Source organism: Pigmentiphaga sp. (assembly GCF_019689535.1).
Taxonomy (GTDB): Bacteria; Pseudomonadota; Gammaproteobacteria; order Burkholderiales; family Burkholderiaceae_B; genus Pigmentiphaga.
Map to the genome: position 1 here is coordinate 1 of NZ_JADGHH010000001.1, position 54,320 is coordinate 54,320.

Annotated in this window: 52 protein-coding genes, 1 tRNA gene and 1 pseudogene (1 of these 54 running past the window's edge); 25 read left to right on the plus strand and 29 right to left on the minus strand. The window is 65.2% G+C overall.

Going from position 1 to position 54,320, the window contains the following annotated elements:
* Positions 1–99: 99 nt before the first annotated feature.
* Entirely contained in the window at positions 100–480 is a 381-nt protein-coding gene (locus IRZ12_RS00005; protein ID WP_296462612.1) for a thioredoxin family protein, read from the minus strand.
* A gap of 86 nt (positions 481–566) precedes the next feature.
* On the opposite strand from IRZ12_RS00005, the gene IRZ12_RS00010 reads away from it, so the two are divergent.
* Both IRZ12_RS00010 and IRZ12_RS00015 read left to right on the plus strand, forming a co-directional pair.
* Positions 567–1,346, plus strand: a complete 780-nt coding sequence (locus tag IRZ12_RS00010) for an EI24 domain-containing protein (protein ID WP_296462615.1) — start codon at positions 567–569, stop codon at positions 1,344–1,346.
* Entirely contained in the window at positions 1,343–2,152 is an 810-nt protein-coding gene (locus IRZ12_RS00015) for a molybdopterin-binding protein (RefSeq protein WP_296462618.1), read from the plus strand. The genes IRZ12_RS00010 and IRZ12_RS00015 overlap by 4 nt, the downstream gene beginning before the upstream one ends.
* A gap of 20 nt (positions 2,153–2,172) precedes the next feature.
* On the opposite strand, the gene IRZ12_RS00020 is transcribed toward IRZ12_RS00015, so the two are convergent.
* Positions 2,173–2,739: a phasin family protein gene (locus IRZ12_RS00020; protein ID WP_296462621.1), complete on the minus strand. Its 567-nt coding sequence runs from the start codon at positions 2,737–2,739 to the stop codon at positions 2,173–2,175.
* A 281-nt stretch (positions 2,740–3,020) separates the two neighbouring features.
* Here IRZ12_RS00020 and IRZ12_RS00025 point away from each other — a divergent pair, with 281 nt between their 5' ends.
* The 3 genes from IRZ12_RS00025 (at position 3,021) to pbpG (ending at position 6,329) form a co-directional block, all read left to right on the plus strand.
* Positions 3,021–3,884 (plus strand): DMT family transporter, encoded by an 864-nt coding sequence (locus IRZ12_RS00025; protein ID WP_296462624.1) that lies wholly within the window; start codon positions 3,021–3,023, stop codon positions 3,882–3,884.
* Between the two features lie 98 nt (positions 3,885–3,982).
* The gene (locus tag IRZ12_RS00030) at positions 3,983–4,978 is read left to right on the plus strand and encodes a tripartite tricarboxylate transporter substrate binding protein BugD (protein WP_296462629.1); all 996 of its coding nucleotides are present in this window, start codon (positions 3,983–3,985) and stop codon (positions 4,976–4,978) included.
* A 247-nt stretch (positions 4,979–5,225) separates the two neighbouring features.
* On the plus strand, positions 5,226–6,329 hold the full coding sequence (pbpG, locus tag IRZ12_RS00035; RefSeq protein ID WP_296462635.1) for a D-alanyl-D-alanine endopeptidase: 1,104 nt from the start codon (positions 5,226–5,228) through the stop codon (positions 6,327–6,329).
* Positions 6,330–6,396: 67 nt separating this feature from the next.
* On the opposite strand, the gene IRZ12_RS00040 is transcribed toward pbpG, so the two are convergent.
* From IRZ12_RS00040 to IRZ12_RS00060, 5 genes and pseudogenes are all read right to left on the minus strand, one after another.
* Positions 6,397–7,194 (minus strand): IclR family transcriptional regulator, encoded by a 798-nt coding sequence (locus IRZ12_RS00040; protein WP_296462637.1) that lies wholly within the window; start codon positions 7,192–7,194, stop codon positions 6,397–6,399.
* 202 nt (positions 7,195–7,396) lie between these two features.
* On the minus strand, positions 7,397–8,437 hold the full coding sequence (locus tag IRZ12_RS00045) for a quinone-dependent dihydroorotate dehydrogenase (RefSeq protein WP_296462640.1): 1,041 nt from the start codon (positions 8,435–8,437) through the stop codon (positions 7,397–7,399).
* A gap of 127 nt (positions 8,438–8,564) precedes the next feature.
* Positions 8,565–9,275: pseudogene (locus IRZ12_RS00050) on the minus strand (arginyltransferase); the annotation flags it as partial.
* The gene (gene aat / locus IRZ12_RS00055) at positions 9,272–10,036 is read right to left on the minus strand and encodes a leucyl/phenylalanyl-tRNA--protein transferase (RefSeq protein WP_296462646.1); all 765 of its coding nucleotides are present in this window, start codon (positions 10,034–10,036) and stop codon (positions 9,272–9,274) included. The gene aat and the pseudogene IRZ12_RS00050, both read right to left, overlap by 4 nt.
* A gap of 23 nt (positions 10,037–10,059) precedes the next feature.
* A complete protein-coding gene (locus tag IRZ12_RS00060) occupies positions 10,060–10,677 on the minus strand; it encodes an NUDIX hydrolase (RefSeq protein ID WP_296462648.1) in 618 nt (205 codons plus the stop codon).
* 263 nt (positions 10,678–10,940) lie between these two features.
* Between IRZ12_RS00060 and IRZ12_RS00065 the strand changes: the two genes are divergently transcribed.
* A complete protein-coding gene (locus IRZ12_RS00065; protein ID WP_296462651.1) occupies positions 10,941–11,282 on the plus strand; it encodes a hypothetical protein in 342 nt (113 codons plus the stop codon).
* A gap of 18 nt (positions 11,283–11,300) precedes the next feature.
* On the opposite strand, the gene IRZ12_RS00070 is transcribed toward IRZ12_RS00065, so the two are convergent.
* The 7 genes from IRZ12_RS00070 to siaA form a co-directional block, all read right to left on the minus strand.
* Positions 11,301–11,522 carry a DUF333 domain-containing protein gene (locus tag IRZ12_RS00070; RefSeq protein WP_296462655.1) on the minus strand — a complete coding sequence of 74 codons (222 nt, stop codon included), beginning with the start codon at positions 11,520–11,522 and terminating at the stop codon, positions 11,301–11,303.
* A gap of 94 nt (positions 11,523–11,616) precedes the next feature.
* Positions 11,617–11,693: transfer RNA gene (locus tag IRZ12_RS00075), tRNA-Met, on the minus strand.
* A gap of 61 nt (positions 11,694–11,754) precedes the next feature.
* On the minus strand, positions 11,755–13,767 hold the full coding sequence (locus IRZ12_RS00080; protein ID WP_296462658.1) for an FUSC family protein: 2,013 nt from the start codon (positions 13,765–13,767) through the stop codon (positions 11,755–11,757).
* A gap of 133 nt (positions 13,768–13,900) precedes the next feature.
* On the minus strand, positions 13,901–14,686 hold the full coding sequence (gene siaD, locus IRZ12_RS00085; RefSeq protein ID WP_296462661.1) for a biofilm regulation diguanylate cyclase SiaD: 786 nt from the start codon (positions 14,684–14,686) through the stop codon (positions 13,901–13,903).
* Between the two features lie 13 nt (positions 14,687–14,699).
* A complete protein-coding gene (gene siaC, locus IRZ12_RS00090; protein ID WP_296462664.1) occupies positions 14,700–15,077 on the minus strand; it encodes a biofilm regulation phosphoprotein SiaC in 378 nt (125 codons plus the stop codon).
* Between the two features lie 15 nt (positions 15,078–15,092).
* Complete coding sequence (siaB, locus tag IRZ12_RS00095; protein WP_296462668.1) at positions 15,093–15,635, minus strand: biofilm regulation protein kinase SiaB; 543 nt, start codon at positions 15,633–15,635, stop codon at positions 15,093–15,095.
* A 22-nt stretch (positions 15,636–15,657) separates the two neighbouring features.
* The gene (gene siaA / locus IRZ12_RS00100; protein WP_296462671.1) at positions 15,658–17,640 is read right to left on the minus strand and encodes a biofilm regulation protein phosphatase SiaA; all 1,983 of its coding nucleotides are present in this window, start codon (positions 17,638–17,640) and stop codon (positions 15,658–15,660) included.
* A gap of 225 nt (positions 17,641–17,865) precedes the next feature.
* Between siaA and IRZ12_RS00105 the strand changes: the two genes are divergently transcribed.
* Positions 17,866–18,135 carry a DUF1488 family protein gene (locus IRZ12_RS00105; protein ID WP_296462675.1) on the plus strand — a complete coding sequence of 90 codons (270 nt, stop codon included), beginning with the start codon at positions 17,866–17,868 and terminating at the stop codon, positions 18,133–18,135.
* Between the two features lie 19 nt (positions 18,136–18,154).
* Here the strand turns inward: IRZ12_RS00105 and IRZ12_RS00110 are convergent, their stop codons facing one another.
* A complete protein-coding gene (locus IRZ12_RS00110) occupies positions 18,155–19,069 on the minus strand; it encodes a DMT family transporter (RefSeq protein WP_296462678.1) in 915 nt (304 codons plus the stop codon).
* Positions 19,070–19,422: 353 nt separating this feature from the next.
* On the opposite strand from IRZ12_RS00110, the gene scpB reads away from it, so the two are divergent.
* The 9 genes from scpB (at position 19,423) to IRZ12_RS00155 (ending at position 32,450) form a co-directional block, all read left to right on the plus strand.
* On the plus strand, positions 19,423–20,271 hold the full coding sequence (scpB, locus tag IRZ12_RS00115; RefSeq protein ID WP_296462681.1) for an SMC-Scp complex subunit ScpB: 849 nt from the start codon (positions 19,423–19,425) through the stop codon (positions 20,269–20,271).
* The gene (gene rluB, locus IRZ12_RS00120; RefSeq protein WP_296462685.1) at positions 20,268–21,932 is read left to right on the plus strand and encodes a 23S rRNA pseudouridine(2605) synthase RluB; all 1,665 of its coding nucleotides are present in this window, start codon (positions 20,268–20,270) and stop codon (positions 21,930–21,932) included. The genes scpB and rluB overlap by 4 nt, the downstream gene beginning before the upstream one ends.
* A 481-nt stretch (positions 21,933–22,413) precedes the next feature.
* Entirely contained in the window at positions 22,414–22,914 is a 501-nt protein-coding gene (rimP, locus tag IRZ12_RS00125; RefSeq protein WP_296462689.1) for a ribosome maturation factor RimP, read from the plus strand.
* Positions 22,911–24,389 carry a transcription termination factor NusA gene (gene nusA / locus IRZ12_RS00130; protein WP_296462692.1) on the plus strand — a complete coding sequence of 493 codons (1,479 nt, stop codon included), beginning with the start codon at positions 22,911–22,913 and terminating at the stop codon, positions 24,387–24,389. The genes rimP and nusA overlap by 4 nt, the downstream gene beginning before the upstream one ends.
* Positions 24,390–24,433: 44 nt before the next feature.
* Positions 24,434–27,316: a translation initiation factor IF-2 gene (gene infB / locus IRZ12_RS00135; RefSeq protein ID WP_296462695.1), complete on the plus strand. Its 2,883-nt coding sequence runs from the start codon at positions 24,434–24,436 to the stop codon at positions 27,314–27,316.
* Positions 27,317–27,334: 18 nt separating this feature from the next.
* Positions 27,335–27,796 carry a 30S ribosome-binding factor RbfA gene (gene rbfA / locus IRZ12_RS00140; protein ID WP_296462698.1) on the plus strand — a complete coding sequence of 154 codons (462 nt, stop codon included), beginning with the start codon at positions 27,335–27,337 and terminating at the stop codon, positions 27,794–27,796.
* A 33-nt stretch (positions 27,797–27,829) separates the two neighbouring features.
* The gene (truB, locus tag IRZ12_RS00145) at positions 27,830–28,750 is read left to right on the plus strand and encodes a tRNA pseudouridine(55) synthase TruB (RefSeq protein WP_296462703.1); all 921 of its coding nucleotides are present in this window, start codon (positions 27,830–27,832) and stop codon (positions 28,748–28,750) included.
* The gene (gene typA, locus IRZ12_RS00150) at positions 28,747–30,567 is read left to right on the plus strand and encodes a translational GTPase TypA (RefSeq protein ID WP_296462706.1); all 1,821 of its coding nucleotides are present in this window, start codon (positions 28,747–28,749) and stop codon (positions 30,565–30,567) included. Before truB ends, typA begins: the two co-directional genes overlap by 4 nt.
* Before the next feature lie 182 nt (positions 30,568–30,749).
* Positions 30,750–32,450, plus strand: coding sequence for a methyl-accepting chemotaxis protein (locus IRZ12_RS00155; RefSeq protein WP_296462710.1), 1,701 nt, complete (start codon positions 30,750–30,752; stop codon positions 32,448–32,450).
* A gap of 43 nt (positions 32,451–32,493) precedes the next feature.
* Here the strand turns inward: IRZ12_RS00155 and IRZ12_RS00160 are convergent, their stop codons facing one another.
* Both IRZ12_RS00160 and IRZ12_RS00165 read right to left on the minus strand, forming a co-directional pair.
* Positions 32,494–33,006, minus strand: coding sequence for a GNAT family N-acetyltransferase (locus IRZ12_RS00160; protein WP_296462713.1), 513 nt, complete (start codon positions 33,004–33,006; stop codon positions 32,494–32,496).
* Positions 33,003–34,484, minus strand: coding sequence for an NAD-dependent succinate-semialdehyde dehydrogenase (locus tag IRZ12_RS00165; RefSeq protein WP_296462716.1), 1,482 nt, complete (start codon positions 34,482–34,484; stop codon positions 33,003–33,005). Before IRZ12_RS00165 ends, IRZ12_RS00160 begins: the two co-directional genes overlap by 4 nt.
* Before the next feature lie 267 nt (positions 34,485–34,751).
* On the opposite strand from IRZ12_RS00165, the gene IRZ12_RS00170 reads away from it, so the two are divergent.
* The gene (locus IRZ12_RS00170) at positions 34,752–35,957 is read left to right on the plus strand and encodes a urate hydroxylase PuuD (RefSeq protein ID WP_296462721.1); all 1,206 of its coding nucleotides are present in this window, start codon (positions 34,752–34,754) and stop codon (positions 35,955–35,957) included.
* 146 nt (positions 35,958–36,103) lie between these two features.
* Here IRZ12_RS00170 and IRZ12_RS00175 read toward each other — a convergent pair whose 3' ends face one another.
* The 3 genes from IRZ12_RS00175 to IRZ12_RS00185 form a co-directional block, all read right to left on the minus strand.
* Entirely contained in the window at positions 36,104–36,979 is an 876-nt protein-coding gene (locus tag IRZ12_RS00175; protein ID WP_296462723.1) for an amidohydrolase, read from the minus strand.
* Positions 36,980–37,051: 72 nt separating this feature from the next.
* Positions 37,052–37,753, minus strand: a complete 702-nt coding sequence (locus tag IRZ12_RS00180) for a 4-carboxy-4-hydroxy-2-oxoadipate aldolase/oxaloacetate decarboxylase (RefSeq protein WP_296462787.1) — start codon at positions 37,751–37,753, stop codon at positions 37,052–37,054.
* A gap of 149 nt (positions 37,754–37,902) precedes the next feature.
* The gene (locus tag IRZ12_RS00185) at positions 37,903–38,871 is read right to left on the minus strand and encodes a tripartite tricarboxylate transporter substrate binding protein (RefSeq protein WP_296462727.1); all 969 of its coding nucleotides are present in this window, start codon (positions 38,869–38,871) and stop codon (positions 37,903–37,905) included.
* Positions 38,872–39,033: 162 nt separating this feature from the next.
* Between IRZ12_RS00185 and IRZ12_RS00190 the strand changes: the two genes are divergently transcribed.
* From IRZ12_RS00190 to IRZ12_RS00215, 6 genes are all read left to right on the plus strand, one after another.
* Complete coding sequence (locus tag IRZ12_RS00190) at positions 39,034–39,975, plus strand: LysR family transcriptional regulator (RefSeq protein ID WP_296462731.1); 942 nt, start codon at positions 39,034–39,036, stop codon at positions 39,973–39,975.
* Between the two features lie 141 nt (positions 39,976–40,116).
* On the plus strand, positions 40,117–41,646 hold the full coding sequence (zwf, locus tag IRZ12_RS00195) for a glucose-6-phosphate dehydrogenase (RefSeq protein WP_296462734.1): 1,530 nt from the start codon (positions 40,117–40,119) through the stop codon (positions 41,644–41,646).
* 28 nt (positions 41,647–41,674) lie between these two features.
* Positions 41,675–42,466 carry an endonuclease/exonuclease/phosphatase family protein gene (locus IRZ12_RS00200; protein WP_296462736.1) on the plus strand — a complete coding sequence of 264 codons (792 nt, stop codon included), beginning with the start codon at positions 41,675–41,677 and terminating at the stop codon, positions 42,464–42,466.
* Positions 42,463–43,830, plus strand: a complete 1,368-nt coding sequence (gene clsB / locus IRZ12_RS00205; protein WP_296462739.1) for a cardiolipin synthase ClsB — start codon at positions 42,463–42,465, stop codon at positions 43,828–43,830. The genes IRZ12_RS00200 and clsB overlap by 4 nt, the downstream gene beginning before the upstream one ends.
* Positions 43,805–44,791 (plus strand): lysylphosphatidylglycerol synthase domain-containing protein, encoded by a 987-nt coding sequence (locus IRZ12_RS00210; protein WP_296462741.1) that lies wholly within the window; start codon positions 43,805–43,807, stop codon positions 44,789–44,791. The genes clsB and IRZ12_RS00210 overlap by 26 nt, the downstream gene beginning before the upstream one ends.
* Before the next feature lie 190 nt (positions 44,792–44,981).
* Complete coding sequence (locus IRZ12_RS00215; protein ID WP_296462744.1) at positions 44,982–45,281, plus strand: hypothetical protein; 300 nt, start codon at positions 44,982–44,984, stop codon at positions 45,279–45,281.
* A gap of 21 nt (positions 45,282–45,302) precedes the next feature.
* Here the strand turns inward: IRZ12_RS00215 and IRZ12_RS00220 are convergent, their stop codons facing one another.
* The 3 genes from IRZ12_RS00220 to dusA form a co-directional block, all read right to left on the minus strand.
* Positions 45,303–46,169, minus strand: a complete 867-nt coding sequence (locus IRZ12_RS00220; protein WP_296462747.1) for an SDR family oxidoreductase — start codon at positions 46,167–46,169, stop codon at positions 45,303–45,305.
* A gap of 62 nt (positions 46,170–46,231) precedes the next feature.
* The gene (locus tag IRZ12_RS00225; protein ID WP_296462749.1) at positions 46,232–46,873 is read right to left on the minus strand and encodes an AAA family ATPase; all 642 of its coding nucleotides are present in this window, start codon (positions 46,871–46,873) and stop codon (positions 46,232–46,234) included.
* Between the two features lie 193 nt (positions 46,874–47,066).
* A complete protein-coding gene (gene dusA, locus IRZ12_RS00230) occupies positions 47,067–48,080 on the minus strand; it encodes a tRNA dihydrouridine(20/20a) synthase DusA (RefSeq protein WP_296462752.1) in 1,014 nt (337 codons plus the stop codon).
* 157 nt (positions 48,081–48,237) lie between these two features.
* Between dusA and IRZ12_RS00235 the strand changes: the two genes are divergently transcribed.
* Positions 48,238–48,612 (plus strand): hypothetical protein, encoded by a 375-nt coding sequence (locus IRZ12_RS00235; protein ID WP_296462758.1) that lies wholly within the window; start codon positions 48,238–48,240, stop codon positions 48,610–48,612.
* 7 nt (positions 48,613–48,619) lie between these two features.
* On the opposite strand, the gene IRZ12_RS00240 is transcribed toward IRZ12_RS00235, so the two are convergent.
* Genes IRZ12_RS00240 through wrbA form a run of 3 tightly spaced genes read right to left on the minus strand, consistent with a single transcriptional unit; the run spans position 48,620 to position 51,081 of the window.
* Complete coding sequence (locus IRZ12_RS00240) at positions 48,620–50,023, minus strand: FAD-binding oxidoreductase (protein WP_296462761.1); 1,404 nt, start codon at positions 50,021–50,023, stop codon at positions 48,620–48,622.
* 51 nt (positions 50,024–50,074) lie between these two features.
* On the minus strand, positions 50,075–50,473 hold the full coding sequence (locus tag IRZ12_RS00245) for a DUF2069 domain-containing protein (RefSeq protein WP_296462764.1): 399 nt from the start codon (positions 50,471–50,473) through the stop codon (positions 50,075–50,077).
* Positions 50,470–51,081, minus strand: a complete 612-nt coding sequence (gene wrbA, locus IRZ12_RS00250; RefSeq protein WP_296462767.1) for an NAD(P)H:quinone oxidoreductase — start codon at positions 51,079–51,081, stop codon at positions 50,470–50,472. The genes IRZ12_RS00245 and wrbA overlap by 4 nt, the downstream gene beginning before the upstream one ends.
* Positions 51,082–51,123: 42 nt before the next feature.
* Between wrbA and IRZ12_RS00255 the strand changes: the two genes are divergently transcribed.
* Entirely contained in the window at positions 51,124–52,566 is a 1,443-nt protein-coding gene (locus IRZ12_RS00255; protein ID WP_296462769.1) for a YihY family inner membrane protein, read from the plus strand.
* 42 nt (positions 52,567–52,608) lie between these two features.
* Here IRZ12_RS00255 and IRZ12_RS00260 read toward each other — a convergent pair whose 3' ends face one another.
* From IRZ12_RS00260 to IRZ12_RS00270, 3 genes are all read right to left on the minus strand, one after another.
* Positions 52,609–53,457 carry a hypothetical protein gene (locus IRZ12_RS00260; protein WP_296462771.1) on the minus strand — a complete coding sequence of 283 codons (849 nt, stop codon included), beginning with the start codon at positions 53,455–53,457 and terminating at the stop codon, positions 52,609–52,611.
* A 14-nt stretch (positions 53,458–53,471) separates the two neighbouring features.
* Positions 53,472–53,777 carry a hypothetical protein gene (locus IRZ12_RS00265; RefSeq protein ID WP_296462773.1) on the minus strand — a complete coding sequence of 102 codons (306 nt, stop codon included), beginning with the start codon at positions 53,775–53,777 and terminating at the stop codon, positions 53,472–53,474.
* Between the two features lie 145 nt (positions 53,778–53,922).
* A protein-coding gene (locus IRZ12_RS00270) for a cysteine hydrolase family protein (RefSeq protein ID WP_296462776.1) crosses the window boundary here: on the minus strand, positions 53,923–54,320 show its 3' portion. The gene runs 283 nt beyond the window's last position; 398 of the gene's 681 nt are visible here — the last part of the coding sequence; the start codon falls outside the window, past its right edge — the gene reads right to left on this strand; it ends in the stop codon at positions 53,923–53,925.

Sequence of the window (54,320 nt, forward strand, 5' to 3'; positions counted from 1 at the left end):
ATTCATTGTTGCGTAGACCCCTGGCGCACCGGGGGCGGGGCCGTTTCCGAGCCAGGTGCGACGCAGCAGTGACGCTTTCCGCCTCGCTTTTCGAGCGTCCTAGGTGAGGGCGCGCCGCAGCTCCGGCGCGCCGGGCAGGTTGGGGGCCGGACTGTCGGTCTCCAGGCTTTCGAGCAGGCGCTGCAGGTGGCCGATGTGGGGCAGCATCGGGCCATAGAAGAGGGTCTGGTGCCCGGTTTGGATCAGCAGGGTGGGGAAGTCTTCGATGTCCTGATCGTCCAGCAGGTCGGGGTGTTCCTCGACGTCCACCCAGAGGAACACGTGATCGGTGAACTGCTCGGACAGTTCCTCGAACTTGGGCTGGTATTCGCGGCAAGTGCCACACCAAGCCGCGCAGAGGCACGCGACCAGCAAGGTTTGCGGATCATCGAGGCGCCGCGCGAGCTCACCGGCGCCGGTGTCGGGAAAGTAGACGGCCATGATGTGAGTGACGTAAGGGTTTTGGTAGCCATTATGCCTGCGCCTTGCGTCATACTTGCAACCGTGACTGAAATCACGGAGATCGAATGGCTTCCTCTTCCGATGAACGCACTGCGGCCAGCGCGGGGTTGCAGGGGGTCGGCCTGGCCTTTGGCCGGGCCGTCGTATCGCAGTTCCGCGGGCCCATGCTGCTTGCGTTGCTGCTGCCTTTCCTGGTCGCCTTGGCCGCGGCGATCGCCCTGATTTGGTTCTTCTGGACACCGCTTACCGAATGGCTGCAAGGCACGCTGTTCGGGATTCCGTTCGTGAGCGATCTGGACGGCGTGCTGGTCGCCGTGGGGATCGCCTCGCTCAAGCTGTGGCTGATTCCCGTCGTGGCCACGCTGATCCTGCTGCCGCTATCGGGCATCCTGGGGCTCGTGGTCGCGGCGGTGCTCATCATGCCGCTGGTGCTGCGCAATCTGGAGAAGAACGACTACCCCGAGCTGGAGCGGCGTGGCCGCAATGCGACGGTCGCGAGCGTCTGGAATGCCGTGTGGGTCACGACGCTGTTCGTGTTCGGCTGGCTGTTCACCATGCCGCTCTGGCTGCTTCCTCCACTGGCCGTGCTGCTGCCCATCGCCTGGTGGGCTTTTGCCTTTACTCGCATGCTCCGGCTCGACGCGATGATCGAGCATGCTTCGCCCGAAGAGCGGCGCCTGCTGCTCGCGCGGCACAATCGGGGATTCTGGGCGTTAGGGCTGATCTGTTCCCTGTTGAACCTCTTGCCTCCCGCCTGGTTCATACTGCCGGTGTTTTCGGCGCTCCTGTTTTCGCATTTTGCACTCGAGGCGCTGCGCCGCCTGCGTAGCGAGACCACGTCATGAACGCATCGCTTGCTTCTCGCCGTATCGGCTTGTTCATCATCGGAGACGAGATTCTTTCCGGGCGCCGCCAAGACCGGCATTTCGCCAAGGTCGTGGAGCTGTTGGGCGCGCGCGGCCTGCGGCTCGCCTGGGCCCAGTTCCTGGGCGACGACCGCGAGGCGCTCACCGACGCGCTGCGTCGCAGTTTTGCCAGTGGCGACATTGTGTTTTCGTGCGGCGGCATTGGCGCCACGCCCGACGATCACACGCGCCAAGCCGCGGCGGCTGCCTTGGGCGTACCGCTGGTATTGCACGAGGAAGCGCGGATTCTGATCACCGAGCGCTGCGCGGAGACGGCCGCCGAGGGCTCGGGCAGCGCCGACATGACGACGCCGGAAAACCAGCGGCGCCTGAAAATGGGCGAGTTTCCGGAAGGCAGCGAGATCGTGCCCAATCCCTACAACAAAATTCCGGGATTTTTCATACGAGACCACACCTTCGTGCCGGGCTTTCCGGTGATGGCCTGGCCGATGATCGAATGGACGCTCGACAACCGTTATGCCGGCTTGCACCATGCGGTGCCGCACGTCGAGCATTCATTCATGGTGTTCGAGCTGCCAGAGTCGCGCATCGCGCCGGTGATGGAGGCCATCGAGCGGCGTTGGCCCGACGTCAAGGCGTTCAGCCTGCCCAGCGTGGGAGGCGACGGGAAGCGCCGCCACATCGAGTTGGGTGTCAAAGGCGAGCCGGCCGCGGCGGCCGAGGCGCTGGCCTGCATGCGCGAAGAGGTGCGCCGGCTCGGCGGCCTGTTCAACGCCGCCGAGTAATCGGGTCTTGCGTGCAGGGCTTAGGCCGCGGCGGCCTTGCGGCTGCGCGCTGCGCGGCCGTCGGCGGCGGCCTTGAACGTGGCATTCGTGGCCGCGTTCAGGTTGGACTCGGCCAGTTCCGCCGCTTGCTTGGCCGCTTTGCTCACCGACTCGTATGCCGACGTGAGCGTGGCGAGCGAGGACTTGACCAGCGCGATGGCGCTTTCCGAGCCGGCCGGCGCGTTCTTGGCCAGCTGGTCGACGGCTTCGGCAAGTTGGCGGTGCTGTTCGGCCAGCTGCGCTTCGCCCAGGCGCGTGAATTCGGTCTGCACGCCAGATACGATGTCATAAACGTGCTTGCCGTAGGCGACCGCCTTCTCGGCGCTCGGTTGGACCAGCGAGGAGACGAAGGCGAACACTTCTTGGCCGTCTTTCAGGCCAAAGGCTTCTTGTGCCTTCAGCGACGCTTCTTCGAACGTGGCCTTGGTAACCTTCAGGTGCAGGTCGACCAGTTTTTCGAAACCTTCGAACGCGGTGTTCTGGGCGGTGAGTAGGGTTTCAAAGGCCGCTTTTTGCGAGGCCAGTGCGCGTTCAGGGGTAGCGAACATAGTTGGGCTCCTTGTGGACTGTCTAGGACGAGGCGACCGGGAAACCAGGGAAGTACGCCCCCAAACAGCCCGATCCGTCAATGCGCATCGATGTCGATTGCTGCATCGCACAAAAACTATTGTAGGTGTACTGTGGGGAAAGTCAAGTTTTTTCCCCTGTGGATTGTTGCGATGCGTCAGGCGCCTTCCCCGCCAGCGGAAGGGGGCCCAAAGGGCTCTGCACATAGCGCGCGTGGGCGGTGTCCCGCTACACTTCGGCGTCCCATACCGAAGGCCGCGCCGTGGGTTCTCCGCTCCTGTCCCGCTTGATCGCACCCTTTTTCGTCATTATCTGGAGCACGGGCTTCGTCGTCGCCCGCTTTGGGCTGCCGTATGCCGAGCCCATGACCTTCCTGGCCGCGCGGTTCGCGGGCGTGCTCGCCGTCATGGTGCCGCTGTCGTTTCTGTTGTCCATCCAGTGGCCAGGGCGTCGAGAAAGCCTGCATGTCGCCGTGGCCGGCGTACTGCTCCAGGCCGGATATCTCGGCGGCGTCTGGACGGCGATCCACCAGGGCATGGGGGCAGGGTTGGCCGCGCTGGTCGTGGGCCTGCAGCCCCTGCTGACGGGCGTGGCCGGCCGCTGGATGGGCGAGGCGCCCAGCATGCGCCAATGGATCGGGCTGGCACTGGGGTTCCTGGGCGTGGCGTTGGTGGTGGAGAACCGCCTCGGTGGCGACGGGCTCACCTGGCGGGCGCTGGCGTTTGCCGTGGGGGCATTGGTCTCCATCACCGCCGGCACGATTTACCAGAGGCGGTTCTGTCCCGGGGTGGACTTGCGCGCCGGCCTGGTGCTGCAGTTTGCCGCATCGCTGGCCGTCGTTGCGCCGGCCGCCTGGGTGTTCGAAACGATGCAGGTCGAGTGGACCTGGTCCTTCGTGGGCGCGTGGGCCTGGTCGGTGTTTGCGCTGTCCATCGGCGCGATCTGCCTGTTGTTCCTGCTGATTCGGCGCGGTGCCGCCACCCGGGTGGCGAGCCTCATGTATCTGACGCCGACCGTGACCGCGCTCATGGCCTGGGCGGCGTTCGACGAGCCACTCACCCTGACCATGCTGGCCGGCATGGCGATCTCGGCGTTCGCTGTGGCGTGGACTCAGGGGAAACGATAGGGAGATTCGTTCTCGCGCGCAGATTGCGATCCCTTACACTCTTTTCACTGTCGCGGGAGTCGTCTCCCGCGGCACCCTTTCACGAGCAGGAGACAAAAATGGGCCTTCAAAAAAATGCAGCGCCCGCGGCGATCGCGGCCGCAGTCCTGGCCGGCGTGGCCGGCCTCGCGCCTGCGCACGCGGCGGAGCAGAACTATCCCACCCGTCCGGTGACGATGATCGTTCCCTTCGCGGCCGGTGGTCCCACCGACGTGGTGGCGCGCTCGCTGGCCGAAGCCATGCGCAAGTCGCTCGGCCAAACGGTGGTGGTCGAGAACGTCGGCGGTGCCGGCGGCACGATCGGCACCGCAAGGGTGGCCAAGGCGCCGAACGACGGCTATACCGTGCTTCTCATGCACATCGGCTTCTCCACTGCGCCGGCGCTCTATCGCAAGCTGAGCTACGACCAGGCCAACGATTTCCAACCGATCGGGCTCACGGTCGACGTGCCCATGACGATAGTCGCGCGCGATAACTTCCCCGCGAATAACATCAAGGAGTTCCTCGACTACGTCAAGGCCAACGCCAGCAAGCTCTCCATGGCCAACGCGGGGATCGGCTCGGCCTCGCACCTGTGCGGCCTGATGTTCATGAGCTCCATCGGCACGGAGTTCCAGACCATCCCTTATAAAGGCACCGCGCCGGCCATGAACGACCTGCTGGGCAAGCAGGTGGACTTCATGTGCGACCAAACTACCAACACCACCGGGCAAATCAAGGCCGGCAAGGTCAAGGCCTATGCCGTGACGAGCACGAGCCGGGTGCCGAGCCTGCCCGACCTGCCCACGCTGGACGAATCCGGCCTGAAGGGGTTCTCGGTCGGCATCTGGCACGGCTTGTGGGCACCCAAGGGGACTTCGCCCGCCGTGGTCGCCAAGCTGCAGAGCGCACTGAAGGCTGGCTTGGACGATCCCGCGTTCCAGAAGCGCATGAGCGAGCTCGGCGCCATCGTCTTGGCTGACAAGGCCACGCCTGCCGCCCTCGACACGCTGGTGAAGTCCGAGACCGCCAAGTGGGGCGCCGTGATCAAGAAGGCGGGTGTCTACGCAGATTGACGCCGAGCACCGCCCAGGCGCGACGCCTCCGGTAGCCCGGCAGCTACCCTGCCAAGGCGTGTTTCGGAGCGTCGCCCATGGGCTCCTGGAAAGCCAAGGCCCGGCCTGTGCCGGGCTTTGCAATATTTGCAGTCGGTTTTTAAGTAGAAGCTTAAAAAAAGCGAGCTAAGTCGTTCATTTAATAGAGATTTCCGCGGAAAAATCTGATAAGCTGCCACCCCTGGGCCGAGTCGTTACCGGAGGAAACATGGCGCGCATCAGGAACCGCATTTTATCGATCTCGCTGCTCTGCGCCCTCACAGCCACGTTTATCCTTCCCGCCGCCGTCCCGGTGGCCCACGCCGCTACCTCGTCCGCGTCGCAAGCCAAGCAGGCCAAGAAGGCGGCATCGGGGAAGGCCCGTTCCTCCAAGAAGCCGGCCAAGGTCGCCAAGTCTTCCAAGACTGCCCCTGCCAAGTCCTCCAAGGTTGCCTCCGCCAAGAAGGCCAAACCGGTCGCGGCGGGGAAAAAGCGCGCTGCCAAGCCGGTTGCGCACAAGGAAGCCGCGGCCGGCATACAGCGCGCTTCGTACGGTCCTGCTTCCTCGCTCGAGCTCGACGACGGCCATCTGGCAGTTCGCTCCAGCGTGGCCTTCGTCCAAGACCTAGCCTCGTCGGACGTGCTGTTTGCCAAGAACGAGAATACCGTGGCGCCCATTGCTTCGATCACCAAGCTGATGACAGCCCTGGTCGTGATCGAGGCGGGGCAACCGCTGGATGAAGAACTCGAGATTACGTCCGAAGATATCGACACCCACAAGTTCACGCATTCGCGCCTGGCGGTCGGCACCCGGCTCTCGCGGGCCGACATGCTGCACCTGGCCTTGATGTCGTCGGAGAATCGGGCGGCCAATGCGCTGGGCCGCCATTATCCCGGCGGCCTGCCGGCCTTCGTGCAAGCCATGAATGCCAAGGCCGCCGCGCTGGGCATGCAAGACACGCGCTACGTCGAACCCACGGGGCTGTCCAGCGAAAACGTCTCGAGCCCGCGCGACCTGGCCGTCCTGGTGCGCGAAGCGGCCCGGCATCCGCTGATCCGGCACTACACGACAGACACTGAATATGTGGTCGAGGTGAAGGGTAGGCCCCAGACCTTCCGCAATACCAACCGCCTGGTGGCACGCCCGGATTGGGATATCAGCGTATCGAAAACCGGTTTCATCAACGAGGCCGGCCGCTGCCTCGTCATGCTGGCGACCATAGGAGGCCGCGACTTGGCCATCGTGCTGCTTGATTCCGTCGGCTCGCTGACCCGCACGGCTGACGCCCAGCGCATTCGCCAGTGGGTGCAGCGCGAAATCGGCGCGATGTAAGCTTCGCGGGGGCGGCTGGCGGCACGGCCAGCCGCGGCCCGGTGCCGCCGGGCGTAGCGGGCGCCGGTCAGGGCTCGTAGCCCAGGGCGTCCGAAATCTGGCTGGCAGTTTCCACCAGCGTATCGATCCAGCTGTCCTGCATGCGGTCCGCCGGCGCGGAAATGGAGAGGCCGGCGATGAGCTTGCCGGTGTCATCGCGTATGCCCGCGGCGATGCAGCGCACGCCCATTTCGAGTTCTTCGTTGTCCCGCGCGTAGCCCTTGGCGCGCACTTCTTCGAGTTCGCGCTCGAGGTCCTCGAGCGTGGTCAGGCTGTTGGCCGTGTGTCCGTGCAGGCCGGTGCGCGCTGCGTATGCGCGCACCTGCAGGGGATCGTCGGCGGACAAGAACAGCTTGCCCGTGGACGTAAGGTGCAGGGGAGCCCGGCCGCCGATGGCGCGCACGACCTGCATGCCGGAGCGTTCGCTGTATGCGCGGTCGATGTAGACGATTTCGTCTCCCTGCCGGACCGACAGGTTGACCGTTTGCCCGGTGAGGCGGTGTAGCGTGCGCATCGGCGTGATGGCTGCGTCGCGGACGTTGAGCCGGCCCTTCACCAGGTGGCCGAGCTCGAGCAGGCGCATGCCCAGGCTATACATGCCGCTTTCCACGCGGTCGACGTAGCGTCCTGCGACCAGGTCGTTCAGGATGCGGTGGGCGGTGGAGGGGTGCAGGCCGGTTGCTTGGGCGAGTTCCTTGAGGCTAACCGGATCGGGGTGCTGGGCGAGGGCATCGAGCAGACGCATGGTGCGTTCGAGCACTTGGATGGCGATCTGCGGCGCGGGAGCCGCGGAGGAAGGCGCTAAAGCCGCCTCCTCGGAAGTCATGGCTCTGGGCATTGTTATTTGAGTCTCTACGCGATGATGCTAGTTTATCCCATATGGTGAAATGTCGTAAACGCGACCTCACCTTGATGGGGTGGGCTTGCCGCGATGCAGCAGCCCATTTTTTGTTCCCGGAGTATACCGCCGCCCGGTCAGGTTTATTGCATCGCACCATTCGTCGGAGCGCGCTGGCCGGCTGCGCGGCTCAGCGTCCAGGCGCCAGCGCGGCAACGCAATCGTTGACTAGGGCGGGGCCGCGGTAGACGAGGCCGGTGTAGAGCTGGACCGCATCGGCGCCGGCCGCGATTTTGTCGGCGGCGTGCCGACCCTCCGTGATGCCGCCTACGCCGATGATGGCAAGGGAGGAGCCTGCGCTGCGCCGCAGCCTCTCGATCACGCGCAGCGACATCTCTCGCACCGGCGGCCCCGACAAGCCGCCCGCTTGGTCGGCATTGCGCAAGCCCCGGACGGCGTCCCGCGAGAGGGTGGTGTTGGTGGCGATCACCCCGTCGATGCCGTATCGCGGCAGCAGTTCGGCAATGGCGTCGATCTGGCTTTCGTCCAGGTCGGGCGCGATCTTGACGGCAAGCGGCACGCGCCGGCCATGCCGCGAGGCGAGTTCGTCGCGCGCTTCGCCGAGCCGGCACAGCAATTGCGACAGTTCGTCTGCCCCTTGGAGGCTGCGGAGATTTTTCGTATTGGGCGACGAGATGTTGATGGTGACGTAGTCGGCGTGCGGATATACGGCCGAGAGTCCGGCCAGGTAGTCATCCGCGGCCTTTTCCATGGGCGTGTCGGCATTCTTGCCAATGTTCAGGCCGAGGATCCCGCCATGGGCCTGGTAACGGCTGCGGCGGACGTTCGCGAGGAAGGCGTCCAGTCCGTCATTGTTGAAGCCCATGCGGTTGATCAGGGCTTCAGCCGGGGACAGGCGGAATAGCCGCGGCAGCGGATTACCGGCCTGCGGCCGGGGCGTGACGGTGCCGATTTCCATGAAGCCGAAGCCCAGGCCAGCAAGCGCGTCAATGTGCGCTCCGTTCTTGTCCAGGCCGGCTGCCAGGCCTACCCCATTGGCTAATTTCAATCCCATGAGCTCGACCGGGCGGCCGGGGGTAGGGGCGCGCCGGGTCAGCCCCAGGTCATGAAGCCGTTGCAGCGCGGTGAGCGTCAGGGCATGGGCGGTTTCGGGCTCAAGGGCGAACAGGGCGGGCCGCAGTAGCGGGTAGGCACGGAAAAACGCGGACATGGGTGGAATCGAGTCAGTTGGGGGAAGACGGCACATCGTTGAGATGGCCGTCCCGGTCGGGAGTCTTTAGGCGGGAAGTGTCGACGAGGGCGACGGAAGCCTTGCCGGGCGGTGGGCCTGCGTAGTCCCGCCATTCGCCGTTGACGAGCATTTCTATGGGGCGGAAATTGACCTTGTAGGCCATTTTCGGGCTTTGTTCTATCCAGTAACCCAGGTAGAGATAAGGGAGCTCCAGCAGCCGGCATTGCTCCAGCTGCCAAAGGATGTTCCAGGTGCCGAGGCTGCCTTTCAGGTCCGGGTCGAAGAAGGTGTAGACCGAGGACAGTCCGTCGGACAGGATGTCCATGATGGAGACCATGCGCAGGCTTCCCTGCGGGTCCCGGAATTCGACCAACCGCGTGTTGACACGGCTTTGCAGCAGGAACTGGGCGTATTGCTCACGGCTGTCCTGATCCATGCCGCCGCCGCGGTGGCGAGTCGACTGATAGCGCTGGTAGAGCGCATAGTGCTCGGCGGAATAGGCGAGCTCGGCGATGAATACCTGGAGATCTGAATGGCGTTTCCAGGTGCGGGCCTGGGTGCGGTTGGGCCGGAAGCGGGTGACTGGTATGCGCACGGGGATGCATGCGCGGCAGCTGTCGCAGTGCGGGCGGTAGGTAAACACGCCGCTGCGGCGGAATCCCAGGCGCACCAGCTCGGAATAGACGTCCGCGTTGATGAGGTGGCTCGGGGTGGCGACTTGCGACCTCGCCATGCGGTCCCCCAGATAACTGCACGGGTAGGGGGCTGTCGCATAGAACTGCAGCGCGGCGAAGGGTAGTTCTCGAAGGTGCGTCATGCGCGTTCAGCCGGAGAGGCCGCGGCGGGAGGGGTATCCAGGTCGACGATTTCGCCGTTCGGAAGCAGCCTGCCGGGTCGCCACGGAAGAGGGGGCAGGCGGACGGATTTTACAATCAGCCGCTCGAACTCTGCGCGTGCAATGACGGTCCCCCCGAGCGAGGCGAGGTGCCGCGTATCCTGCTGGCAATCGATGACGTCGGCCCCGTGGCGCCGCAAGAACCGCACCAGATACGCGAGCGCGATTTTCGAGGCATCGGAAACCCGGGCGAACATCGATTCGCCGTAGAACACCCTGCCCAGCGAGACGCCGTACAGTCCCCCCGCGAGTTTGCCGTCCACCCAGGTTTCCACCGAATGGACCTCGCCCAGTTCATGCCAGGCGCGATAGGCGCGTTGCATGGGCGCAGTGATCCAGGTCGCCGGCCGTTCTTCGCTGCGCGGCGCCGCGCAGGCCAGCAGCACCTCGTCGAACGCGGTGTCCACGCGGACCTCGACCGACGCACGGCGCTCGATCTGCCTGAGCTTCTTGCGCAGGGAGTGGGACGGCGCGAAGCGATCGGTGAATAGCACCATGCGCGGATCCGGGCTCCACCACAGGATGGGTTCGCCCGGCAGGTACCACGGGAAGATCCCGCGCGCGTAGGCGTCCCTGAGTCGCTCGACGGACAGGTCGGCCCCGACCGCCAGCAGTCCTGGAGGATCTTCCAGGGCCTGGTCGAGCGGAGGAAAAGGCGTATCGGGCCCCAGCAGGGCCGGCATGCGGTAGCGAGACGGTGACGGGCTCAAGGGGCGGGCGCAGAAGACGCGTAAACGGGTTCCGGACCGCGCAGCAGCGTATCGCTGTGGACCTGGAACGCCCCGCGCGCGCGATCCGCGAAGAACAGCTTCAGGGCGGTGGAGACCGATCGGAACGCGAGTTCGTCCCAGGGGATCTCCTCTTCATTGAAGAGGCGAGCCTCCAGGCTTTCGGGCCCGGGTTCGAACTGGGGGTCGGTGAGCCGGGCCAGGTAGAAAATGTGGACCTGGTCGACGTGGGGGATGTCCAGTACGGCGAACAGGGGCCCCATTTCGATGCGGGCGCCGGCTTCTTCCTGGGTTTCGCGCGCGGCGCCCTGGGCCGTGGTTTCCCCGAGCTCCATGAACCCGGCCGGGAGGGTCCAATAGCCGTGGCGGGGTTCGATCGCGCGGCGGCAGAGCAGGACCTGCTTCTCCCACACGGGGATGGTGCCGAGCACCATGCGCGGATTCTGGTAGTGGATCGCCCCGCACTGGTCGCAAATGTCTCGTACGCGGTTGTCGTCCTCGGGAATGCGGCGCGTCAGCAGGTTGCCGCACTGGGAACAGTAGCGTTGAGAGCGCGGGGCCGGGAAGTAGGTAATGGCGCGTGGAGAAGCGGTCATGGCGTGTCCAGAGGGCCGAGGCGGCGCAGCGCTCCGGCAATTGCGGGAAATCGTGAGATCTCCTACCTCAAGTATACGTAACCTGTTCGGCGTCGATGCGAGACCTGGGGTATGCCCGCAGGGCCCGGGAGCGGGCCTGCGTCGAGGTTCCCGCGCAGCGCACCGTGCGCATTATAGGAGTTGCTGGGCGCGTGGGTGCCGGCGGCAGGATGAGCCATCGGGAACGTTCGTTGCTGCAATCGCCACTGCTAACAAAAGGAGGCATGATGCGAGCAACTCGTTATTTCCTATGTGCGGCCTTGGTGCTGGCTCCGCCGCTGGCACTGGCCGGCGAACGCTCTTCCGGTGACGCACTCGATGCCGCCAAGCCCACGCAAGGCCGCGGCAAGACGCATGACACGGGGGCGGAGCAAAAAGGCGCGCAAGAGCTCCCGTCCGGGGCGCAGACTGGTGGCATGCGCACCGGCATTCCTGAAGGAGCGGGAAAAGGCGGTAAGGATCCGACCGCGAACAAACCGAGCACGACTGGCCCCGATGAACCAGCCCGTCCCGACAATCGACGCGGCGCGGGCACGCAGGACAGTCGCACGCCAGCCAGTCGTTGACCAGCTCAACCGTCGTGATCAGCGATGATCGCGACGATACAGTTCCCATTCTTCGATCGTCGTCCCATCCGCGAACAAGCACATTCCGGCCTGCCCGGTTGGGGTGTCGACGATGCGCAGCGTGCCGCCTTGCTCGCGACAGTAAACGGACGCCGGATTGGCCATGCCGATCGGTCCTCGTTCGCCGGGCGACGTGCATGCGGCAAGGAGCGTGCATAGGGCAGCGGCGAGCGGTTTCATGAACGTTCTTCCTGGGGGGCTCGGGCAAGGCGCATGGAGTGCGCTTGGAAAAGAAAACGGCCTCGATGCTTGGGCAATCGAGGCCGTTCGAATTTGGTTGCGGGGACAGGATTTGAACCTGTGACCTTCGGGTTATGAGCCCGACGAGCTGCCAGACTGCTCCACCCCGCGTCTGCATGAAGAAATTATATATCGGTCTTCCTGGCAATGCAAACCGCAGCCGTCGAGCGCATCATGCGCGCTCCTGGGATGTGACAGGGTTTGATGGCGGCACCGGCGCGACGCCCATGGGGCGCCCAGTTCGATCGCGCCCCGCAGCGAGCGCGCGCGCCGCGTAGAAGGACAGGTGCGCAGCGGTGTCCTGGAAGTGGCGCGCCGGTGCGGACGCGCCGTGCGCGGCATGGGTGCGCGATTCGCCAGCGTAGCGTTGCAGCGTATCGATGATTTCGCAAGCAGTGGCCTGCGGCTTGCCCATCACATGCAGCGCATCGCGCAAGCACGTGGCTTCCGCAGCGCCGGGCGATCGGCGGAGCAGGGCGCCCGCGCGCATCACTGCCTGGCCGAGCGTCAATGAAGCGATGGCGCCATCGATGGCGGCCGCGTCCCGCTCGCGCGTCATGCCCAAGATCAAGAAGCGCAGCCGGGCGAGGTGGCGGGCCGCCCGTTGTGGCGCATCGATGTGGCGTGCAATGGCGGCAATCTCGGCACGCATCGCGCGCTGTTGAAGTAGGCGGCGATGTCCTCTCGTGATTGGAGTCAAGTACAGGTAGGCGCAATACGTCGCCGCAAAACCCATCAGTATCCATGTCTCGGTGCCCGCTCCGCCGGCCAGGATGCGTGGGCATTGCACCAGTGCCGCGAACAGCATGTTGAACGAGAGGCCGGCGCACGCGGTGCGCCGGTCCGCCTGGATGGCTGCAGCGGCGAAGGTGATCGGGACGAGCCATGCGATCGGCTGCCAGGCTTCGTGGAGTTTGGGCGCGATGCCGATCAGCCAACCCAGGGCGGACGCCGCGGCGATGCCGGCGAGTGGCCACTGGGCAAGTGATGTTTGCCGGTCGCACGCTCCGGCCGCGGCGACAAAGAGGCTGGCGCCCAGCAGGATGAGTTGCGCAGTGTGTTCCCCCCAGGCGATCCATCCGGCTGCAACCAAGGCGCATACCGCCATCGCGCGCAAAGCCGCCTGGCGCACATTCACGCTTGCCGGCCCCAGCGGCGGGGCGAGGGGCGTGGCCGACGGAGTGTCTTGCAATGAGGCCGTCATGGCGCGATGACTCGTCGCGATGGCTGCCAGCGTGCGCTCCAAGTCTTCCAGGCAGGCGTCGCATAGCGGGTCGGCTCCCCGCAATTGCCGCGTTGCGGTGCGCACGACGGCAAGGGGCATGCCGCGCCCTGCCTCGAGGGTCTCCGCCAGGTCGTACAGGCTGGCCTCCAGCTGCTGCAAATCTTCATTGCGTTCGTTGCGCAGCGTCGCAGCTCGATGGTGCAGGGCGGGCGCCAAAGCGATGAGGTCCAGCAGCGCGCTGAGCAGTTCGCGCAAAGGCTTGAGGCGACGTCGAAGAAACAGCGATCCCGCCATGCCATCTTCTGCCGCAGCCTCGAGCTCGGCCAGGGAGGCGGCGAAAGCGCGGTCCGGCGCCGGGGTGTCGTGCTGCGCAGGCATCGCAATCGTGGCGGCCGTGCGAAGCAGTGCTTCGCGCACCAGCGCATCGGCTTTCTCGATCGCGGCGGTGGCGCAGGAAGAAGGATTCCACGCCGTGACCAGGAGCAGCGAAGCAGAGATGGCGATGCCCGTGTCCAGCATGCGCGCCAGCCCAAAAAGGGCGACGGCGGTCGGCGTGCCATCCGTCAGGACAGCCGCCATCGTCGCCATGAGGCCACCCAATGCGGCAGCATGGGCGCGTTGGTCACGCAGTAGGCTACTGGTGCCGCAGCACACGGCGGTCCATGCGGCAAGCGCGGGCAATAGCAGGGCGGGTGCTTCTCGCGTGCTTACAGTCAATGCTATGGCGGCGAGGCCGCCGGCCGCGACGCCGAACAATTGGGCGACCGCACGTTCGATGGCCCGGCCGCGCGTCGGCTGGCCGAGCATCCATACTGCCATGGCGGTCCACCAAGGGTTCGCATAAGGCGCTGCATGGGCGAGCGCCATTGCCGACAGCACGGCGACCGCCAGGCGCAGCGCATAGCTGCGAGGCGAAGGAAAGCGTAATGCAGGGAATAAGCGGAAAAGCTGGCGGTGCATCGATGGCCCATCGAAACTGAGCCTCCTCCAGCTCTGCCGGATCGTGGCGCCCGGCTATGCAGACCCGTCAAGCAGGTCGTGGTGACGATTATAGAGGGTACGGCGTGCAGGCGCGGTGCTTGCCTGCATCCGGTCAGTCGGGGGAGATCACCACGCAATCCCGACCGCGGCGCTTGGCCTCGAGCAGCGCCGCGTCTGCGCGTTCGACGGTCTCGGAATAGTGCTCGCCTGGGCGGTGGGTGCTGACCCCCACGCTGGCGCTGACGGTCCTGGGGTTATCGGGGGCCCATGCGTGACTGCGTATCCGTTGGCAAACGCGATCGACCAGGGCCTGGGCTGCGTCCGGAGATGCATCGGGCAGCACCAGCATGAATTCCTCGCCTCCCCAGCGGCCGCACAAGTCGTTCTCCCGCAGCGAGGATTCGAGAATGCGGCTGACGCCTGCCAGGACGCGATCCCCGGCCGCGTGCCCCAGGGTATCGTTGATTTGCTTGAAGTGATCGATGTCCAGCATCGCTACCGAGAAAGGACGGCCGGAACGTGCCGAGCGTTCGCTTTCCTCTTTCAGCTTTTGCAAGAGGTGCCGGCGGTTGGGCAATCCGGTCAGCACGTCGCGCTTGGACGCATCGCTGAGCGCCGCGTTCAGGTCTTGCATCATCCGTTGGTAATGGTCGGAGATGCGGGCCAGTTTTTCCAGCTTGCGCAACTGTTTGCGAAAACGTTCGTCGAGATCGTTTTCCCGCTCCTTGGCCAGCGCTTGGTAGCGGTCGGAAATGTGCGTGACTCGTTCGAGCCGCGCAGACTGGTCGACATAAGCCTGCCAGAGTTGGCCCAGGGCCTCGTGGAGCGGGTGCCCCTGGTACTCCGGCATGGCGAGCAGACGCTCGATGCGCTGGCAAAGGTCGGTGTCGCGTTTCATGATGGCGGGCGGTTCAATCGTGGGGGATGATGGAAAAAGGGAAGCTGCAGTCTTCCAGGAATTCTTCCGCCAATTCCGCGACGCGCTCGTTGCGTCGGTCGTAGTGCCAATTGACAGCCACTTCGTGTCCGGCCTGGTGCGCTTCTTCCAGGAGGTCAAAGACGTCCATGACCGCCCGGACGCTGCTCGTATTCAAGTAGAGCAAATGCAATTCGAGCGTCAGCGGCTTCCGGGTTTGCGCCAAAAAGCGCTCGACCCAGTCAATGACCTGGTTGAACAGGTCGAACGAGTTTTCCGGATAGGAGTCTCCCGACATGGTCAGGACGCCTGTCTCCCAATCTCCATTGATGGCGGGAGTGGACTGGCTACCAGGGATCGTCAAATTACTCATGCACGTGCTCTTTACTCAAATGACGGCCCGCAGGCTGAAAAAACCCCGTCCGGAACTGGTTTCGCGCAACGAGGCGACGAGCGGCTCGCTGGCCTTGCGGGCAATGTCGATCAGCCCTAACCCGGCGCCAGTGCTGGCGTTGGCGTCGCGGGGCTTGCGCAGCTGTTCCTTGTAGGTTGCCTTGAGCTGCGCTTTGTCGAGCTTGGCCAGTGCGTTGATGCGTTCGACCAGGGCGCGCCCGTCCGCCAGTTCGACCACGTTGCCGGCAGAAACCACGTGGCGGCCGTCTTCTTTGTGGGCGACCACCACCGTGGCGGTGGCTTCATGCTCGGCGTAGCCATGCGAGAGCGCGTAATGGCGGATGTTCTGGGTCATCTCGATATAGGCGCCGAAGACGTCCATGGCCGCGGAGGGCTGGACGTGTTCCGCCTCGAGGTAATTGCGCAAGGCGTTGCCGATCTCCTCGATCAGGCTACGCGAGATCGGCCCGTTGAAGCAAAGCATGATGCGGTCGCGGTTGAACGCCTCGCGCATTGCGAACAAATCGGTCGAATCCATTCGTGACTCCGCGCAAAGGTGGCTACTCAAACTTGAATGACAAAATGGTGATGTCGTCGCGCTGCGGTTGGCTGCCCTGGTAGTCTACCAAGGCTTGGCCGATAGCCCGGGATTGGGCGTCGAGCGGCAGGCCGCCCACTTTCCTGAGCAGATCCATCAGGCGACGGTTGCCGAACGAGAACCCATGTTCCCCGCCCGATTGGTCCAGGAGTCCATCGGTGACGAAGTAGAAGGTGCGTCCGGCCAGCGGCACCGTGGTATTCGCGTATTGGCCCACGCGCCGTTCGCCCAGGGAACGGCGGCCGCCCTTGTATTCCTCCACTTCATCGCCGCGGCTCGCATACAGGGACATGCGCGCGCCGGCGAAATACAGCACCCCCTCCTGGCGATCAACATAGGCGAGTCCCGCATCCATGTTCGTGGCCGGCGCGCGCGGCAGCTCGGCATTCTGGAGCATGGACCGCATCGTGGCGTCCGTGCGCGCCAGGATCTCGGCTGGGTCACGGGGGCCGGCCTCCGAGATGGCATGGTCGATGGCGGCCCGCGCGAGCATGGTCATGAGGGCACCGGGAACCCCGTGGCCGGCGCAATCCACGACCCCCAGCAGGCAGTTCTGCCCATCGGCGCGGAACACGTAAAAATCGCCGCCGACGATGTCGCGCGGTTTCCAAATGACGAAGTGGCGTGATCCCAGCGATTGCACCAGCTGGCGATCGGGCAGGATGGCGCGCTGGATCAGGCTCGCGTAGTCGATGGAGTCATCGATGGTCTTATGGGTGGCGATGATGCGGCGGTTGGCTTCTTCCAGGGCCTGCGTGCGTTCTTGCACCCGCATTTCCAGCTCCGCCGTGTGCGACCGAACTTTTTCCGCCATGATGCCGAAGGCGCGGCTCAGCTCGCCGATCTCGTCGCTTCCCTGTTGCGGCAGCTTGACGTCATAGCGGCCTGCCGCCATGGCCTGGGCGGTTTGCTGCAGCCGGCGCAGCGGCGTCAGCACCAGCCGGTCGACGGCATAGCCGAAGCCCAGGACCAGCAGCGCGATGACTGCCGCGAGGGACGAGACGGCCGGCACCAGCCATTGGGAGCCGATCAGGTTGGCGACGTTCAGCTCCACGGCGGTCAGCACGTACCAACGCAGCTCCGGCAGGTAGGTCAAGGCGACGACGGATTTGGCGCCGTTCTGGCGGCCGAAGAGGGTAACCGTCTCGCCTGGTGCGGTCGCGGCGTCGGAGATGGCCTTTTGGAGTGCCTCCCGCCCCGGTCCAGGGTCGAGCAGGCTCAGGACGGAGCGGCGGGAGGCCTCTTCGGCCGACATGGACTTGAAGGCGATGCGCTCGCGATCCCGATGCGCAACGATGTTGCCCTCGCGGTCGAATATCACCGGCGTCACGCCCGGGCCGTCCCCCTCGAGGAATCGGTCCAGGAAGGTCGTGAGGTCCAGGCCCGTGCCGACCATGCCCAGTTTGCGGTCGCCGTCCCGCACCTGGACGTTGAACCAGACCTTCGTGAGGCCGAGTTTCCAATTGAGATCCACCTGGATGTCGTAAGGGGAGGGATCCTCCATCGTCGAGAAAAACCAGGCGTCTTTGGCCTCTTCGCGCCGCAGCCTATAGTGCGGTGTCTCGAGGGTGGGCTGGCCTGCAGCGTTGTAGTAATACGCCGGGGTGCCGTCGACGACGAAATAGGAATGGTCGGCGAAGTCGCGCAGGTAGCCTTCCGCTTCTTGGAAAAAACGGTGGCGCTTGGCGGGATCGGCCGGATCCCGGAGCCACTCGAGGGTCAGTGTCGAGCCTGCCATGCGCTGGGCGAGGACCAGTTCGCGCATGACCGGCGCGAGCAGTCTCTGCAGGCTGAGCAGGGTATGGTTTCGGGCGTACGCAAGGCCGAAGTGTTCCCTGACCGTATTGATGCCCTGCCAGGCGAGCAGTGCTGCGGGGAGCAATGCGAGGGCGCAGGCCAAAAGCAGTGCCAGCAATGACTTTCCCCTCAGCCCCAGCGCGCTCATGACGAATTTCCCCGGACGATTGCAACGCGACGTTGCCGCAAAAGCCGCGATTGTGCCGGGTACGCACGGCACATGCAACGAAACGTTGCGAGTGGCGGTGCCTGCGCTAAGTTTCCGGTTATACGTCCCGTTACGCCCCGGTGGGTGGACGGGCGGCGCTGAACGGCCTAGAGTCGAAGATCGCGACGTGCGAATGACAGACTCACGCTTACCGGAGACAAGGCTATGACGACGGAGCTTGCAAAAGAGGTCCGGCCGGTCGTACTCGGCGGCGCTGTTCGCTTCACCGCCCGGCTCGAGGGCCGGAAATGCCAGGAGTTCGAGATTTCCGCAGACGTGCTGCGGGAGCACTTCGGCGCTGCCGACTCTTCCCCGGAGGCGTTGCTGGCGGCGTTCCACCGGGGGCGGCAGGAGATTCTGTCGGTAGCCAGCGAGACGGCGCGCCTTCCGACCAGCGGCATCGTGCAGCTCGGAACCGGCGACTTCCGCAACTGATTCCCCTGGACGGCTTCGTTCACGAGGCCTTGGCCGCGGTGCGCCGCTTGGCGGCCGTGGCCAGCCCTATGCCCACCGCGATCAGCAGTGCGCCAGCCAAATGGAAAGCATGGACGCGCTCGCCGAGGAAGATCACCGCGAGCAGCGTGCCGAAAAGCGGCATCAGGTGCGTGAACAAGCTGGCGGTGCCGGGGCCCACCAGTTCCACGCCGCGATTGAAGAAGAAGTTGGCGACGATGCCAGGAAATACGATGACGTAGCCGATCGCCAGGATGCCGGGCAGCCCCGCGGCGATGCGCGCGCCCTGCAGGTATTCGCGCACGTAGAGCGGCAGCAGCATCAGCGCACCCAAGGTGAAGGTGACGGTCAGCAGGCTGAGCGGATGAATGGCCGGGCGCCGCGTCAACAGGGTGGTATAGAGGCCCCAGACGATGACGGCGGCGATGATCCATGCATCGCCCGGGTTCAGCGCCAGCGCCATGACGTCCTGCGGCTGCCCGCGCGTGGCGATGGTGGCCACGCCGGCGAGCGAGGCGACCACGCCCGCGATTTGCAACAGGGTGGTTTTTTGTCCCAGCAGCAGGAAGGAGAGCAACAGCGTAACCATGGGCACCGCTGACTGCATCAGCAAGGCGTTGACGGCCGCGGTGTCCTGCAATCCGATATAGACGAGCGTGTTGAATCCTGCGATGCCGAGCAGCGCGAGTAATAGCAGCAGGGGGAGGTGGCGTTTGATGACGGGCAAGTCGGCCCGCACGTGGTGGCGAAATAGCACGAATAGGATCGCCGTTCCACCCGCCCAGCGCCAGAACGCGAGAGCAATGGGCGGGACGATGCCGTCGACCGCGCGTCCGACGATGAAGTTTCCCGACCAGAGCAGGGCCGTGGCGGTGAGTAGAAAATAAGCAGAGTTCCAGAGTCGGGAAAACAGCATGGGCGAATTCAGGCAATGGCGGAGGTCCGCCGGCTGTCCGGCGCACGGCGGCCGGAAAGTCCTTGGCTCTCCTGGGGATTTTCGAAAGCTTGTGACAACCGCGGCCAGGCGCTACACTAGAACCGCTGCAAGAGCGGCCGCTCTCGCCAACGAGCGGGGCAGCCAATGCCGGCGGCCATCACAAGCCGGTGCCGAGATCGCTCTTGCATCATCACAGGCCGGTTCAGCATAACGTAGAACTCAGCCCGCTCGCCCAGAAGGTCGGTCGAGCCGGCCGTCCAGGCCGCATTGCTCTAAAGAATCAGAACCCGTATTGGGAATCATACGGATTACGCCCGTTTGATCACACGCTCATGAACACCAGCGAGGCAAGACTCGTGCTGGAGACTGCGCTCTTGTGCGCGCAGGAACCGTTGCAGTTGTCGGAATTGCGCAAGCTGTTTGCCGATGAAGTCGGCAACGACACGATCCGTGGCCTCCTGCAAGATATTCGCGAGGCGTGGAGCGATCGGGGCATAGAACTGGTTGCGCTGGCGGGCGGCTGGCGATTCCAGAGCCGTCCGTCGATGCGGCCTTATCTCGAAAGGCTGAATCCGGAGAAGCCGCCCAAGTATTCCCGGGCGGTCATGGAAACGTTGGCCATCGTGGCTTACAGGCAGCCCGTGACGCGGGGCGACATCGAAGAGATCCGTGGCGTGACGGTATCTTCGCAAGTCATCAAGACCCTCGAAGACCGCGGCTGGATCGAGGTCATCGGGCATCGGGATGCGCCTGGCCGGCCGGCGTTGTTTGGCACCACGCGCCAGTTCCTGGACGATTTGGGGCTGAAGGCCTTGGACGAGCTGCCTCCGCTCGAGTCAGCCGAGTCTGTGGCGGCATTGAGTGGCCTGGATGGCTCGGGCGATCTGTCGCTGGCCGTGGACGCCGCTGACCCGGGCGCTGCGGCAGCCGCGAACGAAGAGGCGCAGCCCCAGGACGAAGTCGGGGAGGAACAGGCCGCGGCTTCCGGTTTGCCCGGGCCCGAGGCAGAAATGTCCGCAGCCCCTGCGCATGAGGATGCACCGGGCGCGAACCCGGGGGCTGCAGTCGAGGAAGCCGGCCCTGACAGTACGAACATGCAGTCGCCCGACGCCGAGCCGGCGTCCGGCGCCGAGGACGGTGCGTCCTCCGATACGAAGACAAGCGACGAAGACTATAGATGAACGACACAACGCAAGAAATGCCCGCTGCCGAAAGCGTGGAGGCGCCCGTGGTTCCGCTGGAGACAGGCGCTCCCACGCAGGAAAAGGCGCGGGGGCGGCGGAATTTGCGCACGCCATTCCGCCGCCGCCGGCCCGCCGAAGAGGCGCAGCCCGCAACGGAGGCGGCCCCCACCGCCGAAGGCGATCTTCCCTCCTCGCCAGGCGGGGAAGCCAAGGCTCCCCGCCGCAAATCCCGCAACGGGAAAAAAACCAAGTCGAACCGTGGTGAATTGCCCCCGCAGGGCGTTGCCGAGGCGATGCAGCCGGCGTTGCCCGAGTTGAGTCCGGAAGAGCAGAAGGCAGCGGAAAAGGAAGCCGAGCAGGCGTTGTCCTACCTAGACAAGGCGCCGGACCTGAAGCGCCGCCTGAGCAAGTATCTCGCGAGCGAGGCGGTCATGCCCAAGCTGCACAAGGTGCTGGCCGATGCAGGCATAGGCTCGCGGCGCGAAATGGAAGAGCTGATCATCGCCGGCCGCGTCTCGGTCAACGGCGAGCCCGCGCATATCGGTCAGCGCGTCGGGCCGAACGACCAAGTGCGCGTCAACGGCAAGTTGGTGCAGCGGCGCAATGCCTCGCGGCCTCCGCGTGTGCTGCTGTATCACAAGCCCGCCGGGGAAATCGTCACGCAGGACGACCCGGAAGGCCGCTCGACGGTGTTCTCCCGCCTGCCCAAGATCAAGAACGGCAAGTGGATTTCCGTGGGGCGCCTCGACCTCAATACGGAAGGTTTGCTGATCTTCACCACCTCCGGCGACCTCGCCAACCGCCTGATGCATCCTCGCTACGGATTGGAGCGCGAATACGCGGTCCGCGTGCTGGGCGAGGTGACCGAGGAGCAGCGCAATGCCCTCCTGCAGGGCGTGCAGCTCGACGATGGCGTGGCGTCGTTCGGCTCCATGGAGTATCTGGGCGGCGAAGGCGCCAACCGCTGGTACCGCGTCACGCTCCAGGAGGGGCGCAATCGCGAAGTGCGGCGCATGTTCGAATCGCAGGGCGTGGTCGTGAGCCGCCTGCTGCGCACCCGCTTCGGCGACATTTCCCTTCCGCGCGGCCTGCGCCGCGGGCGATGGGAAGAGCTCGATCCGGCGCTGGTCACCGCCCTGCAGGTGCAGTTGGGGCTGATCCGGGCCGATGACGAAGGCGGTCGGCGCGGCCGCCGGGGCGCCCAGCCTGTTTCCCACGAAGCGGCGCTGCCGCCCGGCTTTGGCACGCTCACCCAGAACGGCATGCATGGCGCGCGCATCGGGCGCAAAGGACGGCTCCAGGGCGGCAAGGCCGGAGTGGTCGCCCTGAACCAAACCTTTCCTTCCGACCCCTTCGGCACGGGCTTGAGCTTCGCCGGCGGGTTGCCCAACGGGCATCCTTATGTCGCGCCGGAGCGCGGGCCCGGCCGCAAGCGCGGCAAGAAGGCTGCCCGCCCGGGGCAGCCGGGCGTCAAGCCGGAGGGCGACGTTTCCGCCAACGGCCGAGCGCAGCGCGGCCGCAAGTCCGGCAACCGGGGCAAGTCGGGCAAGGGTGGGGCACGCGGCGCGGACGAGCGCCAACCCCGCAGCCCGTCGGCCCACGAGTCGCACCTGGGCTTCCTAGGGGGCGTTGCCGGGCGCGCCCGGCGTGGACGCTGAGCGGCATCTATTGGCGAAATGGCGGTGTTGGCTTGAAAAAAAGGCCAATTTAGCTTAACATTTACAGGCTAGACACCGCGTTTAGGGTCCAGTGCACGAATAGCCGCTTTCCAAGCCGGTTTCAGTGATTCCACCTTGCGCGATGGTGGCGGCCTGCAATGCCCTGGCGTTTGTTGGGCGACGGGCCACCAGTGTGTGTATGGCGGGAGGGTTCTCCGGCTGTGGCGGCTTTCGGCATCCGTGCCCAAGGCTGGTCTTCGGTTGAGTCCTCCGACAACAGAACAGGCGAGCGTTCGGTACTTTGCAGCGCAGCTGCGCTCGGTCCGGGCGATGTCGCAAAATGGGCTGGGCCGTGCAGCCCATTTTTTTTTGGTTTTCCGGTTCGCGTCCGTCGGGCCGTCGGCATCTGCCGGACGATGGACTGCGGCGGGTACGCGGCATGCGATGCGTGCCGGTTACGAACGAGGGCGCATAACGAGGCATGGCAGATCTTTTTCAGCTTACCGAACAATCCCTGGCTGGGATGGGGATTGAACTGGTCGACGTGGAACGCGCCGGGCAGGGGCTGCTGCGTGTCACGATAGATAAGGAAGGCGGAGTGCGCATAGAAGATTGCGAGGCGGTGTCTAGGCAACTGTCGCGCGTCTACGAGGTCGAAAACATTGATTACGCGCGGCTGGAAGTCGGCTCGCCCGGCATCGACCGGCCGTTGCGCACCGCCAGGGACTTCATGCGTTTTGCCGGCGAGCGTGCGCAAATCAAGCTGCGCCAGCCGTTCGAGGGCCGCAAGGTCTTCATTGGCACGCTGGTCGGTCCGGAATCCGATCCGGACGGCGACGCAGGTACGGGATCCGAACCGGCGACGTTCGGTATCGAATTCGAAGCAAAGGAAGGGGAGATCCAGGTTTTGCGGTTTACGCTCGACGAGGTCGAGCGCGCCAAGCTGGATCCGGTTCTGAATTTCAGGGGCAAAAAGCGATGAGCCGCGAGATTCTATTGTTGGTGGATGCGCTGGCGCGCGAAAAGAATGTCACGCGCGACGTGGTGTTCGGCGCACTCGAGAGCGCGCTGGCTTCCGCCATGAAGAAGCTCTACAAAGAAGATGTCGATATCCGTGTCGCGATCAACCGCGACACGGGCTCTCACGAGGCGTTTCGCCGGTGGCTCGTCGTGCCTGACGAGGCTGGTCTGCAGATGCCGGACCAGCAGACGCTGCTGTCTGACGCGCGCGACGTGGATCCCGACATCGAAGTGGGGCAATACATTGAAGAGCCGCTCGAACCCATCGAGTTCGGGCGCATTGGCGCGCAGGCCGCCAAGCAGGTCATCCTGCAGAAAATCCGCGATGCCGAGCGGGAGCAACTGCTCAACGATTTCCTGGAGCGCGGCGAGTCCATCGTCTCCGGCACCATCAAGCGCATGGACAAGGGCGACGCCATCATCGAGATCGGCAAGATCGAAGCCCGCTTGCCGCGCTCGGAAATGATCCCGAAGGAAAACCTGCGCGTGGGCGACCGCGTGCGTGCGTACCTGAAGGGCATCGACCGCCAGGCACGCGGGCAGCAGATCATCCTGTCGCGCGCCGCGCCGCAGTTCATTGCGAAGCTGTTCGAAAACGAAGTGCCGGAGATCGAGCAGGGCCTGCTGGAGCTCAAGGGCGCGGCCCGCGATCCGGGCGTGCGCGCCAAGATCGCCGTCGTGGCGCACGACCGCCGCATCGACCCGATCGGCACGTGCGTCGGCATGCGCGGTTCGCGCGTGCAGGCTGTGCGCAACGAGCTCGGAGGCGAACAGGTCGATATCGTGCTATGGTCCGAGGATCCGGCGCAGTTCGTGATCGGCGCGCTGGCTCCGGCCAACGTCCAATCCATCGTGGTCGACGAGGATCGCCACGCGATGGACGTCGTGGTCGACGAGGACAACCTGGCGATTGCAATCGGCCGCAGCGGCCAAAACGTGCGCCTGGCTTCCGAGCTTACCGGCTGGCAGATCAACATCATGACGCCGGAAGAAAGCCAGGCCAAGCAGGAGCAGGAGCACAATGCCCTGCGCGAGACCTTCATGACCAAGCTGGACGTCGACCAAGAAGTGGCCGACATTCTGATCGAGGAAGGTTTCACCGGCCTGGAGGAAATCGCCTACGTGCCGATCCAGGAACTGCTGGAAATCGAAGCGTTCGACGAAGATACGATCAATGAACTGCGCAATCGCGCACGCAACGCACTGTTGACCGAAGCGATCGCGCAGGAAGAGCGGGTCGAGACGGCGCAGGACCTGCTGGGCCTGGAGGGCGTGACGCCGGAGCTGGCCGCCAAGCTGGCGGAAGGGCAGGTGTACACGCGCGACGACCTCGCGGACCTGTCCGTCGACGAGCTGACCGAATTGACAGGCATCGACGCAGAGGCAGCCAAGCAGCTCATCGTACGTGCCCGTGCGCACTGGTTTGAGCAGGCTTGAGCCAACCCATACCGTCGATCAGCCACACCGGGGAAGAGAAACGAATGTCGAGTAACACTGTCGCCCAGTTCGCAAATGAGCTGAAATTGCCCGCCAATGTACTGCTGGAACAGCTGCGCGCCGCGGGCGTAAGCATCAATTCGGTCGACGACACCGTCACCGAAAGCGACAAGGCACAACTGCTCGAATCGTTGCGCCGCGCCCACGGTGCGTCGGAAGACCGCAAGAAAATCACGGTGACCCGCAAGCAGACTTCCGAGATCAAGCAGGCCGACGCCACCGGCAAGGCCCGCACGATCCAGGTCGAGGTCCGCAAGAAGCGCGTGTTCATCAAGCGCGATATAGCCGACGGCGCCGAAGCCGAGTCGGGCACGCCGGTTCGTGCTGACGAGGAAACGCGCGCTACGGCCGACGCCGAAGCGGCCGCGCGCGAGCAGGAAGAAGCCCGTGCGCGCGCGGAGGCCGAGGAGCGCGAGCGTCGCGAAGCCGAGGCCCGCCTGCGCGAGGCGGAGGAAAAGGCCCGCCAGGAGGCCGAACGAGCGGCCAAGGAAGCCGAGCGAGCCGCGGCGGAAGCCGAACGAGCCAAACAGGCTGCCGCCGAGGCGGCAGCTGCCCAATCCACCCACCCTGCCGTGCCCGAGGGAGGGGCTGCAGTGAGCGATGTCGTAGCAAGCCAGGCTGCGTCGAGCGCCGAGGCGGCGCGCGTCAAGGCCGACGAGGCCCGTAAGAAAGCCGAAGAAATGCGTCAGGCCGATGCCAAGGCCGCAGAGGCGCGCGAGAGGGCGCGTCGCGCCGCCGAGGCGGAAGCCGCGGCCCTGCGCGAGATGCTGAACCGTCCGCGCAAGGTCCTGCACGCGCCGCAGCCGCCAGCCCAACCCGGGGCACCCATCGCCGGCACGCTGCACAAGCCTGCCGCGAAGGCGGGCGCCCAGGCCCAGGATGCCAATAAGGAAAGCGCTCCGGCCAAGAAGGACGACAAGCCCGCGGCCGGCAAGAAGGTTTTGAAGGCCGGTGCGGTCGCGTCCACGTGGTCGGAAGATGCCAATCGCAAGAAGGGCCTGAAGACCCGCGGCGACGCCTCGGCCGGCGCGAGCCGTGACGGATGGCGCGGCGGCGGCCGCGGTGGAAAGCACCGCCAGCAGGAACAGAAGCAGCACCAACAGGTCGTCGAGAACATCGTGCGCGAAGTGCACGTGCCCGAGACGATCTCGGTGGCCGACCTTGCCCACAAGATGGCGGTCAAGGCTGCCGAGGTGATCAAGGTGCTCATGAAGATGGGCCAGATGGTCACCATCAACCAGGTGCTGGACCAAGAAACCGCGATGATCGTGGTCGAAGAGCTCGGGCATACCGCGATCGCCGCGAAGCTGGACGATCCGGAGGCATTCCTCGACGAGGCGCCCGCCACCGACGCGGCCCAGCTGCCGCGCGCGCCGGTCGTCACCGTCATGGGCCACGTCGACCACGGCAAGACCTCGCTGCTGGACTACATCCGCCGTTCGAAGGTCGCTTCGGGCGAGGCCGGTGGCATTACCCAGCACATCGGCGCGTATCACGTGGAAACCGAACGCGGCGTGATCACCTTCCTCGACACCCCGGGCCACGAGGCGTTCACCGCGATGCGCGCGCGTGGCGCCCAGGCCACGGATATCGTGATCCTGGTGGTCGCTGCCGATGACGGCGTGATGCCCCAGACCAAGGAGGCGATCCATCACGCCAAGGCAGCGGGCGTGCCCATCGTCGTGGCGGTCAACAAGATCGACAAGCCCGAGGCCAACCCCGAGCGCGTCAAGCAGGAGCTGGTTGCCGAAGAGGTCGTGCCCGAAGAGTACGGTGGCGATTCGCCGTTCGTGCCTGTGTCCGCCAAGACCGGTGCCGGCATCGACGAGCTGCTCGAACAAGTGTTGCTGCAGGCCGAAATCCTGGAGCTGAAGGCGCCCGTGGATGCGCCGGCCAAGGGGCTGGTGATCGAGGCCAAGCTCGACAAGGGCCGCGGGCCGGTCGCCACCATCCTGGTCCAGAGCGGGACGCTCAAGCGCGGCGACGTCGTGTTGGCCGGCGCGAGCTTCGGCCGCGTGCGCGCCATGCTCAACGAGGTTGGCAAGCCGATCACCGAGGCGGGGCCGTCGATTCCCGTCGAGATCCAGGGCCTAACCGAGGTGCCAGCCGCCGGCGACGAGCTCATCGTGCTCAACGACGAGCGCAAGGCCCGCGAAATCGCGCTGTTCCGCCAAGGCAAGTTCCGCGACGTCAAGCTGGCCCGCCAGCAAGCGGCCAAGCTCGAGTCCTTGTTCGAGAACATGGGCGAAGGCGTGCAGACGCTCCCGCTCATCGTCAAGACCGACGTGCAGGGCTCGCAGGAGGCGTTGGTGCAGGCGCTCACGAAGCTCTCCACCGACGAGGTGCGCGTGCAGGTCGTGCACGCCGCGGTCGGGGGCGTTTCCGAGAGCGACATCAACCTGGCCATCGCTTCCAAGGCCGTGGTCATCGCGTTCAACGTGCGGGCCGATGCCAGCGCCAAGAAGCTGGCCGAAAACAACGGTGTCGACGTGCGCTACTACAACATCATCTATGACGCCGTAGATGACGTGAAGTCGGCCATGTCGGGCATGTTGGCTCCGGAAAAGCGCGAAGAGATCATAGGCCTGGTCGAGATCCGCGAGGTCTACCACGTCTCGCGCATCGGCAACATCGCCGGCTGCATGGTGCTCGACGGCGTGGTGCGCCGCAACTCGCAGGTCCGCCTGCTGCGCAACAACGTGGTCATGTGGACGGGCGAAGTCGATTCGCTGCGCCGGTTCAAGGACGACGTGCGCGAAGTCAAGGCTGGCTTCGACTGCGGCCTTACGCTGCGCAACTACAACGACATCGCGATCGGCGACCAGCTCGAGGTGTTCGAGGTGAAGGAAGTGGCACGCACGCTGTAAAGGGCGCGTCGTAGATACATGAGTCGTCATAGACAGAGAAAGGTGCCGGGCGGCCGCAACCAGCGGCTCGCCGACCAGATCCAGAAGGATCTGGCCGAGATGATCCAGCGCGAGGTCGACGTGAGCCGCGCGGGCTTGGTCACGCTCACGGGTGTGGATCTGTCCGCCGACTACGCCCATGCCAAGGTTTACTTCACCGTCATGGGGGCCGAGCCGGCCGATGCCGAAGCGGCCCTGAACGAGAAGGCGGGCTGGCTGCATTCGCTGCTCTTCAAGCGCTTGCACATCCACACAGTGCCCACGCTGCGTTTCGTGCACGACCGGCAGATGTCGCGCGGCATCGCCATGAGCCAGCTCATTACCCAGGCCAACACGCCGGGGGTCAAGGCCGACGCGATCGAGGCTTCCCGCTCGGCCGAGGACGGCCGCGAGGAAATCGAGCCGGCCGAACCGTCCGCGCCTGACGACGATCGCGCGTAAGCCGCGCTGCGTCTTTTTATTTCGACGATTGCGATGGCTTCCCGACGCGGACGTGCGCTGGACGGTGTGTTGTTGCTGGATAAACCCGAGGGCTTGTCCAGCAACCATGCGCTGCAGCGGGCGCGCCGCATTCTGGATGCGCGCAAGGCCGGACATACGGGAACGCTGGATCCGTTCGCGACGGGACTCATGGTGCTCTGCTTTGGCGAAGCGACCAAGTTCTCCGGCGCCATGTTCCATGCCGACAAGCGTTATACGGCCACGCTCGCGCTGGGCGAGGAAACGGATAGCGGCGATTGCACCGGCCTGCCGGTTGCTTTTCCGGGGCAAGAGCCCGGTCGCGTCGTGGACGAAGCTGAGCTGCGCGATGTGCTGCGCCGATTCGTCGGCAGGATCTCCCAGGTTCCGCCCATGTATTCGGCACTCAAGCGCGACGGCAAGCCGCTGTACGAGTACGCGCGCGAGGGCGTCACGCTCGAGCGCGAGCCGCGCGAGGTCCATATCTACGAACTGGAACTCGTGTCGATGCAGGGTCGCGCCGCGACGATAGACGTGCGTTGCAGCAAGGGGACTTACATCCGCACGCTTGCCCAAGACATCGGTCGGGCACTGGGCTGCGGCGCCCATCTCACGGCGTTGCGGCGCACGAGTACCGCCGGCTTTGGCTTGGAGCAGGCATGGACGTTGGAGGCCCTGGAGTCCTTGGACGATCCAGCGTCGGCCCTGCTTGCGGCGGACAAGATGCTGGAAGACCTGGACGCCGTGACGCTCGACGCGGCCGCGGCATCCCGCTTCATGCAGGGGCGCAAGCAAAGTGCGGCGGCGGTCGGTGCGTCGGGCTCGACCGACAAGGTTCGGGTATACGACCCGCAAGGAAAGTTTCTGGGAACGGCCCGTCGCGAGGACGGCTGGCTGCAGCCAGATAGATTGATTTCATTCAAGGAAACGACATGACACGCGCATTGCGCAACGTGGCGATCATCGCGCACGTGGACCATGGCAAGACCACTTTGGTGGACCAGCTGCTCCGGCAGGCGGGAACGTTCCGTGAGAACGAGCAGGTCGCCGAACGCGTCATGGATTCCAATGACATCGAAAAAGAGCGCGGCATCACGATTTTGGCCAAGAACTGTGCGGTCGAATACCAAGGCACGCACATCAACATCGTCGACACCCCGGGGCACGCGGACTTCGGTGGCGAAGTGGAGCGCGTGCTTTCCATGGTCGACGGCGTGCTGCTGTTGGTCGATGCCGTCGAAGGCCCCATGCCGCAAACGCGCTTCGTCACGCGCAAGGCGCTGGCCCTGGGGCTCAAGCCCATCGTGGTCATCAATAAGATCGACCGCCCCGGCGCCCGTCCAGATTGGGTCATCAACCAGACCTTCGATCTATTCGACAAGCTGGGCGCAACGGAAGAGCAGCTGGACTTTCCGGTCGTCTATGCTTCCGGCCTGAACGGCTACGCCGGCCTGAGCGCCGACGTGCGCGACGGCGACATGAAGCCCTTGTTCGACGTCATCCTGGACAAGGTGCCCGTGCGCGCCGACGATGCCGACGGCCCCCTGCAATTGCAGATCGTTTCGCTGGATTACTCGAGCTACGTGGGCAAGATCGGCATCGGCCGCATCAACCGCGGTCGCGTCCGCCCGTTGCAGGACGTGGTGGTTAAGTTCGGCCCGGAAGGCGAACCCATCAAGGGACGCGTCAACCAAGTGCTCAAGTTCCGCGGACTCGAGCGCGAAATCGTGCCCGAGGCGCAAGCCGGCGACATCGTGCTCATCAACGGCATCGACGAGTTGGGAATAGGCTGCACCGTCTGCGCGCCCGAGGCGCCTGAGGCGCTGCCGATGATCAAGGTAGACGAACCCACCCTGACCATGAACTTCTGCGTGAACACGTCGCCGCTGGCGGGCCGGGAAGGCAAGTTCGTCACCAGCCGGCAATTGCGCGAGCGCCTGGAGCGCGAGCTCAAGTCCAACGTAGCGCTGCGCGTGCGCGACACCGGAGACGATACGGTGTTCGAAGTGTCAGGCCGCGGCGAGCTGCACCTGACCATTCTGCTGGAGAATATGCGGCGTGAGGGTTACGAGCTGGCCGTCTCCCGCCCGCGCGTGGTGTACAAGGAAATCGACGGCGTCAAGTGCGAGCCCTACGAGCTCCTCACGGTGGACGTCGAAGACGGCCACCAGGGGGCCGTGATGGAGGAGCTGGGCCGCCGCAAGGGCGAGCTGCTCGACATGGCCTCGGACGGCAAGGGCCGCACCCGGCTGGAATACCGCATTCCTGCGCGCGGCCTGATCGGCTTCCAGGGTGAGTTCCTTACCCTGACGCGGGGCACGGGCCTGATGAGCCACGTGTTCGACGAATATGCGCCGGTTCGCGAGGGCACGTTGGGCGAACGCCGCAACGGCGTGCTCATCAGCCAGGAGGACGGCGACGCCGTGGCCTATGCATTATGGAAGCTGCAGGAGCGTGGCCGCATGTTCGTCTCGCCGGGCGAAGCACTGTACGAAGGCATGATCATCGGCATCCATAGCCGCGACAACGACTTGGTCGTCAATCCGATCAAGGGCAAGCAGCTCACGAACATTCGCGCGTCGGGCAGCGATGAAGCCGTGCGCCTGATTCCGCCTATCCAGCTTACGCTGGAGTACGCGGTGGAATTCATCGCGGACGACGAGCTGGTCGAAATCACGCCCAAGAGCATACGCCTGAGGAAAAAGCACCTGAAGGAGCACGAGCGCAAGCGCGCAAGCCGCGAAGCGGCCTGAGCCCGCGCAGGAGCGTGAGGAGAAAAGGGGGCGAGCAACCCCCTTTCTCTTTTGAGGCGAACCGTGTTTCGCCCATACAGATCCCGCCCGGCATGCCGTTAATGGTAGGCATGGTTTTTCGTTTCCGGGCCGGCGCGCATTGCACCGGCCTGTGCGAGCAAGGGGTCTCAATGAGTGCGGTAATGCATGATACAAGTCGCTATTCCGCCGGCGCGGGAGGCGACGTTTCGGCGTCCATCGTGAACCGGCTGTCCTTGCGGGGCAAGCTGTGGGCGCTGGTGGCCTTGGCGGTCATCCTGCTCCTGGTCGACCGCGGCTGGGCGCTCTACCACGACAGGCAAGTGCTATTGGATTCCAAGAAGGCCGAAATCCTGGCCGTGGCGCAAGGTGCCTGGAGCGTCGCCAACCATTACTACGAGCTGCAGCGGAAGGGGGTGATGAGCCGGGAGCAAGCGCAGGAGGCCGCCAAGACGGCGCTACTCGGGTTCCGGTACGGCGGGGGCAACGGCAAGGCGGAATATGTCTTCATCACCGACGCCGACGGCATCATGGTGATGAACGGCGGCAATCCTGCGCTCGTGGGCGCGGATTCGGTTGCCCTGACCGGGGACAAGCGCGACCGGGCGCTGGTGATGCAGGAGCGTTTCGCCGCCATGCGCGAAGGCGGCGGGCATGCGTTCCTGCCCGTCATGTTCGCGCGTCCCGGCGAAAGCAAGCTCATCCCCAAGCTGAACGTCTTCAAGAGCTTCGAGCCGTGGAACTGGGTGGTGGGCACCGGGGTGTACATCGATGATCTCGATGCTGCACTGTTCCGGCAACTCATGCTCGGCGCCGGCTCGACCGTGATCCTCGCAGTGGTACTGCTGCTGGGCGGCGGCTTCATTGCACGGGGAGTCATCCGGCAGATAGGCGGCGAGCCGCTGGCGGTGATCGAAATCATGCGCCGGGCCGCGCTCGGCGATTTCCGGCAGCGGCTGCCGAACGCCCCACCCGGCAGCCTGCTCGATGCGTTCGCCAGCATGTCGAACTCCGTGCGCGAACTGATAGCCTCGGTGCGGGACGAGGCCGGCGCCATGAAGCGCGACGCCCAGCGCATCGCTGATTCCGTGAGCCAAGTGACGACGGCCGCCGCGCAGCAGAGCGATGCCACCTCTTCGATGGCCGCGGCTGTCGAAGAGCTGACCGTTTCCGTGGCGCACATCTCCGATGCCGCCATGCAGACGCAGCAGAACTCGGAGGGTGTCGCCGAGCGTTGCCGCAACGGCGAAGCCGGCGTCATGAGTGCAGCCGAAAGCATGAAGCGCATCGCCGCCGCCGTAGGGGAAGCGTCCGAAAAAATCCGGGGCCTGGAGGCCCGCGCCTTGCAGATCAACTCGATTGCCGCATCGATCAAGGAAATCGCGGGGCAAACCAACCTGTTGGCGCTCAACGCCGCCATCGAGGCTGCCCGGGCAGGGGAGCAGGGCCGAGGTTTCAGCGTCGTGGCGGACGAGGTCCGCAAGCTGGCCGAGCGCACGTCCTCGGCGACCGTCGAGATCGAGGAAATGGTGAGCGCCGTCCAGCGGGAAACCGCTGAATCCGCCGCCACGATGGAGCACATCCTGCCCATGGTGGCCGAAGGCACGGACCTGGCCGACCAAGTCGCCATGTCCTTGCGCGAGATCAGCTCCAGTGCCGACACCTCGCTCGAGCGCGTGCGCGAAGTGGCCCATGCTACCCGAGAGCAGTCGTCGGCCAGCACGTCCATCGCCCAGCAGGTCGAAAGCATCGCTCAGATGGTGGAAGAAACCACGGCCGCGATGCGGGAGACGACCCGGTCGGCCCAGGAGATGCGTGACATGGCCGCGCGTTTGGACGCCATGGTCGGCCGGTTCAAAGTCTGACCAGGCTGCGCCGCCGCAGCATGGTGTGCGCGGCGGCGCCAGTTCAATCGCCGGCTGAGCCCAGGCGCGCGAGCGCGTCGCCCGTCACGCGCACAATGCGCCAGTCGGGCAGCACGTCGGCTCCCATTGCGCGATAAAAATCGATGGCAGGCTGGTTCCAGTCCAAAACGCTCCACTCGAAGCGGCCGCACCCGCGTTCGACGGCGATGGCGGCGAGCGTCTTGAGCATGCGCTTGCCGAGCCCGCGACCGCGGTGGTCGGGGCGTACGTAGAGATCTTCCAAGTACAAGCCGCGCCGCCCGAGGAAGGTGGAGTAGTTATGAAAGAACAGTGCGTAGCCCACCACGCCACTGTCGACCTCGGCGACCAGGCATTCAGCGGCGGGACGGGCGCCGAACAACGCATCGAAAAGATCTTCCTCGCGCGCCTTGAATAAATGCGTCAGGTGCTCGTACTCCGCGAGTCCACGCATCAGGGACAGAACCGGACCGACGTCCTCGGGCCGTGCGGGCCGGATCGAGGCCTCGCCAGGGTGGGGCGCGAATCCTTCGCTCATATGCCCCCCAGGCACACGTACTTCAGTTCCAGGTAATCGTCCATGCCGTAGACCGAACCTTCCCGGCCGAGACCGGATTGCTTGACGCCGCCGAAAGGCGCGACTTCGTTGGAGATCAAGCCGGTATTGACGCCCACCATGCCGTATTCCAGCGCCTCGGCCACGCGGAAAATGCGCCCCATGTCGCGGCTGTAGAAGTAGGAGGCGAGGCCGAACTGCGTGTCGTTGGCGAGCCGGATGACCTCGGCTTCATCCCGGAACCGCATGACGGGCGCCACCGGACCGAAGGTTTCCTCGCGCATGCACAGCATGTCCCGCGTGACGTCCGCCAGGACCGTCGGCTCGAAAAAGCGGCCCCCCAGCGCGTGGCGCTTGCCGCCCGCCAGGACGGCAGCCCCTTTGGCGACCGCGTCGTTGACGTGTTCTTCGACCTTGGCGACGGCCGCTTCGTCGATCAGCGGCCCCTGCACGACGCCGGGGTCGAAGCCGTTGCCGACCTTCAGCGAGCGGGATTTTTCGGCCAGCTTCTGGACGAATGCATCGTAAATGTCGTCATGCACGTAGAAGCGGTTGGTGCAGACGCAGGTTTGCCCGGTATTGCGGTACTTCGAGGCGACGGCCCCGTCTACCGCGGCGTCGAGGTCGGCATCCTCGAATACGATGAACGGCGCCAGCCCGCCCAACTCCAGTGAGAGCTTCTTGATGGTGGGCGCACTTTGCTGCATGAGGATGCGGCCCACCGGCGTAGAGCCCGTGAAGCTGAGCTTGCGCACGACCGGGCTGGCGCAGAGGGTCTTGCCGAGGGCGATGGAGCGCTCGCTGCCCGCGGTGACGATGTTGAGCACGCCGGGCGGCAGGCCGGCGCGGTGCGCCAGCTCGGCGAGCGCCAGGGCGGAAAGCGGCGTCTGTTCTGCCGGCTTGAGGACCATGGTGCAGCCTGCGGCCAAGGCAGGACCCGCCTTGCGGGTAATCATGGCGAGCGGAAAGTTCCAGGGCGTGATGGCGGCGCATACTCCTATCGGTTCGCGTAGCACCAGCATGCGCGTATTGGGTGCCACCGGCGAGAGGGTGTCGCCGGCGACCCGCTTGCCTTGCTCCGCGAACCATTCGATGAACGAGGCGGCGTAGGCCACTTCGCCCTTGGCTTCGGCAAGGGGCTTGCCTTGCTCCAAGGTCATGAGGGCCGCTAGGTCATCGGCGTGGGCGAGCATCAGCTCGAACCAGCGTCGCAGGAGCGCGGCGCGATCCTTGGCCGTGCGCGCACGCCAGGGGCCGAAGGCGGCCTGTGCCGCCGCGATGGCAGCCTCCGCCTGCGCAGGTTCGACGTCCGCGACACGTGCGACCAGGGTGCCGTCAGCAGGATTGTCGACCGCGAAGCTGGCGCCGTCGCTGGCGTCGACCCAGGCACCGTTTATGTACGCCTGGGTCTTGAAAAGAGTGGGGTCAGATAGTCGAGATGGGGCGGTTGCGCAGCTCATGGCTTATCTCAGGTCTTTTTGCAGGGGGCTCCGACCTGGAGCGACCGATCCATTCTAGCGGATCGAAGCGTGGCCCATTGAGGCGCCCCGTCCGGTCCGGGGGCGGGCGCGGACCGTTGACAAGCAGCGGCGCGTCGCGAGAAGATGCAGCCTGTAACAAGCGAGGCGTAGTCCTCGCCGCCTTACGGTCGCCGCGGTGCTTTATTGGCGCGACCTTCTTGCTCACAGCGCCCGCAGTGGTGAGCGATTGTCTCTAGCAGGAAGGGCATGGAAGCCTACATTCTTGATTGGGCCAATCTGTTGCTGCGCTGGCTGCATGTGATCACCGCCATCGCCTGGATTGGCTCTTCGTTCTACTTCGTCTGGCTCGACAACAGCCTTCTGAAACCCCAGGACCCGGAACTCCTCGAGAAAGGCGTGTCGGGCGAGCTCTGGGCGGTGCACGGGGGCGGTTTCTACAACCCGCAGAAGTATCTGGTAGCGCCGAAGCAGCTGCCCGAGCATCTCCACTGGTTCTATTGGGAGAGCTACTCCACCTGGATGTCCGGCTTCGCGCTGCTGGTGGTGCTGTACCTGTTCAACGCGCGCACCTACCTCATCGATCCGAACGTCTTCAATTGGGGCCCGGCTGCGGCCGTGGTCGCTGCGCTGTGCTTCCTGGTAGTGGGGTGGCTGGTGTATGACGCCATCTGCCGCATCGCGGGTACGGGGGAGCGGGCCGACCGCACCGTGGGCATTGCCGTTGCGGTTTTCGTGGCCGCCGCGGCATGGCTCGCGTGCCACCTGTTCGCGGGCCGCGCGGCTTTCCTGATCGTGGGCGCCATGATTGCCACCATCATGAGCGCCAACGTGCTGATGGTCATCATCCCCGGGCAGCGGAAAGTCGTCGCCGCCATGCGTGCCGGCGAGCCGGTCGATCCCATCCACGGCCAGCTGGGCAAGCAGCGCAGCGTGCACAATACGTATTTCACGCTGCCGGTCCTGTTCGCCATGCTGTCCAACCACTACAGCATGGTGTATTCGGCCAAGTACAACTGGCTGGTGTTGATCGCCATCATGCTGGCGGGGGCGCTGATCCGGCAGTTTTTCGTGCTGCGCCACAAGCAGGTCTACAACTTCTGGTATCCCGCCGCCGGCGTGGCGCTGCTGGCGGCCGTGGCATGGTCGCTTGCGCCATCCGGGGCGGGCACTGGGGCGGCGGCCTTTCACGAGCCCCTGGAGCCCCAGGACATCACGCAGGTCCAGCAAGTCGTGGCCCAGCGCTGCGTGGTGTGCCACAACGCACAACTTCCCAACAAGGGCATTCAGCTGCAGACGCCGGAGCTGCTCAAGTCGCATGCGCAGGTGGTGTATCAGCAGGCCGTCGTCCAGCGCACCATGCCGTTGAATAACGCGACGGCGATGACGGAGGAAGAGCGGGCGCTGCTGGGCAGGTGGTTCCAAGCCGGCGCACCACTCGCCGCAAGCCGGTAGCACAGCAGCGGTGGCCCGGGACCGGCTGCACCAGGCATCCCGGGCGGCGCCGCAGTGCGCCGCGCTTTTTGGGGGCTGCCAATGAAACGGCCCCGGGGCGCAGGCATCCGCGCGTCCGGGGCCAGGGGTAAGTCGGGCGCCAGGGGTCAGGCCAGCGGCTTGAATCCGTACAGCCGTTCCGGGTTTTCGACCAACAGCTTATGGCGCAGCGCCGGATCCGGGCAGAAATCCAGCATCAGGTTGACCAGCTCGCCATCGTTGGGCATGTCTTTGGAGATATTGGGGTGCGGCCAGTCGGTGCCCCACAGTACGCGGTCCGGCGCGGCTTCGATGAGCTTGGCCGCGAATGGGGCGGCATCGGCAAAGGGGCGCTTGCCGACCGACACGCGCTCTCCTCCGCACACCTTCACCCAGGCCAGGGGATTCTTCATCAACTCGAGTAGCGCGCGGAAGGGCTCCTGGTCCATGCCCAGGGCCGCCTGGACGCGTCCCATGTGATCGATCACGAATGGCACGTTGATGCGGTTGATGCGATCGCGGTAGGTGACGATGTCTTGCGCGTCCAGGTGCAGCACCACGTGCCAGCCGAGTTCGCTCAGCCGCCCGATGGTCTTGTCGAAAATCTCCAGGTCGGGGGCACCTCCCAGGTGCTGGACGAAGTTGAAGCGCACGCCGCGCACGCCGCCGGCGTGCAGGTCGGCCAGCTGTTCATCGGTTTCGTTGCCGTTGACGATGGCCACGCCGAGATAGCGGCCTTCGCTGCGCGCGATGGCGTCGAGCATGGCGGAGTTGTCGTCGCCATGGCAGCTCGCCTGCACGATGACGGCGCGGTCCAGGCCCAGCCAGTCATGGAGTTGCCGCAGGCGTTCGAACGGCGCGTCGGGCGGCGTGTAGCTTCGGTCTGGATGGTACGGGAAGCGGTCGGCGGGACCGAATACGTGGCAGTGGGCATCGCACGAACCGGGAGGCAAGGGTTCGCGCGGTTTGATGGGATTCGGATCAGGTGCAGCGCAAGTTTTCATGATTCAGCAATCGTGAGTGGAGGGGAGGCCGGGTCCGGGCCCGGCCCGAGGTAGACGGCCTGAGGCGCGGCGTCAGTCTTTCAGCCCGTCCAGCGAGTCGACATAGCGCAGCCCCGCCGCCTCCAGCTTGGGGCGCATCTGGTAGATGTCCAGGCCTAGTTCGCCGGCCGCCAGGCGGGCGCGCTTGCTTTCTTCTTCCTGGATGCGTTTGTCGGCCTTCTGGATGACGGCGCTGACCTGCGCATTGGGGACGATGGCTACGCCGTCGTCATCGGCGACGATGGCATCTCCGGGATGAACCAGCGCGCCGGCACAGACGATGGGGACGTTGACCGACCCGATGGTTGCCTTGACCGTGCCGCGGGCGTTGATGGCCTTGGACCAAACCGGGAAGCGCATCTCGGTGAGCGCGGCCACGTCCCGCACGCCGGCGTCGATGATGAGGCCGCGCACGCCGCGCGCCCTGAGCGAGGTCGCGAGCAGCTCGCCGAACATGCCGTCGGCGTTCTCGGTCGTGCAGCCAACCACCAGGATGTCGCCCGGCGAGCATTGTTCGACGGCCACGTGCAGCATCCAGTTGTCGCCGGGCTGGGCGAGCACGGTCACGGCCGGGCCGGCGATCGCCGCGCCGGGGTAAATGGGACGCATGTAAGGCTTCATAAGCCCCACGCTGCGGCCCTGCGCTTCATGCACGGTGGCCACGCCCTGCGCAGCCAGCTTTTCCGCCGCGCCTTCGGGCAGCGACGGCTTTTTCCTAACGACAACACCCAACATCATGGTTCTCCAATAAGCAGGCCCATCCCCGGCAGGTTGCGGCACATGGATGGGCCCGAAGCGGGACGGCAGCGCCGGCTGTGCCGCCTGTCCGGGGCATGCCGGCATGCCCCGGGCGATCCGGCGGCTGGCGCCCGTCGGCAAGCGGATTATTGTTTTTCAATCTTGGCCATTTCAATCACCTTGCTCCATTTCTGGATCTCGGCGGCCAGGAAGCTCTGGAACTCCTTGGGCGTATTGGTTTGCGGGATCATGCCCACGTCGATCAGCTTCTTGTTGATGGCCGGATCGGCGACCACTTCGCGCACCGCCGCGCTGAGCTTTTCGATGATGGCGGGCGGGGTGTCGGCCGGGGCGGCAAGGCCATTCCACGAAACGGCGACGTAGCCCGGTACCGTTTCGGCGATGGTGGGCGTGTCGGGGAACACCTGGCTCCGTTTCTCCGACGCGACGCCCAGCACGCGCAGGCTGCCGCCCTTGATGTTGCCGATCACGGCCGGCACGGTTTCGAACAAGACCTGCACGTTGTTGCCTTTGACGGCAGAGATCACTTCGCCGCTGGACTTGAACGGAATGGTGGGCACGGACAACCCGGCCATGGCCCGGAACATCTCGGCCGACAGGTGCTGGGTGCTACCCACGCCGATGGTGCCGAGGTTAAAGCCTTGGGGATTCTTCTTGGCGGCTTCAATGGCGTCGCCGACGGTCTTCAGCGGGCTGTTTTGGTCCACCGCCATGACGATGTCGAACGAGCCGACCATGGAAATCATCGCCAACTGCTTGACCGGGTCGTAAGGCAGCGACTTGAACAAGGAGGGGCTGACCGCCTGCTGGTTGCTGACCAGGAACAGCGTGTGGCCGTCGGGGGTGGCGCGGATGACGGTCGTCGCGCCGGTGATGCCGCCGGCGCTCGGCATGTTTTCGACGACTACCGGTTTGCCGAACTTGTCCGACAGGCCCTGGGCGACGATGCGGGCCGTGACGTCAGCCACGCCGCCAGGCCCGAAGGGCACGATCAGGCGCAGTTGCTTGGAAGGAAATTCCTGGGCATAGGCGCCTGCGGCGACCAAGGTGGCGGTAGCGCCGAGGCACAAGCGGGCGAGTAGTGTGCGGATCATTGTCTTCCTCGAGTCGTTGGTGTGGGGTGGCCCATCTTTTGATGCTGCTTGGCGCGCTGGGCGCCAAGCGGGCGAATTTGCATTGTGGACTGTAACTGGCGTTTGGAAAACGCAAATCGGGACTAGCTGTTATGCTTAAAAAACATGAATCGGGGTTTCCAAATGGACCTGAAACAGCTCGAATGCTTCGTGCGCGTGGTCGAGTTCGGCAGTGTGACGCGGGCGGCCGTCACGCTCAACCTGTCGCAGCCGGTGGTGAGCCGGCATGTGCGACAGCTCGAGATCGAGCTCAAGGAGCACCTGCTCGAGCGCAATGGCCGGGGGGTGGTGCCCACTGACGCCGGCAAGCGGCTGCTCGAGCGCGGCCGGGGCATCCTGCACCAGGTGCGCCTGGCCAAGCAGGAGATCGAAGAGCTCAGGGGCTCCCCGGCAGGCAAGGTGGTGGTCGGCATGCCGCCCAGCGTCGGCAAATCGATCACGGTGGACCTCGTCACCGATTTCCGGGCCGAGTTTCCCCGCGCGTCGCTGGGAGTGGTGGAGGCGCTGACGGTGTCCATGTACGAATGGCTGCTGCTGGGGCGCCTGGACTTTGCGCTGCTCTACAACCCGCCGGTCAGCCAGCAGGCCGTCTACGAACACGTGTGGTCCGAGGACTTGTATCTGATCGGCCGCAAAGGCCTGGGCGGCAAGGCCATGCCTGAGACTGTCAAGATGCGCGACCTGGCCCAGTACCCCTTGATCACCCCCGGGCAGCCGAATGCCATCCGCAACCTGCTGGACGTGCATTGCGCCCGGCTCGGCGTGCAGTTGTCCATCGCCCTGGAGGTGGACGCCATCGAGTCGCTGCTCGACCTCGTCGACCGGGGCATGGGGTATGCCGTACTTTCCCGCAACGCCATATACGGCCGCTCGCAGCGGCCGCACTTGCGGGCGGCGCGCATCGTCTCTCCGGGGCTGACCAGTCAGCTCGTGATCGCGACGGCCGCGCAGCGGCCGCTGACGCGCCTTGCCCAGGCCACCATGGACTTGATCAAGAAGCGCATCCAGGCGGGGGCATTGGATGGCCAGCCACCAGGGCCTGGCTCGGAGCAGCCCAGCGCCTGAGCGTGCGCTCCGCCGGCGGGAACGACTCATGCGCATTGTGGTCCGATGGCCCGAGGCCCCCTCCCCGGGGAGCGGTGCGTACGGCTTTGTTGCAGCGCGATAACCCCGCGTCCATAATCGACGCATGCTTCGGAGGTAGTCATGGACTTCCAGACGAACAGGCAAACGTCCCAGGCGGAACTGCCGCCTGCTCCACGTTGCACGTTGGTCATTTTCGGCGCGACCGGCGACCTGACGGGCCGGCTCCTGGTCCCGGCCCTCTACAACCTGGCACGCCTGAAGGCGCTGCATCCCGAGTTCCGCGTCATTGGCATCGGCCATCGCGCGTTGGATGACGAAGGGTTCCGGCGGCGCTTGAAGGAGGCCGCCGACCAGGTTTTCGCCTCGCGCGGGGAAGAGGCGCAGGCCAGCTTCGAGGCCCCCGTCTGGAAATGGCTGATGGGCCGGACGTCTTACCTGCAGGGCGATTTCGAGGAAGAACGCACGTACGCGGACTTGAGCCAAGCGCTGGCGGCCGAACCGGGCGGGGTCATTTTCTACTTTGCGACCGCGCCCGGCTACTTCCAGACCATCGCCCGGCACCTGTACGAAGCAGGCCTGCTGAAGCAGGCCGGAGGCCGCTGGCGCCGCGTGGTCATCGAGAAGCCGTTCGGAAGAGATCTCGCTTCCGCATGCGAGTTGAACAAGCAGTTGACGCGGGTCGTCCACGAAAACCAGATATTCCGCATCGATCACTTCCTGGGCAAGGAAACCGTCCAGAACATCCTGGTCTCGCGCTTCGCCAACAGCGTGTTCGAGAGCAACTGGAACCGGCTGTATATCGATCACGTGCAAATCACGGCAGCAGAGTCGATAGGCGTAGAGCGGCGTTCTGCCTTTTACGAGCAGACGGGCGCCTTGCGGGACATGGTGCCGAACCACCTATTCCAGCTGCTGGCCATGGTGGCCATGGAACCGCCCAATTCTTTCGACGCCGATGCCGTGCGTACGGAGAAGGAAAAGCTGCTCGACGCCATACACATCCAGACACCGGCCGAGGCGTTGCAGAACAGCGTGCGTGGGCAGTACCAGTCCGGGCTCGTGAACGGCAAGCCCATGCGTGGCTACCGGGAGGAGGAGGGCGTCGCGCCCGACAGCACGACCGAAACGTATGTCGCGCTCAAGCTCAGCATCGATAACTGGCGCTGGGCCGGCGTGCCGTTCTACCTGCGCACGGGCAAGGCGCTCGCGCGCAGGCAGACGCAAATCGTGATCGCGTTCAAGGATGCCGGCCATGCGCTGTTTCGCCAGAGCGCGCAGGAGAAACCCCCGGCCAATACCTTGGTGCTGCAGATCCAGCCGGACGAGGGATTGTTCTTCCACATGAAGGCCAAGGTGCCCGGCTCCAAGATCCGCATTGCGCCGGTGAGCATGGACTTCCGCTACGCTGATCACTTTCCGCCTTCCCATAGCTCAGGGTACGAGACCTTGATCTACGACTGCATGGTCGGCGACGCCACGCTATTCCAGCGGGCCGCCGACATCGAGCTGGGGTGGGAGGCGGTGCAGCCTTTCCAACAGGCCTGGGCCGAGAGCGGCGAGATCCATTTCTATCGCGCCGGCAGCCACGGCCCGGCGGCCGCGGATGTCCTCCTGGCCCGCGACGGGCGGCGCTGGTTGTCGCTGGAGTAGCGGGAACGGTTCTTGCGGTGCGCTCCGCATGAACCAGGATAACGATGATAAAGGACCGCCGGATGCGCAGGGCCGGATGAGCTTCCGGGTATTGACGGTCAACGTCCACAAGGGATTTAGTTTTTTCAACCGTCGGCTGATTCTGCACGATTTGCGCGAGGCGGTGCGCAGCGTGTCTGCAGATATGGTGTTCCTGCAGGAAGTGCTAGGCACGCATGCCAGGCACGCGCTGCGCTTCGCCGATTGGCCGGCGGCGCCGCAATACGAGTTCTTGGCCGATACGATCTGGTCCGATTTCGCGTATGGCCGCAATGCCGTGTACCCCGACGGGCATCACGGCAACGCGGTGCTCTCCAAGTTTCCGATCTCCCATTTCGAGAACCGCGACGTCTCGATAAGCGGGCCCGAGCGACGGGGGCTCTTGCATTGCATCGTCAAGGCGCCCAACACCGGTGGAGAGCTCCACGCCATCTGCGTGCACCTCGGTCTGCAAGAGCGCCACCGCCGCAAGCAGTTGCAGTTGTTATGCCATCTCGTCCAGGAAGAAATTCCGCCGGACGCGCCGCTGGTGGTGGCGGGCGACTTCAATGACTGGTTGCAGCGCGCCGGCCGCGTGCTGAACGGGTGCGCGGGCCTGCGTGAGGTCTATGAACATGCCACGGGGCGCTTGGCCCGCACCTTTCCCGCGTGGCATCCCCTGCTGCCGCTCGACAGGATCTACGTGCGCGGGGCACGGGCGATGCGGCCTATCCACCTCGGGCCCCATCCGTGGAAATCCTTGTCGGACCATGCGCCGCTGGCTGCGGAGATCGTGCTATGAGTAGTTCGTTTCCACGTAAGCCTTATTCGCAAGAAGGGAGCGCCAATGGCTTGTTCGGCCGCGGGCGATGGCGAGGATGGCCACGCGGCGAGGAAGCAGGGCGCGTTCGCGGCCAGTCGGCCGCACCTGCGAGCGTGCAATGGACGCAGGGCAACGCGATTGCGCTGCTTGAGAACGGCGAGGCTTTTTTCCCGCGGGTCTTTGAGGCCATCAGCCAGGCGCGCGCCGAGGTGTTGCTCGAGACGTTCATTCTGTTCGACGACAAGGTGGGCAATGCGCTGCGCAACGTCTTGATCGATGCCGCCCGCCGGGGCGTCTATGTTTCGGTCCTCGTCGACGGATATGGGTCGACGGATCTACCCGAGGAGTTCCTGGCTGGCCTGATCGAAGCCGGCGTGCATTTCCGGGTATTCGACCCGCGGCCCAAGCTGCTGGGGATGCGTACCAACGTGTTTCGTCGCCTGCATCGCAAGCTGCTCGTGGTGGATGGTGAAACGGCCTTCGTGGGCGGCATCAACTTCTCCGCCGATCACCTCGCGGATTTCGGTCCGAGCGCCAAACAGGATTACGCGATCGAAGTGCGCGGGCCGATCGTGGCCCAGATCCGCGATTTCGTCCGCAACGGCACGGTGCCGCGGGACAAGGCGCGCCGTCGGGCCGCCAGGCCGGCTTCTCCCGCCAAGGAACAGCCGTTGAACGAGGCGGGCGCGGAGTGCCTGCTGGTCGTGCGCGACAACAACGCCCACCGGACGGACATCGAGCAACATTACCGGATCGCCATCCGGGCGGCGCAGCGCGAGGTGACCATCGCCAATGCCTATTTCTTCCCCGGTTACCGGCTGCTGCGCGACATGCGCAAAGCGGCCAGGCGCGGCGTGCAGGTCAGGCTCATTCTCCAGGGCGAGCCGGACATGCCCATCGTCAAGGTGGCCGCGCACATGCTGCACGATTACCTGCTCAGCGCGGGCGTGAAGATCTATGAGTATTGCGAGCGTCCGCTGCATGGCAAGGTCGCGGTCGTGGACGACGTGTGGGCCACGGTGGGGTCGAGCAACCTGGATCCGCTTAGCCTGTCATTGAACCTGGAAGCCAATCTCATCATTCGCGATCCGGCATTCAGCCGCACCTTGCGCGAACGGCTGGATGCGCTGGTCGAGCGCCATTGTCGGGAAGTTTCTGCGCGCGACACGCGGCCGCGCTCGCGTTGGCGGATGGCGACGTCGTTCATCGTTTTCCATTTCCTGCGACGCTTCCCCGCGTGGGCCGGCTGGCTGCCTGCGCATGCTCCCAGGCTCGAAAAAGTCGAGCCCGGCCCATCACGCCCGACGGAGACACCAGATGCCCACTCTCGTGAGATCGGATAGGGAGGCCGCGCCTTCAGGGCGTGACGACACTCGGCCGTCCAGCCGTCGTGCCTGGTGGCGTTGGGGGCGGCATGCGCTCACCCTCGGATTCCTGGCGCTCGTGACCTTCCTGCTTGCCCAGCAATGGGAGAAGGTCGAATGGGAGCGCGTGCTGCAATCGATCCGGTCCTATTCCCCGCAGATGCTTCTCGCCGCGGGAGGGCTGACGGTGGCAAGCCATTTGCTGTTCGGCGCGTTTGACCAGCTGGGAAAGCGCTACGTCGGCCACAAGCTCGGCGTGGCGCGTGTCGCCATGATTGCCGGCGTCTGCTATGCGTTTACCTTGAATCTTGGTGCCTTGATCGGCGGCGTGGGCTTCCGTTACCGGCTCTATTCGCGGGAGGGACTCTCCGCACCCGACATATCCAAGATTTATGCCTTGAGCGTCGTGACCAATTGGCTGGGCTACCTGATTCTGCTAGGCGTGGTCTTGGTGTGGGGCGGATTGCAGCCTCCGCGGCAATGGGGCATTCCCGCAGGAATGCTGCCCGTGGCCGGCGTCGCGGCATGGGCCGTGGCGGCGGCTTATCTTGCGATGTGTGCGGTGCGGGGGAGGCGCAGCTTCGAGGTGCGAAAGGTGGAGGTCACCGTGCCCGGACGCCGCCTGGCACTGGCGCAGGTCGTCATGTCGGTGGCCAATTGGATGATCATGGGCGGGATCCTCTATGTGCTGCTCGGGGGTGAGGTCGACTACTGGCGGGTGCTCGCCGTGTTGCTAGTCAGCGCCGTGGCCGGAGCGCTGACGCACGTTCCCGCAGGACTGGGCGTATTGGAAACGGTATTCCTTGCGCTGCTCTCTGCGCAGGTGCCTGCCCACCAACTGCTGGGCGCGCTCCTGGCCTATCGCGCGGTGTATTACCTCGGTCCGCTCGTCCTCGCGGTTTGCCTCTACGCAGGCCTCGAAGCGCGTGCCCGGCGTTGATTTTCCCAGCGCGCTGCGCAGCCATTCAGTCGTGGTGCAGCCGCTCCCAGGCGCAAAGTGTTGCGCCGGCGTCGCGTGGTTCGCCACAGGACTGTATGGAACGTAAACGTTTGCTATCGGCCGGGATCCGGGGCCGAAAGTTTCTTTCTGATGAGCTAGCATCGAATCACAGCACTCCTGGAGACTGGCCATGAATCATGTCGTCGACCATCTCGCCGTACAGTATTTCCTGAAGGCCCGGGTCCACGATCTCCCTGAAGGGCAGTTCCGTGGGTATGTTGAGGTCACGGCCCGCTCGGGCAAGGATATGCTGGACAGCCGGCTCAAATACTGTCCGCTGATCCGCGGGACGTGGAATGAAGCGCTCGAGGATGCGGAGCGGTTGGCAACGAACCTGCGTGACACCGATTATCGCGACGGCGATTGCTTCGTGTTTTCCGTGCGGGAGGCCAGCAGCTTCGACGCGCTGATGACCTTGCTCGGCCGGTAAGCCATTGTCGCCGCCGCGGGCTCAACCGTTGATGATCTCCCCTCCGTTCGGGTGCAAGACTTGGCCCGTCATATAGCTCGCGTCGTCCGACGCGAGGAAGACGTAGCACGGCGCGACTTCTTCGGGTTGCCCGGGGCGTTTCATTGGAACGCTGGCGCCGAAGGTAGCCACTTCTTCGGCGCTGAATGAAGCGGGAATCAACGGCGTCCAGATGGGGCCGGGCGCGACGGCGTTGACGCGTATGCCGCGTTCGACAACCGCCGCCGAGAGCGAGCGGGTAAATGCCACGATCGCGCCCTTGGTCGAGGCGTAATCGATCAGGTGCGCGCTGCCGCGGTAGGCCGTCACCGATGTCGTGTTGATGATGGCAGCTCCGGCAGTCAGGTGCGGCAACGCCTCCCGGGTCAGGTTGAACATGCCGAAGAAATTGGTGCGGAAGGTCCGTTCCAGTTGGGCGCTATCGATGTCTTCCAGGGCGTTTTGCGGATGTTGTTCGGCCGCGTTGTTGACCAGGATGTCAATGCGTCCGAATTCCCTCAAGGCGCGCCGCACGACTTCCCTGGCGTGGGACTCGCTGCCCAGGTCTCCCGCCATGCTTACGCAGCGTCGGCCGGTCTTCTCGATCTGCCGGCGGGTGTCTTCGGCGTCGCCACTCTCATCGAGGTAAGTGAACAGGACGTCCGCGCCTTCCATGGCAAAGGCGACCGCGACGGCTCGGCCAATGCCGCTATCGCCGCCCGTGACGATGGCGCACCGGCCTTTCAGCTTGTCGGACCCGCGATATCCCGGGCCGGTGGACTTCGGCTGCGGATGCATCGCGCTTTGGATCCCCGGCTGCTTGGATTGCGCCTGTGGGGGCAGCGTGCGTTGTTCTGGATCGCCCGGCATGGTCGTCTCCTGGAGAAGTGTGCATGCCGGGCCTGCAGCAACTACCGTGCCGCGCGAGGCATCTAGGCTGGGACCGCGTCGACGGCGGGGCCGCCTTCGTAGGGCACGTCGAGCAGCTCGAAAACCTGCATCGCCAATTCAAGGCAGGCGTTGGTCAGCTGCCAGGGCAGCGTACGGGGAATGCGGTCTTGCAGCAGGAGTTTGGTGGCGTGCAGATGCGGGATCGGGTCGAGCAGGCGATGCTGATAGTCGCCCAGCAGCAGGGAGACCGATGCCTCGGCTTCCCGCCTGGCCGGCTCGTCCGTCGGCCATTGCGAGGGGAGCCCCCAGGCGCGAGGCATCCATTCGAGGTCGCGCAGCACCGTGCGCATGTCTTCGTGAGAGTCGCGAAAGGGCAGTAGCACCAGGTCGGCCTGGTTGGCGAGATGGCTGTCGATGTCGGGGCGATTGCCGCCGCCGTCGATGACGCCGAACCAGTCGTCGACATGATTCAGCGTCGCGACGACTTTGGACAGGTTGCCGGGCTCCCTTGCGTCGAATGGCAGGTACCGCCGCCCATCCTTGGAGAGGCGCTCGCGCTCGAGATCCGTGAGCACGCACACGACGCGCTTGCCGAGCAGCGCCATGCCGTGCGAGATCATGTGGGACAGCGTCGTCTTGCCGGTGCCGCCCTTGTTACCCAGGATGCACACGATCTGGGCCATGCCTGTATACCCTTGCCCTCATGCGCCGTGAGTCCCGGCGGCGTGGGCGCCGCATGAACGGAAAATGACCGCGGGGCACGGGCGCAGCGTACCCGGGCAGGAGTATGGCGTGAACGGGCAGGCCGCAAAGCCTGGATTAGAAGGCTTTCGGCGGGTTAGTTCCGTAATGGGGCTTCGTGGGGCGCTGCATCGCTCACGCAGCGCGCCGCCGGTTGGCTTGCGCGACGGTCGACCAGGCGTCCCCGATCAGTGCGGGATCATTGGCTGCGAGCAGGCGGCTGTCGGAGAGCATCTGGCGCCACCGTCGCGCCCCGCCCTGGCCGTTGAACAAACCCAGCATGTGCCGCACGATCGCCCGCAAAGGCACGCCGCGGGCGACCTGCTCACCGGCGTAGGCGGTCATCGCGGCGATGACCGCCTCATCGTCGGGTATGGGGGTCTCAGGCCAGAGTTCCTGCGAGATTTCCGACAGCACGCGGGGGCGCTGGTAGGCCTCCCGGCCCAGCATGACGCCATCGAGCTCGCCGCCGCCGTGCCCGATGTGCGAGAGGGCGGACCCGGCTTCGACCAGGCCGCCGTTGAGCACGAAGGATGCTTGCGGAAAGTCCCGCTTGAGCTGGCGGGCCACGTGATAGCGCAGCGGCGGGATTTCTCGGTTTTCTTTCGGGGAGAGCCCTTTCAGGACGGCGTTGCGGGCGTGCACGATGAACACTTCGCAGCCCGCCGCGTGCACCGTTCCCACGAAGTCGCGCACGAATTCGTAGGACTCGTCGTAGTCCAATCCGATCCGGTGTTTGACCGTGACAGGGATGTCGACGGCATCGCGCATGGCCTTGACGCAATCGGCCACCAGGGCCGGCTCGGACATCAGGCAGGCGCCAAAGGCCCCTTTTTGCACCCGGTCCGAAGGGCAGCCGCAGTTCAGGTTGATCTCGTCATAGCCCCAATCCCGCCCGGCTTTGGCGGCACGGGCGAGGGCATGCGGCTCGTTGCCGCCCAATTGCAGCGCAACCGGATGTTCGGCCGGATCGAAATCCAAGTGCCGGGCCGCGTCGCCGTACAAAATGGCGCCGGTGGCGATCATCTCGGTATAGAGGCGCGCCCGCGGCGCGAGAAGTCGATGGAAGAACCGGCAATGACGGTCCGTCCAGTCGATCATGGGGGCTACGCACAGCGCCCAGCCGGCAGGTCGTTGGTGGGAAAGCATAAGGGGAAATGATAACCCGCCGGCGCAGGGGCTCCCGCGTGTGCGGGGGGCCAGGCGCCACAATCGGGCAATCGCCGGCCGTGCCATCGGGGCTCCCGCGTGTGCGGTGGGCCAGGACGCGATATCATCTCGTCACCTTTCACCTGGAGCCCTCCCCATGCGCACCTCCTTCCTCGCCGCTTCGCTCCTGTTGCTCGCCGGCATGGGTGCGGCCCAGGCCGACAACCTGAGTTTTCTGAACGAATCCATTCTCCTGCACATTCCCAAGGCGCAGGTGTCGAATTTCTCGAACGAAGTCGGGCGTGTGCTCAACGAGGTCGCAGACGGCCAGCGCGCCACGTGGGCCAGCACCCCGGTGCGCCAGGTGCCTCCGGTCACGGTTTCCTTTGCGCCCCGCAACACCGTGCAAACCGCCAAGGGCCAGACCTGCCGCTTCCTGGCCGCGGACGTCACCCAGGGCAAGTCGAGGGAAAACTGGGGCTTCTGGTTCTGCAAGCAGGACGACGGTACTTGGAAGGCGAGCGCCCGGTGAGTCCTGCTCAGGGCGGCAGGATCTTGCCCGGGTTCATCAGGCCTTCGGGATCGAGCGCGCGCTTGATCCGATGCATCAGGTCGAGTTCAAGCGCGCTCTTGTAGCGCGCCATTTCTTCGCGCTTGAGCTGGCCGATGCCATGCTCGGCGCTGATGGAGCCGCCGTGGGCATGGACGCTGTCATGCACCAAGCGGTAGACCTCGTCTTGCCGGGCCAGGAAGTCGGCCTCGGGAATTTCTGGCGGGCGGCTGACGTTGTAGTGCAGGTTGCCGTCGCCGAGATGGCCGAACGTGATGTGGCGCACACCCGGAACCGCGGCCTGGAGCATGGCGTCGGTGGCGGCCACGAAGGCGGCGATGCGGGAAGTGGGCACGGAAATATCGTGCTTGATGTTCTTGCCTTCCCACGCCTGGGCGGCTGAAATGTTCTCGCGCAGTAGCCACAGCGCCCGGCTCTGCGCAATGCTGGAGGCCACCACAGCGTCTTCCACGGTGCCTTGTTCCACCGCGGCCTGCAGTACCTCTTGGAAGCGAGCCTGTGCGTGCTCCTCGCTCTCGCTGTCGGAAACTTCCAGCAACGCGTACCAAGGGGCCGCCGGAAGCGGCAGCTTCTGGTCGGGAAATGCCCGGGTGACGACTTCGAGACTGGCATATGACATGACCTCGAACCCCGTCAAGTCCGCCCCCAGGCCCGCGCGCGCCTGATTGAGCAAGGCCACGGCGGCCTCCAGCGACGGCAGGCTGACCATCGCCGTGCATTGGGCTTTCGGCAGGGGAAAGAGTCTCAACGTGGCGGCGGTGATGATGCCGAGCGTCCCTTCGCTGCCGATGTAGAGGTTGCGCAGGTCGTAGCCGGTGTTGTCCTTGCGCAGGCCGCGCAATCCATCCCAGACTTCGCCTTCGGCCGTGACCACCTCGAGCCCCAGTGCCAGTTCCCGGGCGTTGCCGTAGCGAAGCACCTGGGTGCCGCCGGCGTTGGTGGCGAGGTTGCCGCCCACCGTGCAGCTGCCCTCGGAGGCGAGGCTGAGCGGGAAGAGCCGCCCCGCCTGACGCGCCCAATCCTGTACCGTTTGCAGGACGCAGCCCGCCTCCACGGTGATGGTGTCGTTGTCGGTATCGATGGCGCGCAGGCGGTCCAGGCGCCGGGTCGATATGACGACGGCACGGCCGCTGCCGTCAGGCGTTGCACCACCGGCCAGGCCGGTGTTGCCGCCCTGGGGCACGATGGGCGCGCCATACCGGCGGCAGAGCTTGACGACTTGGGCGACTTCGTGCGTGTTGGCCGGCCGCGTGACGGCATAGGCCGAGCCGGTATAGCGCCCGCGCCAGTCGGTGAGGTAGGGTGCGGCGTCGGCGCCGGTAAGCACCTGTTCGGCGCCCAACGCGCTCTTGAGCTCGGTCAGCAAATCCATGCATCCTCCATTGGCGCCCGGCCGGGCGAAACACGGGACATGGCGCGGCCCTCAACGCGGAGGGCCGGCGGCTGCCTTTTGGGCTGCCTTGGCGGCTCGCTTCGCCGGTCGCACGTACAAGATCGCACACCAGAAAAAAATCGTCGTCAGTACAACCTCGGCCCACGCCACCTGCGCAGAAAAGCCGGGGTCGCTCGTGGCCCTGACCACGCCTTCCATGAAGTAGACCAGGATCAGCATGGAGGCCCATTGATAGGTATATAGGCTACCCCGCAGTATGCCTCGCAAGGGCAGCAGGAGCGGAACGGCCTTGAGGACCAGCATCGATCCTCCCGGCCTCAGCGGGGCCAGCACCGTTTCCCAGACGATGCACAGTACGATGAGGGCGATGAGCGAGGCCGATGCGGCGAGCCGCAGCCGGCGGCTCAGGATGACGGGCGCGGCCTTCATCGCGCGCGGGCCTGCCGGCCGGCGTGAAGTTCCAGGGCGGTGCGGGCGAGGCGGGCGCCCAGCGCTTCGGCCAGCTGGAGCTCATCCCGGTGGAAAGGCTGGCGGTTGTCCACGCCCGCGACGTGTGAGGCGCCATAGGGCGTGCCGCCTTGCCGGGTGCTCATCAGGGCGCTTTCGGTGAAGGGCAAGCCAACCAACAGCATCCCGTGGTGGAGCAAGGGCAGCATCATGCTCAGCAAAGTGCTTTCCTGGCCCCCGTGCATCGAGCCCGTGGACGTGAAGACGGCCGCCGGCTTGCCCGCCAGGCTTCCGGCCAGCCATTGCTCAATGGTATGGTCGATGAAATACTTCATCGGCGCCGCCATGTTGCCGAAACGGGTGGGAGATCCGAGCGCAAGCCCGGCGCATTCCTCGAGGTCGGAGGCTTCCACGTACGGCGGGCCGCTGTCGGGAATGGCCGGCGCCGTGGCTTCGCATACGGTCGAGACGGGCGGAACGGTGCGCAAGCGGGCATGTGCGCCGGGCGTTCGCTCCACGCCCAGCGCAATGTGCTCGGCCAGTTGACGGGTCGAGCCGTGCCGGCTGTAGTACAAGATCAGGATGTCCATAGGCCGCTATTATCTCCCCTCATGGTCCAGAACGCTTCCGAAATGTCCAACGTTTCCGCGGCCACGCCCGCCCTTTCCGGTCCCGACGCCGCGGAGCGTCCGGAATCCCGCACCGCCGCGTTGCGCCGCCGCCTCCTGGCCCGGGAGTCTTGGCTGGCGCGGCTGGGGCGCTTGCTCCGGTTTGCGATGCAGCGGGCGGCAGAGGAGCGCATTGCACAGGTAGCCTCCAGCCTGACCTTCACCTCGGTATTGTCCATGGTGCCCCTGCTTGCCGTGGCGTTGGCGCTGTTCACCGCGTTTCCGCTGTTCCGTGAGTTCCAAGGAGCCTTGGAAGGGTTTCTAGTCGGCAACCTTATGCCCCCCGCAGTGGCCGACAACATCATGGACTACCTCAACGACTTTGCCCAGAAAGCGAGTAAGTTGACGGCAGTCGGGGGCATATTCCTGATGTTCACTGCCGTCTCGCTGATGCTGACCATCGACAAGGCGCTCAACGAGATCTGGCACGTGCGCAAGCGCCGCCCCTTGCCGCAGCGCGTGTTGATCTACTGGGCGACCCTGACGCTCGGCCCCGTGCTGATCGGTGCCAGCCTCTGGGCCACTTCATTCCTCGTGCGCGAGTCCATGGGGCTGGTGGGAGACGTGCCCGCGCCCATCGGCGTCCTCGTCTCGTTCATCCCCCTGATCCTGACCGGCTTTGCATTCGCGGCCCTGTTCATGGTCGTGCCCAATCGGCATGTCGAGGCGCGCGACGCGCTGACGGGGGGCTTTGCGGCGGCCATCGTGCTCGAAATCATGAAATCGGGCTTTGCGTTCTACCTTTCACGTTTTCCGACCTACACCATTGTGTACGGCGCCTTCGCGACGCTGCCCATCTTCCTGTTGTGGGTGTACCTTTCCTGGCTCGTGACGCTCTTCGGCGCGACGCTGGCCGCCAGCCTGCCCCTGATTCGCATGGGCCGCTGGGAGACGGCGCGGCACCCTGGGGCGGCTTTCGTGGATGCGCTGTCGATCTTGCGGGCCCTGGCCGTTGCGCGCGACCGCAATCCGCCCGGCCTGAGCACGATCGCGCTGCGCGCCCGCCTCAACCTTCACCATGACGAATTGATGGTCGTGCTCGATACCCTCGCCAGCATCGGGTACATCGCCCGGATCGGTGATGCCGGCAGCGCGCGCGAACGGTGGGCGATGGTGTGCGATCCCACCGTCGCCACGCTCGAGCCCGTGGTGGAGAAACTCCTGCTCGATCGCAAGCCCCTGGCTGGCGACCCTGCGCTGCTGCGCGCGGTGAATGCCGCGTGGGAGGAGGGTTCGATAACCATCGCCGAGGCCCTTGCGCAGCGGCCGGAAGACATCGAGGAAGAGCGCGAGCTCGATCGGGAGCTGGAACGGAAATTGGAAGCGGCGACAGATCCGGCAGAAACCGGCCAAGACGCCGCCGAAGCCGTGCATGACGAGCGCCTGCGCCGCGCGCGCGCATCCTGAGGCTAGAGGCCGGGCATTGCGCCCGGCAAGCTTACGGCACCCCTAGTTCAGCCGCCAATACACCCCACCCATGCCGCAGCGCATCGGCGCGGAAGGAACATAAAACACCGTCTCCGCGCGCGTATTGCCGCATACGCTCGCCGCGCCCATCGCCGCCACCCAGGCCAGCAATTCGCCCGCGCCGCCGTCGCCGCCGGTCAGCAGCTTTTCGAAGGTGAGCTCGCGCTTGACGCGTTCGGCGTCCCCCGATTCCATGAGCTCCAGGAACCAGCGGTCGAACGCCTCGTGCACGGTGAAATAGTCCTTGCCGCCTGGGTCGTGCGACAGGCCGCCCGTGCCCATGATCACGACGCGCTCGTCGGAGGGGAATTGCTGCACGATACGCGCAAGGCTTTCCCCCACTGCATAGCAGTGCGACGCCGTCGGGACGGGAGGCACGATGCAGTTCATGTGTATGGGAACGAAGCGCACGTCGTAGCGCGGGAATAGGAACTTGAGCGGCACCGACCAGTTGTCGTCGAACAGCAGTTTTTCCGCGAAGGCGTGATTGAAGCCGGCCTTGGCCGATTCACGCACCAGCGCCCGGCCGAGCTCTCGATGGCCCGCTACCTTGTAATCGGGAATGTTGAGCCAGTCGCGGAACCACGGCGCTGGGCCCTCCCATTCGTCTCCGATGCCGACGCAGAAGTCCGGGATGTTGTCGAGCGAGAAATTGAGCAGGTGATCATTGGCGATGCCAATCACCACGTCCGGCTCGACCTCTTCCATGAGCTGGTGGAATTTCGCATAGCCGGCCAGCACGCCTTCCTGCTCGTGCTGCGGCGCCTTGTCTATCCAACCGGTGACGCCTGGAGCGTGGGCCACGCCCAGGGCTGCTACGATTTTTGCCATACGAATCTCCGCGTTCAGTTCTTGGTCGCGATACCCATTTTCTCGGCGTACAGGCGAGCCGCTTCGCTATCGTTGTGATTGCGCGCGGCGCCCTTGAAGAGCCGCGACACCTGGGGCAGGAAATAAGGATGGACGCCCAGCTTGCCGAGCGCCTCGATGTCCATGGCTCGCCAGGCGCGTTTTTCCTCCTCGCTCAGGCCGTAAGCCGTCATGGTGGCTTCGAGGTCTTCCTTGAAGGCACGGTATTTCTGCTCGTCGCGCCGCAGTTCGAACACCATGCGGTTGGAGGGCAGAGTCTTGTCGGTGTCTCGGATTCCCATGCTGACTCCTTGGTTCGATGAAAACGATGGGTCGGTCAACGTGCCGCGGCAGGCAATGCCGGTTTTCCTTCCCTGTCCCGGCTCCTGCGGAGGTGATGGCCGGCGAGCCCGGACGGCGCGGGAATGCCGCGACAGTGGGCTGCTCTCAAGCCTTGTCCCAGATTTGACGCAGCGTCGTACTCGGACACACGTCGCCGAACAGGAAGCGGACGTTGGCCAGTGTCGCCGCGTGTTCGGCAGGGCTGTGGGAGGCGACGGCGTCTTCGGCGACCACGCAGTAATAGCCTAAGGTATGGGCGGCACGCAGCGTCGTTTCGACGCATATGTGCGTTTGCACGCCCGTGAAGACAATAGTCCGTATGCCGCGCGCTTGCAGCGTTTCATGCAAGCCTGTCCCGTGAAAGCCGCTGTACGTATGTTTGGTGAATACCGGTTCGTGGGGCTGCGGCGCCACGCCGAACCAGTCGCTTCCCCACGTGCCCGGGACGCAGCAGTCGCTCGTGATACCTCGGGCTTGCAGCTTGACTTGCATCGGGGGCGGGA

What these genes read in the sequence shown, in the direction of transcription:
- siaA (WP_296462671.1), bottom strand. Translation starts at nt 17,640, where the DNA reads ATGAGCGCGCTGGGGCTGAGGGGAAAGTCATTGCTGGCACTGCTTTTG.
- siaB (WP_296462668.1), bottom strand. Translation starts at nt 15,635, where the DNA reads ATGGATTCGACCGATTTGTTCGCAATGCGCGAGGCGTTCAACCGCGAC.
- IRZ12_RS00185 (WP_296462727.1), bottom strand. Translation starts at nt 38,871, where the DNA reads ATGATCCGCACACTACTCGCCCGCTTGTGCCTCGGCGCTACCGCCACC.
- infB (WP_296462695.1), top strand. Translation starts at nt 24,434, where the DNA reads ATGTCGAGTAACACTGTCGCCCAGTTCGCAAATGAGCTGAAATTGCCC.
- IRZ12_RS00175 (WP_296462723.1), bottom strand. Translation starts at nt 36,979, where the DNA reads ATGAAAACTTGCGCTGCACCTGATCCGAATCCCATCAAACCGCGCGAA.
- IRZ12_RS00165 (WP_296462716.1), bottom strand. Translation starts at nt 34,484, where the DNA reads ATGAGCTGCGCAACCGCCCCATCTCGACTATCTGACCCCACTCTTTTC.
- IRZ12_RS00110 (WP_296462678.1), bottom strand. Translation starts at nt 19,069, where the DNA reads ATGCTGTTTTCCCGACTCTGGAACTCTGCTTATTTTCTACTCACCGCC.
- IRZ12_RS00190 (WP_296462731.1), top strand. Translation starts at nt 39,034, where the DNA reads ATGGACCTGAAACAGCTCGAATGCTTCGTGCGCGTGGTCGAGTTCGGC.
- truB (WP_296462703.1), top strand. Translation starts at nt 27,830, where the DNA reads ATGGCTTCCCGACGCGGACGTGCGCTGGACGGTGTGTTGTTGCTGGAT.
- IRZ12_RS00180 (WP_296462787.1), bottom strand. Translation starts at nt 37,753, where the DNA reads ATGTTGGGTGTTGTCGTTAGGAAAAAGCCGTCGCTGCCCGAAGGCGCG.
- IRZ12_RS00155 (WP_296462710.1), top strand. Translation starts at nt 30,750, where the DNA reads ATGCATGATACAAGTCGCTATTCCGCCGGCGCGGGAGGCGACGTTTCG.
- IRZ12_RS00065 (WP_296462651.1), top strand. Translation starts at nt 10,941, where the DNA reads ATGATGCGAGCAACTCGTTATTTCCTATGTGCGGCCTTGGTGCTGGCT.
- IRZ12_RS00210 (WP_296462741.1), top strand. Translation starts at nt 43,805, where the DNA reads ATGCCCACTCTCGTGAGATCGGATAGGGAGGCCGCGCCTTCAGGGCGT.
- IRZ12_RS00020 (WP_296462621.1), bottom strand. Translation starts at nt 2,739, where the DNA reads ATGTTCGCTACCCCTGAACGCGCACTGGCCTCGCAAAAAGCGGCCTTT.
- IRZ12_RS00105 (WP_296462675.1), top strand. Translation starts at nt 17,866, where the DNA reads ATGACGACGGAGCTTGCAAAAGAGGTCCGGCCGGTCGTACTCGGCGGC.
- IRZ12_RS00255 (WP_296462769.1), top strand. Translation starts at nt 51,124, where the DNA reads ATGTCCAACGTTTCCGCGGCCACGCCCGCCCTTTCCGGTCCCGACGCC.
- IRZ12_RS00030 (WP_296462629.1), top strand. Translation starts at nt 3,983, where the DNA reads ATGGGCCTTCAAAAAAATGCAGCGCCCGCGGCGATCGCGGCCGCAGTC.
- IRZ12_RS00045 (WP_296462640.1), bottom strand. Translation starts at nt 8,437, where the DNA reads ATGTCCGCGTTTTTCCGTGCCTACCCGCTACTGCGGCCCGCCCTGTTC.
- IRZ12_RS00260 (WP_296462771.1), bottom strand. Translation starts at nt 53,457, where the DNA reads ATGGCAAAAATCGTAGCAGCCCTGGGCGTGGCCCACGCTCCAGGCGTC.
- siaC (WP_296462664.1), bottom strand. Translation starts at nt 15,077, where the DNA reads ATGAGTAATTTGACGATCCCTGGTAGCCAGTCCACTCCCGCCATCAAT.
- rbfA (WP_296462698.1), top strand. Translation starts at nt 27,335, where the DNA reads ATGAGTCGTCATAGACAGAGAAAGGTGCCGGGCGGCCGCAACCAGCGG.
- wrbA (WP_296462767.1), bottom strand. Translation starts at nt 51,081, where the DNA reads ATGGACATCCTGATCTTGTACTACAGCCGGCACGGCTCGACCCGTCAA.
- IRZ12_RS00060 (WP_296462648.1), bottom strand. Translation starts at nt 10,677, where the DNA reads ATGACCGCTTCTCCACGCGCCATTACCTACTTCCCGGCCCCGCGCTCT.
- IRZ12_RS00070 (WP_296462655.1), bottom strand. Translation starts at nt 11,522, where the DNA reads ATGAAACCGCTCGCCGCTGCCCTATGCACGCTCCTTGCCGCATGCACG.
- rluB (WP_296462685.1), top strand. Translation starts at nt 20,268, where the DNA reads ATGAACGACACAACGCAAGAAATGCCCGCTGCCGAAAGCGTGGAGGCG.
- IRZ12_RS00235 (WP_296462758.1), top strand. Translation starts at nt 48,238, where the DNA reads ATGCGCACCTCCTTCCTCGCCGCTTCGCTCCTGTTGCTCGCCGGCATG.
- rimP (WP_296462689.1), top strand. Translation starts at nt 22,414, where the DNA reads ATGGCAGATCTTTTTCAGCTTACCGAACAATCCCTGGCTGGGATGGGG.
- IRZ12_RS00245 (WP_296462764.1), bottom strand. Translation starts at nt 50,473, where the DNA reads ATGAAGGCCGCGCCCGTCATCCTGAGCCGCCGGCTGCGGCTCGCCGCA.
- IRZ12_RS00215 (WP_296462744.1), top strand. Translation starts at nt 44,982, where the DNA reads ATGAATCATGTCGTCGACCATCTCGCCGTACAGTATTTCCTGAAGGCC.
- IRZ12_RS00225 (WP_296462749.1), bottom strand. Translation starts at nt 46,873, where the DNA reads ATGGCCCAGATCGTGTGCATCCTGGGTAACAAGGGCGGCACCGGCAAG.
- IRZ12_RS00265 (WP_296462773.1), bottom strand. Translation starts at nt 53,777, where the DNA reads ATGGGAATCCGAGACACCGACAAGACTCTGCCCTCCAACCGCATGGTG.
- pbpG (WP_296462635.1), top strand. Translation starts at nt 5,226, where the DNA reads ATGGCGCGCATCAGGAACCGCATTTTATCGATCTCGCTGCTCTGCGCC.
- typA (WP_296462706.1), top strand. Translation starts at nt 28,747, where the DNA reads ATGACACGCGCATTGCGCAACGTGGCGATCATCGCGCACGTGGACCAT.
- IRZ12_RS00160 (WP_296462713.1), bottom strand. Translation starts at nt 33,006, where the DNA reads ATGAGCGAAGGATTCGCGCCCCACCCTGGCGAGGCCTCGATCCGGCCC.
- IRZ12_RS00220 (WP_296462747.1), bottom strand. Translation starts at nt 46,169, where the DNA reads ATGCCGGGCGATCCAGAACAACGCACGCTGCCCCCACAGGCGCAATCC.
- clsB (WP_296462739.1), top strand. Translation starts at nt 42,463, where the DNA reads ATGAGTAGTTCGTTTCCACGTAAGCCTTATTCGCAAGAAGGGAGCGCC.
- dusA (WP_296462752.1), bottom strand. Translation starts at nt 48,080, where the DNA reads ATGCTTTCCCACCAACGACCTGCCGGCTGGGCGCTGTGCGTAGCCCCC.
- IRZ12_RS00040 (WP_296462637.1), bottom strand. Translation starts at nt 7,194, where the DNA reads ATGACTTCCGAGGAGGCGGCTTTAGCGCCTTCCTCCGCGGCTCCCGCG.
- IRZ12_RS00170 (WP_296462721.1), top strand. Translation starts at nt 34,752, where the DNA reads ATGGAAGCCTACATTCTTGATTGGGCCAATCTGTTGCTGCGCTGGCTG.
- IRZ12_RS00015 (WP_296462618.1), top strand. Translation starts at nt 1,343, where the DNA reads ATGAACGCATCGCTTGCTTCTCGCCGTATCGGCTTGTTCATCATCGGA.
- nusA (WP_296462692.1), top strand. Translation starts at nt 22,911, where the DNA reads ATGAGCCGCGAGATTCTATTGTTGGTGGATGCGCTGGCGCGCGAAAAG.
- IRZ12_RS00080 (WP_296462658.1), bottom strand. Translation starts at nt 13,767, where the DNA reads ATGCACCGCCAGCTTTTCCGCTTATTCCCTGCATTACGCTTTCCTTCG.
- scpB (WP_296462681.1), top strand. Translation starts at nt 19,423, where the DNA reads ATGAACACCAGCGAGGCAAGACTCGTGCTGGAGACTGCGCTCTTGTGC.
- IRZ12_RS00200 (WP_296462736.1), top strand. Translation starts at nt 41,675, where the DNA reads ATGAACCAGGATAACGATGATAAAGGACCGCCGGATGCGCAGGGCCGG.
- siaD (WP_296462661.1), bottom strand. Translation starts at nt 14,686, where the DNA reads ATGAAACGCGACACCGACCTTTGCCAGCGCATCGAGCGTCTGCTCGCC.
- IRZ12_RS00010 (WP_296462615.1), top strand. Translation starts at nt 567, where the DNA reads ATGGCTTCCTCTTCCGATGAACGCACTGCGGCCAGCGCGGGGTTGCAG.
- zwf (WP_296462734.1), top strand. Translation starts at nt 40,117, where the DNA reads ATGGACTTCCAGACGAACAGGCAAACGTCCCAGGCGGAACTGCCGCCT.
- IRZ12_RS00240 (WP_296462761.1), bottom strand. Translation starts at nt 50,023, where the DNA reads ATGGATTTGCTGACCGAGCTCAAGAGCGCGTTGGGCGCCGAACAGGTG.
- IRZ12_RS00005 (WP_296462612.1), bottom strand. Translation starts at nt 480, where the DNA reads ATGGCCGTCTACTTTCCCGACACCGGCGCCGGTGAGCTCGCGCGGCGC.
- aat (WP_296462646.1), bottom strand. Translation starts at nt 10,036, where the DNA reads ATGCCGGCCCTGCTGGGGCCCGATACGCCTTTTCCTCCGCTCGACCAG.